This is a genomic window from Agrobacterium sp. CMT1 (genome assembly GCF_037203725.1).
Taxonomy (GTDB): domain Bacteria; phylum Pseudomonadota; class Alphaproteobacteria; order Rhizobiales; family Rhizobiaceae; genus Agrobacterium; species Agrobacterium pusense.
Genome location: NZ_JBBCAR010000007.1, coordinates 859054 through 915769, shown reverse-complemented (window position 1 = coordinate 915769; position 56716 = coordinate 859054). Strand labels below are relative to the sequence as shown.

Here is a 56716-nt window from a genome sequence, read left to right as displayed (position 1 = left end):
AAGACGTTTAGCCGCCCTACATTGCACGAACAAATCATGATATCTCGGAGGAGACACAAGAAAAACTAGGTCTCGAATGGTCCGTCAATTTCTTCCCCTGAACGGTTTGCGCGCGTTCGAAGCTTCCGCGCGGCATCTGAGCTTTACCCGCGCGGCGATCGAACTATGCGTGACGCAGGCGGCTGTGAGCCAGCAGGTCAAGGGACTGGAAAAGCGGCTGGGCGTCGCGCTTTTTCAACGTCTCCCGCGCGGCCTGAAGATAACTGCGGAAGGCGAAGCCCTGCTGCCGACGGTGACCAGTTCCTTCGACCAGATGGCAACGACGCTTGACCGCATCGAGGCCGGGCAGGTGCGCGAACTGCTGTTTCTCGGCGTTGTCGGCACCTTCGCGGTCGGCTGGCTGCTGCCGCGCCTGCAGGCGTTTCAGAAGCGCCACCCCTTTATTGACGTCAGGGTTTCCACCAACAACAACCGGGTGGATATGGCGGCAGAGGGGCTGGATTTCGCCATTCGTTTCGGTCAGGGCTCGTGGCACGGCACGGATGCGTTTCGTCTCTTTGACGCGCCGCTTTCGCCGCTGTGCACGCTGAAACTGGCGGAAACGCTGAAAGCGCCGGCCGACCTGATGGAAGCGACATTGCTGCGCAGTTACCGCGCCGATGAATGGAGCAGCTGGTTTGCGGCGGCGGGCGTCACGCCGGCCGCACAGGTCAATGCCGGCATTGTCTTCGACACGTCGCTCGGGATGATGGAGGCCGCCCTGCAAGGGCTCGGTGTCGCGCTGGCGCCGCCGTCGATGTTTTCACGGCATCTGGCTTCCGGAGCGGTCGTCCAACCTTTTCCCGTCACCATATCGCTCGGAAGCTATTGGTTGACCCGGCTGCAATCGAAACCGCCGACCCCAGCCATGCAGGTCTTTTCCGACTGGCTGTTCGACAGCATCGGCACTGCCTGAAGCCTTTACACGAGGGCGAGCGCCACGCCGCCGGCCGCGCAAAGAAGAACGATGACCCATGGCGGCGCTTTCCAGACCGTCAGCAGGATGAAACCCGCAAGCGCCAGTGCAAAATCCCTGGGGGTGAAGACGGCGCTGGTCCAGACGGGATCATAAAGCGCCGCGCCCAATATGCCGACCACCGCGGCATTGGCGCCGCGCATGGCCGCCTGCGCCAGAGGATGCCGGCGAAAACCCTCCCAGAAAGGAAGTGCGCCGACGAGAAGCAACATGCCGGGCAGGAAGATGGCGACGAGAGCGATGGCTGCGCCCGCCACGCCGTTCGGCTGAGGGCCCGCCACCGCGCCGAGATAAGCAGAAAAAGTGAAGAGCGGACCGGGCACGGCCTGCGTTGCGCCATAGCCGGCAATGAAGGCATCCCTGGTGACCCAGCCCGAGGCGACGACTTCGGATTGCAGAAGAGGCAACACCACGTGGCCGCCGCCGAAGACCAGCGCGCCGGCCCGATAGAAGGCGTCAAACAAGGAGAGCCCCTGCCAGGCCGCGCCCGCCGCAAGAACCGGCAGCAGAACGAGAAGAAGGGCAAAAGCCGCAAGCGAAACATATCCCACGCGTTTCGACACGCGGAAGGCAAGATGGCTGGTCGCCCCCGCCGAGGCGGCGCGGCAGAAGACGAGCCCGGCGAGCGCTCCGGCGCAAAGCGCCAGGATTTGCCCGAAAGCGCCGGCGATGAACACGACACAGACGATGGCGGCCATCGCGATGGTCGCGCGCTCACGATCCGGTGCGAGGCTTTTTGCCATTCCCCATACCGCCTGGGCGACCACGGCAACAGCGACGATCTTCAATCCATGCAGCAGTCCGGTGCCGACGGGCCCTTCGATGGATGCGGCGACCATTGCGAAAGCGACGAGAAGAATGGCAGATGGCAGCGTAAACGCCGTCCAGGCGGCCACCGCCCCGAGCGGCCCTGCCCTCAGCAGCCCGAGCGCAAAGCCCACCTGGCTGGAAGCGGGACCGGGCAGAAACTGGCAGAGCGCCACGAGGTCCGCATAACCGGCTTCATCGACCCATTTGCGCCGGACGACCAGCTCATCGCGAAAATAACCGAGATGAGCGATGGGGCCGCCAAAGGACGTGACCCCGAGCTTCAGAAAGGCCGCGAAAACTTCGCCGGGCGTTCCGATTTTGTGACGCGCGGTGTCGTTCGAAATCGTGGGTGTCGAGGAATTCAACGATAGCTCCCTAAGCGTATGACGGCTGCGCATACACATCGTCCGCACTGAAACGCCGAGGGTATCAGACACTATTACGACAGGGATATGAAGGGCCTTGCGAAATCAGCACCGTGTGAACCGGACCGGGAAACGTCTCAGCCGCCCTCCGGCATCCCGCCGCTCCTGCCCGGCTGAAACATGTCCAGCAATCCGCGATAGGGCTTGGCGACCGGCGTGGCATAAGCGCCGCGCTTGGCGGTGGAGAGCCCCATGGATACCAGTGCTTCCGCCTGTTTGACGGCTGCTGCGACGCCGTCAATGACAGGGACGCCGAATTCAGCGCGGAGTTCCGCCGTCAGGTCGGCCATGCCGGCGCAGCCGAGCACGATCGCCTCGGCACGATCCTGCCTCAGCGCCAGGGAGATTTCCTCCCGCAGCCTTTCGCGTGCATTCGAACCCGCCTCTTCCAGCGATAGCACCGGAATGTCGGCGGCACGGACTTTGCAGCGGGAAGACATGCCATAGCGCTGGACGAGATGTTCGAGCGGCAGCCGGGACCGTTCCATCGTCGTGACGATGGTGAATTTCTGCGCGATGAAGGCCGTGGCGGAAACCGCCGCCTCACAGATGCCGATGACGGGAATATCTGCAAGAGCCCGGGCCGCATCAAGCCCGGTATCATCGAAACAGGCGATGATCGCCGCGTCGACGCGCAGCACCGGAGCCTTGGCAAGCTCCAGCAGAAGGCCGGGCACCGCGAATACCTCGTCGTAATAACCTTCGATGGAGACAGGCCCCATGGAAGAGGTGACGGCAAGGATTTCCGTATCGCGGCCCGCCACCCGTGTCGCGGCGTCGGCGATGGTCGCGGTCATGGACTGCGTTGTATTGGGATTGATGACGAGAATGCGCATCTTGGGTTTCTTCATCCGCGCGAATGGCGTCGATTGAGGGTGACGATCAGGCCAAGCGTGGCCGCAATCACCAGGAAGGAAAACAGGGTGGTAACGGCGCCGAGCGCATAAAGCACAGGGGTCGTGACATTGGTGGTCATGCCGTAGATTTCCAGCGGCAACGTGTTGTAGGTGCCAGACGTCATCAGCGTGCGGGCGAACTCGTCGTAGGAAAGCGTGAACCCGAAGAGGCCAACACCGATCAGGCTCGGCGCGATCATCGGCAGCACCACATGGGCGAAGGTCTGCCATGAGGACGCGCCGAGATCGCGCGCCGCCTCCTCATAGGACGGCGAAAACCGGTTGAAGACGGCGAGCATGATGAGAACGCCGAAGGGCAACGTCCAGGTCAGATGCGCGCCAAAAGCTGATGTATACCATGAAGGTTCAAGCCCAAGCTGCTGAAACAAAACACCAATGCCAAGGGATATGATGATGGAAGGCACCACCAGGCTGGCGACCGACAGATAAAACAGCGGCGTCGCGCCGATGAATCTGCGACGGAAGGCCAGGCCTGCCAGCAAAGAGACGAGCACGGTTACGACCATGACCATCACGCCGAGAGCGAAGGAACGGCGGAACGATCCGCCGAAATCGCCGACTGCCTGCTGTTCGAAGAGATTGCCGAACCAGTGCAGCGAGACGCCGTTCAGCGGGAACGTCAGGCCTCCGTTCGGCCCCTGGAAGGCGAGGATGAGAATGGCCGACAACGGGCCGTAAAGAAACAGCACGAAGAGGGCGAAAAAGAAAGCGAGGATATAGAATTCGCGGCCGCGTTTTTCCCGGTGCATAATCAAAGCTCCTTGCGGATATCGACGATGCGCAGGATGCCGGCGACCATCAGAAGAACGAGGACGAGCAGGATGACGGCATTGGCGGCAGCGGCCGGATATTGCAGCAGCGACATCTGGTTCTTCATCATCAGCGCCACCGAGGCGCTCTGGCCGCCCGACATGACCTGAACCGTGGAAAAATCGGCCATGACCAGCGTGACAACGAAGATGCTACCGATCGCCATGCCGGGTTTTGCGAGCGGAATGATGACATTGGTGAGCGTCTGCCAGCCGGTCGCGCCAGCGTCGCGCGCCGCTTCGATCAAGGATTTGTCGATGCGCATCAGCGTGTTGAAGATCGGCGTGACCATGAACAGCGTATAGAGATGCACCATGGCCAGCACCACGGCGAAATCGGAATAGAGCAGCCATTCGATCGGCTCGGGGATGATGCCGGTGCCGACCAGCGCGCTGTTGACGAGACCGTTTCGCCCCAGAACGGGTATCCACGAAATCATGCGGATGATGTTGGACGTCAGGAAAGGCACGGTGCAGACAAGGAACAGCACCATCTGCATGGTGGTGGTGCGGATGTGAAAGGCGAGGAAATAAGCCACCCAGAAACCGCAGAACAGCGTGATGGCCCAGACCATCGCTGCATATTTCAGCGTATTTAGATAGGTCTGCCAGGTGACCCACGATCCCAGTGTCTCGCTGTAATTGAAGGTTACGAAATCAGGATACATCTGGGCAAAATCGTAATCCCAGAAGCTGACGACGGCGATCATGAGGATCGGCAGAGCCAGGAAAAAGCCGAGGATCAGGAAAAGCGGGGCAGCCTGCACATAGGAGACGAGTTTTTGCGGCAGCGCGAAGCTGCGGGGCGGTCTGTCCTTCTTGTCGCTGACGCCGATGAGTCTGACCGTCACCATGGGGAGCCTTTCTGTGGATTTGCAGAAGTGCCGGCGGCATTGCCGCCAGCGGGCACGTTGGAAGGTCCGCCACACCCTCGACGTCATCCTCGGCTTGACCCGAGGATGACGTCGAGAGGTGGGTGCCTGTCGCAATTGACCAGCGGCACTTGCCGCCGGTCGTCCTGAAAGCATCACGCCGCGATGAACTCGTTCCAGCGGCGAACCATGTAGCGGTCTTCGTCCATGACCGAGTTCCAGCACGCCACCTTGCCCATGCGCTCCTCGAAGGAACCGCCATCGCGCACGGCACCGGCCTTTTCCATGACCTTGCCGTCTGGCGCGATGATATCGCCCTGAGCCGCCTTGCCCTCGACCCAGTAACCCCACTCGTCGGCGGTCATGTGCTCCTTCGCCGTTTCCATGGCGGCGGAGTAATAACCCTGACGGTTGAGGTAGGCGCCGACCCAGCCCGAGGTGTACCAGTTGATATATTCATAGGCTGCATCGAGCTTTGCACCGGACAGATGCTTGGCGAGACCGAGACCGCCGCCCCAGGAGCGATAGCCTTCCTTCAGCGGCTGATATTTGCAGGCGATGCCCTTCGAGCGGACCGCGGCAACGGCCGGTGACCACATGGACTGGATGATGACTTCGCCCGAGGCCATGAGGTTGACGCTTTCGTCGAAGCTCTTCCAGAAGGCGCGGAACTGGCCGTCCTTCTTGGCCTTGATGAGGAAATCGATGGTCTTGTCGATTTCCGCCTTCGTCATGTTGCCCTTGTCGGCATATTTGATGTTGCCCATGGCTTCCATGATCATCGCCGCGTCCATGATGCCGATGGACGGGATGTTGAGGATGGAGGTCTTGCCCTTGAACTTGGGGTCCATGATATCGGCCCAGCTGGTGATATCGCGGCCGACGAGATCGGGGCGGATGCCGAGCGTATCGGCATTGTAGATGGTCGGAACCATGGTGAAATAATCGGTCTCACCCTTGGCAAATGTCTTGTCGCCGGGCTTCTCGACGTAACCGACAGTGTGCGGCGCAGTGCCCTGCGCGACCACGCTGTCAGGCTTCAGCTTGCCGTTTTTGAACAGCGGCACGATCTTGTCGTAATATTTGAGCTTCTTGATTTCCATCGGCTGGATGACGCCGGCCGGATAGACCTTCTTCAGGATCCAGTATTCGATATCGGCGATATCGTAGGAGTTCGGCTGGGTGACGGCGCGCTGGGCAGCGGCGTCGGAATCCGTCGCCGTCATCTCAAGCGTGATGCCGAGGTCCGCCTTGCACTTTTCGGCAATGGCGTTGAGGTTGGAGACGCCGGTGCCGAACTGGCGGATGGTGATGGGGTTCTGCGCCCAGATGGTCGGGAAGCCGGTGATGAGGCCGGAGCCGATCGCCGCACCCGTGGCAGCCGCGCCCGCTTTCAGGAGGCCGCGGCGGGACAGGCCCTTCTTGCTGCTGGTGGTATCGGTCATTGCAAAGTTCTCCTCTGGTTATTTTTGGGGTCACTTCTCTACCCGGCCGAGCACGATGGCATCGGCCGCATTCCATGAAAGCGGTATGGCGTCGCCGGTCCTGACCGGGTTTTCGAAAAAGGCGGCGTCGCTGAGGATGACGTTGAAATCCTCCATGCCGGCGCCGGTCACGGCGATCTTCACGGTGGCGCCGCGATACTCGACATTGGAGACGATGCCCGTGAAACCGAGACCGGGTTGATCGGTCTCACCCACACGCACCCGATCGGTGCGAACGGCGATATCGACCGCCCCGTCATCCGGCGCCGCGCCTGTCGCGGTAAATGTGCCGCCGCCTGCGACTTCAAGCGTCACCAGCTCGCCGGACCTTTCCCTGAATCGTCCGGAAATGATATTGTGATCGCCCATGAAACGGGCGACGAAAGCGGTCGCCGGTCGCTCGAAAACCTCACGCGGGGTCGCGGCCTGCTCGATGCGGCCGTCATTCATGACGACGATGATATCGGCCAGTGCCATCGCCTCTTCCTGACTGTGGGTGACGTGGACGAAGGTGATGCCGAGTGAAGTCTGCAGCTTCTTCAGCTCTGCGCGCATGCGGATCTTGAGGAAGGGATCGAGCGCCGAAAGCGGCTCGTCCAGCAACAGCGCCTCGGGATCGGTAATGAGCGCGCGCGCCAGCGCCACACGCTGCTGCTGTCCGCCGGAAAGCTGGGCCGGGCGGCGGCCGGCATAAGGCTCGAGCTGCATCAGGCGCAGCATGTCCAGCGCCTTTGTGCGCCGGGTCTCCCTGTCCACACCCTTCATCTTGAGGCTGAAGGCGACATTGTCGACGAGATCGAGATGCGGAAACAGCGCATAGGACTGGAACATCATCGCAGTGCCGCGCCGGGCGGGCGGCAGATCGGTCACGACGGTGTTGCCAAGCCTGACATCGCCGCTGGAAATGCTCTCGTGACCAGCGATCATCCTGAGCGTCGAGGTCTTGCCGCAGCCCGACGGGCCGAGCAGGCAGCAGTAGCTCCCGGCCGGTATCTTCAGGCTTATCGCATGCACGGCGGTGGTGTTGCCGTAAATCTTGGATACGGCAGCGATGTCAATTGCGGCGGCTTTGCTCATAAACACTCTCCTGCGACACTTCTATCCATGCAGGAGGCGTGCCAATCGGCTTTCTCATTGATGCAAAAGGATATTTTCGAAGGAGAGAAACACCGAGCGGGAAGAGTGCCCAAATTTACAGCGATTGTTTTCGATGCGATGGAAAAATTGTATGCAATCTTGGCGACTAATTGATTACGCGTCGCTGGTTCACATGGCGCATGAACGCGCAAGTCGCAGCGCGAAGCCTGCGGCGCACGGGCCACTGCGCACGCCGTTCTGCGGGCGTGCGCAGCCATGGAATGTTAGAGCACACCGAGGAACTGCCTGAGTTCCGGTGTGCGGGGGTTAGCGAAAACTTCTTCCGGCGGGCCGATCTCGTGTACCCTTCCCTGATGCATGAAGACGACGCGCGAGCAGACGTCACGGGCGAACTTCATTTCATGCGTCACCATCAAAAGTGTCATGCCCTCCCTGGCAAGCTCACGCACGACAGCGAGCACCTCCGACACCAGTTCCGGGTCAAGCGCGGACGTGATTTCATCACACAGAAGCGCGATGGGCTGCATGGCAAGCGCGCGGGCGATGGCCACACGCTGCTGCTGACCGCCGGAGAGCTGGTCCGGATAAGCGTCGAACTTGTGCGCCAGACCGACACGCTCCAGCATCCTGCGCGCCATCGCCTCCGCCTCGGGCGCCGCCAGCTTCTTCACCACCATCTGCGACAGCATCACATTGCCACCGGCAGTCAGATGCGGGAAGAGATTGAACTGCTGGAAAATCATGCCCACCTTTAATCTGAGGGCCTTCAGATGCAGCTCGTCATCAAGCAGCTGGGCGCCCGCCACCTGAATGGAGCCGCTGCTGATTGTCTCAAGACCATTGATACAGCGTAGCAGCGTCGATTTTCCCGAACCGCTTTTCCCGATGATCGCGATCACCTCTCCGGGCTCGACATCCAGGTTGATGCCCTTCAGCACCTCGTTGTCGCCAAAGCTCTTGTGGACTTCAGTGATTTCGATGAGCGACATTGAGCTTCCTTTCGAGAAACTGGCTGGATTTCGACAGCGGCCAGCAGAGGGCGAAATAGATGAGCGCCACCAGCCCGTATACCGTGAAAGGCTGGAGGGTCGCGTTGGTGACGATCGTGCCGGCCTTGGACAGTTCGACGAAACCGATAATGGAGGTGAGCGCGGTGCCTTTGATGACCTGGACGGAAAAACCGACTGTCGGTGGAATGGCGATCTTCATCGCCTGGGGCAGGATGACGTAACGCATCTGCTGCATTCGGCCCATGGCAAGGCTTGCCGAGGCTTCCCATTGCCCCTTTGCGATCGACTCTACACAGCCGCGCCAGATTTCCGCCAGAAACGCAGCAGTCCACAGGATGAGCGCCACGCCTGCGGCAAGCCAGGCTGGAACATCGATTCCGAAGAGGCCGAGGCCGAAAAAGGCGATGAAAAGCTGCATCAGGAGCGGCGTGCCCTGAAAGACTTCGATATAGATGCGGGCAAGACGGCCCAAGGCCGGACGCGGACTGATGCGCAGCCACAGAAGCGCGAGGCCGACCAGGCCTCCGCCAGCGAAGGAAACCAGCGACAGCAGCAGCGTCCAGCGCGTGGCAAGCAACAGGTTGCGCAGAATATCCCAGAAGGTGAATTCCATCATCGCGCCAGCCTCCGCGGAAAAAGGAGGCCGCCCAGCGCCAGCATGCCCTGCCGCAGCAGGATCGCGAGCAGCAGGTAGATCACCGTCGAAACAATATAGGCCTCGAAGGCGCGGAAGGTTCGCGACTGGATGAAGTTGGCCGCAAACGTCAGGTCTTCCACCGCGATCTGCGAGACAACCGCCGAGCCGAGCATGACGATGACAACCTGCGACGTGAGCGCTGGCCAGATGCGCTGCAGCGATGGCCGGAGCACCACGTGGCGGAAGGTTTCGAAGCGCGTCATCGCAAGGCTTGCCCCCGCCTCGAACTGGCCTTTCGGTGTTGCCTGGATGCCGGCGCGAATGATCTCGCAGCTATAGGCGCCGAGATTGACGATCATCGCCAGATTGGCGGCGGTCAGCTCCGAAAGCTTGAAACCAAGCGACGGCAGGCCGAAAAAGATAAAAAACAGCTGGATGAGGAAAGGCGTATTGCGGATGAGTTCGACGTAACCGCCGACGATGGGCCTTAGCCAGGAGGGGCCAAGCGCACGGGCCCAGGCGCAGGCGGTGCCGAGCGACACGCCGATAACGCCGCCCACCAGCGTCAGCTGGCTGGTGATGGCAATACCCTTGGCAATCTGCGGCCAATATTCGCCGAGCCACAGGAAATCAAATTGATAGCTCAAGAAAGGTCCCCTTGCGCCGGTGGTGAGAAAGCCGTCCCGGGGAACCGGGACGACGGGGATATGTGACGATCAGAGATCGGCCGGCAGATCCTGCCCGAGCCATTTGGTGGCGATGGCATTCAGCGAACCGTCCGCCTTGGCCGCGGCGATAGTCGCATTGACCTTTTCCAGCAGGGCCGTCTCATTTTTGTTGAGGCCGATGTAGCAGGGCGAATTCTTGATCAGGAATTTCATTTCCGGCCGCTTCGGCGGGTTCTTCGCCAGAATGGCGGCGGCGACCACATTGCCGGTTGCGACAACCTCCGCCTGACCGGACAGGAAGGCAGAGATGGTGCCGTTATTGTCCTCATAGCGCTTGATGGTGGCGTCAGCGGGCGCAACCTTCGTCAGCTCGAGGTCTTCGACAGAACCGCGCGTCACGGCAACGGTCTTGCCCTTCAGGTCCTCGGCTTTGGAGAGGGAAACGTCCTGCGGACCGAATACGCCGTTGAAAAAAGGAGCATAGGCGGTCGAAAAATCGATGACCTTCTCGCGTTCGGCGTTCTTGCCGAGGCTGGAGATCACCAGATCGACCTTGTTGGTCTGCAGATAGGGAACGCGGTTGGCGCTGGTGACTGGCACCAGCTCCACCTTCACGCCCAGCTTGTCGGCGATCAGCTTCGCGACGTCGATGTCATAACCCTGCGGGGTCATGTCGGGCCCGACACTGCCAAAGGGTGGAAAATCCTGCGGCACGGCGACGCGCAGCGTGCCGCGTGCGGCAATGTCGGCAAGGGCGTCCGCCTTTGCGGGCGCGGAAAGTCCGAAGGCGGCAGCCATGGCGGCGGCGGCGATGAAGGTCCATCTGAATATCATGGGTCATTCTCCTTGTGCTGGTTCTGTTGCTCGGTTTTTTTGTCGGTATCGCCGCGGTTATGTTCCGGAAGGGCGAGCGAGTGGCGAAGACCGGCGAGCGGGTCAGGTCGCCGGGTGAGATCGAGGCCGGTTTCCACTTCGTCCAGATGTTCGATTGAAAGCTCCGCCGCCCTCGCGAAATCGCCGGCTGCCATCGCCTCGAATATCCGGCAATGTCCCTGATGCGACTGCAGCGCATGGAATTCCGACTGGTAAAGCATGGAAATGAGGATCGTGCGGGCCGTCAGGTCGCGCAGCAGTTCAACGAGGACGGCATTGCCGCAAAGCTCGGCGATCCTGATGTGAAAATCGCCCATGAGGCAGGTCAGGCGCTGCCGGTCGCCCGCGGCTATGGCGACTTTCTCTTGCTGGAGATGCGCCAGGAGAACGCCACGCCCTTCTTCGGTAAGGGTCCGCATACTGCGCACTAACCCGGATTCGATGATCCGGCGCGCTTCATAGATTGTCATCGCCTCCTCGGCAGACGGCTCGACCACGAACCAGCCCCGCCTCGCACTAACGTGCACGATTCCCCGGGTTTCCAGCCGCATCATCGCCTCGCGTACCCGGGTGCGCGATACGGAGAAAAGACCGGCAAGCTGGTTTTCGCTGAGCCGTGTGCCCGGCCGGATACGCGCCGACAAAATGCCGGATACGATGGCCTCTTCAATGTTTATCTGACGATCCTGCCTGGTATGTAAATCTTGCATACAAGACAGAAAGCAAAGCCCGTGCCAGACGGATTCCCCACTTTCAATCGCGGGGAAAACGACATGAGCTCAAAATTTGAGCAACCCGTCCAGCGCACACGAAAGAAGCAGCCTGTTAACAGGACAGATTTTCATCATTCGATCAAAGCGCCCGCAGGCGATTAACCCTACCCGGCCTTGAACCGGTCGAAAGCCGTGAGATATTTGACCGTAGGGTCGGCGTCCCAGCGATAGATTTCGGTGCGCAGAAAATGCAGCTCCTCCGCCAGCATCTCTTCCGGCAGCTCCGCCCACCAGGATTTCGGCCGGCCGTCCGAACCGTCCGACCAGCGATACCCCCGCTTTTTGAGGTGATCCTTCATATCGAAGGGGCTGTTCTCCGCGTAGATCCGGACGCGCGATCTACGGCTAGCCGCGTGAAGCTCCATGAAGGGCGTCATGCCTTCCTGGCCGGGCCGGTTCTGCTCGAGCACCTCCAGCAGCGCGAAGCAATCATCAACCGCGCGATGGCCATCATGGAAATAACCGGACTGACCGATCAGATAACCCAGCTTGTTGCCCTCAAATCCACGCACCCGCCAGTCGATTTCGGAAACGGAGCAGGCCCAGGCCTTCTCATTGAATATGGGCGAGAAGGCTTCACAGAAGGGACGGTCGAAGCCGGCATTGTGGGCAATGATCAGATCGGCATCGCCGACGAGAGAAGCCAGCCGCTCCATGTCGATTGCCTGCCCCGCAACCATGTCATCGGTGATCCCTGTCAGCCGGGTGATCTCCGCCGGTATGGCGACATTGGGCTGCCGCAGTCCGCCGTAAATGCCGGTGACGTCGCCAATGGCGCCCTGATCGTCGAACGTGAAGGCGATGACGCCGATCTCGATTATTTCGTCCGTACGGTGGTTCAGACCCGTGGTTTCCGTGTCGAGGATCACGCCCCGGCGGGAAAATTCCGGCCTTGGCCGTTCCACGACCTGACGCGGCATGAGCTTGCGCAGAACGCGGTAATTGCCGGTGGATTCGAGATAGCCCGCCAGCCCCTCGTCATCCATCGCGACCCTCTGCACCGCTCCGCGTCCCGGCATTTTTCGCCCCCGTTCGGTCTCGGGAAGCCGCGCGGCCGCGGAAGCGAAAAAGTCCAACTGGGAGGTCATGAGGTGCCTGTCCGCCTTGCCCGGAAATCGAAAATCAGTACTCCAACATATGCGTAGAGGCTCACGGTAACAACAGCAGACGCTCTCATCCACAGAAAGGCGGCGCCAATCCGTTAACGAAAGACGCGCACGGTTTCAGGCTTCGGAAAAAACCGCCGTCATCTGTAAATCTGCGGCGATCTCAACCACGGCGGTCAGGGAGCCGGACGCCCCAGGACAGTCTCGCAGCTTACCGGATCGCCGATGATCTCGCTCGTGGTGATGATGGAAGCTGCGTCCGCGGTGATCTTGATGATGCAATCGCGGCGATGTTGCTTGATTTTCATGCCCTCGGTCTGCGAGACCTGCGCCTGCCCGTCGACGGTCCGGTATTCGCGCCGGTTGCTGAGCCCGGCATAGGTCTCGACATCCACTTTCAGCCAGTAGGATTCGGTTGCGCCCTTTTCGATGATGACTTTGTTGGGGCGGCCAAGCCGGGCGATTGCCGCCTCCCGCGGCTGCCCTTTAAAACCGGCCACAGTGCGGGTGATTTCGGTCTGCCCGGTGCTGGTGCACGCCACGGCCATGGTCAGCACCGCTGCCAGCGCTCCGGTTTCAAGCAATCTCATGTGCAATTCATCCCCTCGTCACACGCCACCGGCCCGCGGGTTGCGGTCGCCGCCGGCGGCAAATCTAGGAGCGATCATCTCACACTGAAAGGAGGAGCGGCGTATGGGCCGATCAACTTGTCATGATCAGCCGCGGCCCCCGCTAGCGGTTGCGGAACACGGTGCAGGGAACACCTGCCCCGCGGATTTCACCACAAAGCGCATTGGCTTCGGCTCTGGTCTCGCGGCCGATGCGCGCGGCGTAACGCGGGCGCGAACCGAAATTGCCACCCCTTTGCCGCACGATCAGTGCGCGCTCGGCATTGAGAGGCCCCGACAATTGGCCTATGGCACGGGTAAAGAGCCGGTTCGCCACCGTCGGATTGTAATGGGCGGCAAGCTGCACACCCCATGGCGCCCAGTCGGCCGAAGATATCAGGACGGGATCGTTGATCGTGCGTGTATCGGCAAGCCGCAGGCAGGCGTCGATGAAGGGCCGGCTGCCGTCCAGCGCCGGCGCGGCCTTATCCGGTGGATTGTCTTTCCAGCTTTCCACGGGGTACCCGGTGATTGCAAAGACATAATCGCGCGTTTCCACCGGCAGGCGACCTGTCGCGATAAAACCGCGCAGCCCCGCCTCGCCGGCATTATAGGCTGCGGCTGCCAGACCGAAATTGCCGAAGCGCAGCTTCAGCTCCGACAGATAGCGTGACGACGCCTCCAGCGCAGCAATGATGTTGAAACTGTTGTCCAGACCACGCAGCCTCGCCGTCCCCGGCATGAACTGGGCAATGCCTTCCGCCCCCTTCGGGCTCACCGCATCGGCCCGGAACAGGCTCTCCCGCCAGATCAGCCTGGCGAAATAATCCGGCGGAACGGCATGGCGCGCGGCGAGAACCTCGATGGCGTGGCAAAGGTCCCTGTTGTAGCTCTGGGGACTGATGCACAATTCGGGCGCCACATCGTGGGCATGGGCGCAGGACGCCTTGCCGTCAGCCGGCGTTTCGGCCTGCGCCGGCCCGAGAAACGCCGCCAGCCAGCAGAGAACGAGCACGACCCTGCCTGTTGATGTCATCCCTGCCAAACGAAAGTCCCCGTAATCTTAAGGCGCGCTGCGCCGATTATCCGACAATCGCGACGATATGCCTATACCCCGCACTTGCATGGATCGATTTCGATTTCGGTTTCAGACGTTTCATGGCCCCCCATGCCCAGGCCCGCAGGGGATAGAAGGGAACCGGAGATGCTTCTAGAAGTCCTGCCATTCCTCACGCGCGACAGCCGCGCTCGATGCGCCACGCACGCCCGGTGGGCGGGATAGCGGGCGGCGCGGGGCGGCGGCGCCGGGGTGGTCGGACCAGCTGCGCGTAGAGGCCGCATGACGCGCAGTCTCCTCGAACCGGAACTGGCCAAGGAGCTCGAACAGGGCCGCGGCCTCCCGCGCGAGGCTGTGGCTTGCGGCCGTCTGCTCCTCCACCATCGCGGCGTTCTGCTGGGTAGCCTGATCCACGCTGTTGACCGCCTGATTGATTTCGGCAAGCGCCGTGGACTGTTCGCGCGCCGCATCCACGATCGCCGCCACATTGGTATTGATGTCGCGGACCTGCTCTGCGATTTCCTGCAGCGCCGAACCCGCCCTGGTGACGAGGCCGACGCCGTTTTCCACCTGCTTGCCCGAAGCGTTGATCAGGTTCTTGATTTCCTTCGCGGCCGTCGCCGAGCGCTGCGCAAGCTCGCGCACCTCCTGCGCGACAACGGCAAAACCCTTGCCTGCCTCGCCTGCACGGGCCGCTTCCACGCCCGCATTGAGCGCCAGAAGGTTGGTCTGGAAAGCAATTTCGTCGATCACGCCGATGATGCTCGAGATTTCCCGCGATGATTTTTCAATCTGATCCATGGCGCCTATGGCATCGCGCACCACCTGGCCTGAATGTTCGGCATGGTCGCGGGCACGGGCAACGATTCTGCCGGCTTCTTCCGCCCGACGGCTTGAGTCACTGACTGCGGTGGTGACCTCTTCAAGCGCGGCTGCGGTCTCCTCTATCGAAGCCGCCTGCTGCTCCGTCCGTCTGGCAAGATCATCTGCCGCGGATCGTATTTCATTCGACCCGGAAGAAATGGCGCCGGCATTTTCAGACACCCGCGTCATGGCCCGCTTGAGCTTTTCCGAAGCCGCGTTGAAATCCGTGCGCAGCCGTTCAAGCGAGGGAATGAAAGGCATCTCGATGCTCTGGGCAAGATCGCCTTCGGCAAGGTCTGTAAGGCACTGCGCCAGCTTTTCGACATTCTCGACACGGCCAGTCACATCGGTCGCGAATTTGACGACCTTGAACACTTTCCCATTCAGATCGAAGATCGGATTATAGGAGGCCTGGATGAAGACCTTGCGGCCGCCCTTGCCAAGACGCATGAATTCATCCGCCACCAGATCGCCGCCGGCGAGCCTTTCCCAGAACTGCCTGTAGGCCGGTGAGTGTGTATAGGCCGGCTCGCAGAACATGGAATGATGCCGGCCCTGCACTTCCGCCAGAGAATAGCCCAGCGCCGTCAGAAAATTCTCGTTGGCAGTCAGGATTTCGCCGTTGGGCGAGAATTCGATGATGGCCTGCGCCCGGGAAAGGGCGTCGATCTTGCCGGCGTCTTCCGCCGCCTTCAGCTTGCGTGCGGTGATGTCTGTAGCGATCTTCACCACCTTCACCGGCTTGCCGCGGCGAAACACGGGGTTATAGGAAGCCTCGATCCAGACCTCCCTGCCGCCCTTGCCGATGCGCTTATACTGCCGCTGATCGAACTGACCGGCAGCAAGTTTTGCCCAGAAGCCCTTGTAATCCGCCGAAGCCACGACGGCGGGTTCGACGAACATGCTGTGATGCCTGCCGAGGATTTCCGAAAGTTCGTAACCCAGAGCCCGACAGAAATTCTCATTGGCGGCAAGAATCTTTCCCGAAAGGTCGAATTCTATGATGGCCTGGGATTTGGAAAGCGCGGCGAGAACCGCGAAAGCATTGGCACCACGATCAAGAACACTCAAGCGCGCTTCTCCGATAAAACAGGAAGTTTCCATCCAAAATTATTCACGCATATTATAATTTCAGTATTAATTGATATTTAATGATAATTTTATTTTCGTCCGATGCGCGTGCGTACTCCAGCGAAATTTCCATTCATTGGTTCGTTTTTTGAAATTTCACACCTGTCCCCGTAGTCGAAGACGGGGCGATGCAATAGTTCCATTGCTACATTTGTTCCGAGTCGGGAGCCCGCTTCCGGCTTGGGCAATATATTTGGGGGAGACATGATTGATCTTGTGGCAGTGCTTGCGGTGTGGACCTATATCGGCGGTTTCTTATGGCTGACGGCCCGGCTGGCGAAGCGCACGGGCGAACCGGTTTGGCTTTTTGCCAAGGGTCGCGAAAGGCAAACCGTTCCCGCCACGCTTTTCCGTGTCGCGTTTCTTCTCGGCGCGCTTCTGCCGCTTTTCACCCTCTGGCTGGAACCGCAAGCGGCCGGTTGGCTGCTGGACCGACACTATACCGGCGCAGCCATCCGCTTCGCTGGGGTGGTTATGGCGCTGGGGGGAAGTGCGCTCGCGCTCTACGCGCAGCATTACATGGGCAAATCGTGGCGCATCGGCGCGGCCGAAGGCCATCTCGGAACCATCGTGGATACCGGGCCTTTCAGCATGTCAAGAAACCCGGTCTTCGTCGGGCAGATTGTGCTGTTTGCGGGATTGGTTCTGGTGTTCACCTCCGTTCTGCAGCTCACCGTCGCCATCGTCCTCATCATTGCGGTGATGCTTCAGGTCAACATTGAAGAGCGCGTGCTGACAAAGGAACTTGGCCCGGCCTATGTTGCCTATCGCCGCAGGGTGAGACGCTGGCTTTGACACTGGTCACGTATTGTTTTCGGAACGTTTGCGCTGCGGCTGCATTTTATGCCGGATTGGGAGCCGTCAATCTGCCCATGATTTGCCGCCGGCAAGGGGAAGCCGTCAACCTCGGAGGACCATACCCATGCAAAAGAACATGATCTGTATCTGGTACGACAAGGACGCAGAGGCAGCAGCCCGTTTTTATGCCGACACGTTTCCCGATAGTGAGGTGATAAAAGTGTATCACGCGCCCGGCGACTATCCCTCCGGCAAGCAGGGGGACGTTCTCATGGTGCAGTTCACTGTCGCGGGCGTAACCTGCATCGGCCTCAATGGTGGGCCGCAATTCAAGCACAGCGAAGCTTTTTCATTCCAGATATCGACTGAAGATCAAGAGGAAACCGACCGCTACTGGAACGCCATCGTTGGCAATGGCGGCCAGGAAAGCGCCTGCGGCTGGTGCAAGGACAAATGGGGCATCTCCTGGCAGATCACGCCGCGCGTGCTGATGGATGCCATGGCTGCCGGCGGGGCAGAAGCCAGACGAGCCTTCACGGCGATGATGGATATGAAGAAAATCGACGTCGCCGCCATCGAAGCCGCACGCCGGGGTTGATGGAGGTAGACGGTTCAGCATCAGGTAGCGGAACGCCCGCTTTCCACGTAAATAACTGACGTCTAAATAGAAATACATGCATTGCGCTTTCAGCGATCGTATTTCGCCGCGCCGACGATGCTGCGCCGCAAGTCATCATAAAACGTTCAACAAAATGTAAGCTATCCGTCAAATACGACTGTTAGCAGAGCCCGTGGCTTCGTGGTCAGGACATGACGTCCCTGCCGATCAGGCCATCATTCCATCAACGGGGCTCAACTCATGAAACCTTCCGCTCTGACCTCTTTCGTGGCCGGCGTCGCCATAGCCGCCGCCTTCGGCGCCACGGCTGCCCACGCTGAAAAGACCAAGTTCGAATTCTGGTACGGCCTTTCCGGCGATCTTGGCGAACGCGTTCAGGACACCTGCAAGAAGTTCAACGAATCCCAGGCTGAATTCGAGATCGTCTGCACGTCTCAGAACGATTACGACGCCACGCTGCAGAACACCATCGCCGCTTACCGCGCCAAGAAGCAGCCGGCGATCACCCAGATTTACGACGCCGGCACGCTGGACATGATGCTGTCCAAGGCTTTCGTTCCCGCGAAAAAGCTGATGGCTGACAATGGCTACAAGATCGACTGGGACAATTATTTCCCCGGCATTGCCAATTATTATGCAACGGCTGCGGGCGAGCTGAACTCCTTCCCCTACAATTCATCCACCGCTGTCTTCTATTACAATGTCGATGCGTTCGAAAAAGCCGGCATCACCTTCAAGCCCGATACATGGGAACAGGTTGAAGAGGCCGCGAAGAAGCTGAAAGCCGCCGGCTTCGAATGCCCGCTCGCCTTCAACTTCGACACCTGGATGCTGATGGAACAGTTCTCCGCCATCCATAACCAGCCGATCGCCACCAAAGGCAACGGCTATCAGGGCCTCGACGCGGAACTGACGATCAACAAGACCAAGTTCGTCGACCATGTGAAATTCTTCAAAAAGATGCAGGACGAGAAGCTGTTCGTCGTCAAGACGAAGCAGCTCGGCATGGACATCCTGCCCGCATTCACCTCGCAGACCTGCCAGATGTTCATGTCTTCGATTGCCGGGCACGGCACCGTGGGCAAAGGCATGCCTGAGGGCGTGAAGTGGGACGTGGCCATGCTGCCGGTCTGGAAGGGCACGCAGCGGCAGAACTCACTCGTCGGTGGCGCTTCCCTGTGGGTCATGGCCGGCCGTCCGGAAGCGGAATACAAGGGCGCGGCAGCATTCCTCAACTTCATCGCCCAGCCGGAGATGGTTCAGTGGTGGTCCACGGTCACCGGTTACATCCCGGTCACCAAGACCGGCTTCGACGCCATGAAGGCCAACGGCTTCTACGACAAGGCACCCTATAAGGGTCGCGAAAAGGCAATCGAGAGCCTGACTTTCACGCCGCCTTCCGAATATACCCGCGGCATCCGTCTCGGCAACTTCACGCAGATCCGCAAGGAAGTCTCCACGGCACTCGAAGCCATCTTCATGCAGAATGCCGACGTTCAGGGGGAACTCGACAAGGCCGTCGAGCGCTCGAATGCTGGCCTGCGCCGCTTCGAAAAGACCTATGCCGGCGCCAAGCTGAACTAAGCTTTGCCGTTTTGAAGGGGCTTGCCCGCGGGATCTCCCGGGCAAGCCCGTCCAGTTCTCCACTTTTGCCGGTTACTCAATGGAAAAGCGCGCCGTCTTCAAGAGCACGTGGTTACCCGTGCTGTTCGCCCTGCCGCAGCTTCTGCTGATCTTTCTGTTCTTTTATTGGCCTGTGGCAGCGGTCATCAACTGGGCGTTCACACTTGAACCGCCCTTCGGCGGTGCGGCGGAATTCGTCGGGCTCGCCAATTTCAAGGAGACATTCTTCGATCCGCTTTACTGGCAATCGGTGCTCGTCAGCCTGATCTTCGCCGTCGCCGGTCCGTTCTTCACCATTCTCATCGGCCTTGTCCTTGCGCTTTGCGTGGATCGCGCCCTTCCCGGCTCCGGCTTCTTCCGGGTGCTCTACATTCTTCCTTACGCCATCGCCGGGCCTGCGGCGGGCATGGCTTTCCGTTTCATCCTCTCGCCGGAACGCGGGCTTGCCGCCTCGCTCAACGCCTGGTGGCCGGATTTCTGGAACCCGGCGAAATATGGCGAGCACGCGCTGATCCTCGTCATCGTCATCTTCATCTGGAAATGGGCGGGTTATACCTTCATCTTCCTGTTCGCCGGCCTGCAATCCGTGCCGCGCGCGCTGACGGAAGCAGCCGCCATGGACGGCTCCGGGCCCGTCCGCCGCGCCATCGACATTCAGGTGCCGCTGTTGGCACCGACCCTGTTCTTCCTGACCGTCATCATGATGACGGAGGGTTTCGTCGGCGCGGATACGTTCGGCATCGTCGCCTCCACCACCGAGGGCGGTCCCAACCGCGCCACCGAAGTGATGGTCTACCGCATCGTCAGCGAAGCGTTCGAGGGGCTGAACTATTCCGGCGCCTCGGCACAGAGCCTCGTCCTCATCGGCCTCATCATGATTTTCACCTTCATCCAGTTCCGCTTCGTCGAGCGGCAGGTCCATTACAAGTGAGGCGACGATGATCCAGCGCACCCCCTATGCCGACGCCCTGACCTACGGGCTGATGATTGCCGGTTTTCTTCTGCTCATCGGTCCCCTGCTCGTCGTGATCGCCGGCGCCAGCCAGTCTGTCGTTCAGGTCAACAGCATCCCGTTCAGCTTTCTGCCACAGGGCGAATTCCTCACCAATGCCCAAACCGCCTGGCAACGCGCCAATCTCGGCAACGCCCTTCTCAACAGCATGATCATGGCCACGCTGGTCACGATCGGCAAGGTGGCCCTTTCGGCCTTTACCGCCTTTGCCATCGTGTTCTTCCGCTCGCCGCTGAAGCACCTCTTCTTCTGGACGGTGTTCATCACCCTCATGCTGCCGCTGGAAGTGCGCGTGGTGCCGACCTATTCGGTAGCCGCGGATATTTTCCAGCCATTCCGCTCCATCCTCGGATGGTTCGGAATTGAGGTCTCAGTGGAGTGGAACCTCCTGAATTCCTATGTCGGCCTCACCCTGCCGCTGGTCGCGACCGCCACCGGCACCTTTCTATACCGCCAGTTCTTCATGACCATCCCCGACGAACTGGCTGAAGCGGCGCGCATGGACGGATCGGGGCCAATCCGCTTCTTCGTGGAAATGCTGTTGCCACTCTCCAGAACCAACATGGCGGCGCTCACCACCATCATGTTCGTTTATGCCTGGAACCAGTATCTCTGGCCGTTATTGATGGTCACCGATCCTTCCTACAAGACGGTGATGATGTCGCTGCGCGCCCTTCTGCCCGCCGAAGACGGCACGCCGGACTGGAACGTGACACTGGCCGGCTCCCTCATCATCATCACACCGCCGCTTCTCGTTGTCGCCTTCCTGCAACGCTGGTTCGTCCGCGGTCTCGTTTCGTCCGAAAAGTGACGACGCGCGGCTTTTAACAACAAGGTTCCCATCATGGCTCAGATCGATATCCGCCAGCTCCGCAAATCCTATGGCAAGACCCCCACGCTGCATGGCGTGGATCTCACTTTCGGCTCCGGCGAGTTCGTCGTCATCCTCGGCCCCTCCGGCTGCGGCAAGTCCACCCTTCTGCGCATGATCGCCGGGCTGGAGGACATCACCTCCGGCGAGATCGCGATTGGCGGACGCGTAGTCAACAGGCTCGAGCCGCGTGAGCGCGGATGCGCCATGGTATTTCAGAACTACGCGCTCTATCCGCACATGACCGTCGCCGGCAATATCGGCTACGCGCTGAAAGTCGCTGGCGTCGCCAGGGCCGAGCGCCAGCGCAGGATCGAGGAAACGGCGAAGATTGTCGGCCTTTCCGATTATCTGGAACGCAAGCCGGCTGCGCTTTCCGGCGGCCAGCGCCAGCGTGTGGCCATGGCCCGGGCAATCATTCGGGAGCCGCAGGTCTTCCTGTTCGATGAGCCGCTCTCCAATCTCGACGCCAAGCTGCGTGTCACCATGCGCGCCGAAATCCGCAAGCTGCACCAGCGCCTGTCCGCCACCTCCGTCTTCGTCACCCACGACCAGGTGGAAGCCATGACGCTGGCCGACCGGCTGGTCGTGATGAACAGGGGTATCGTCGAACAGGTCGGTCATCCCCTCGATATCTATCATCGTCCCGCCAGCACCTTTGTTGCATCCTTCATCGGTTCGCCGGCCATGAACCTGTTCACCACCCGGGTTGAAGTGGAATCCCACGCCGTCATGCTGGCCGGCACGCCGGTGAAACTCTTTCCCGAAACCGCACTGGAACTGCGCGGCCGCGACGTAACGGTCGGCATCCGCCCGGAGCAATGCCTCGTCAGCGCGGATGGCGAGGGCGTGCCGGCCATCGTCGATTTCGTCGAAGAACTGGGATCGGGCCGCATCGTGCACGCCGAGATTGCCGGCGAAACATTCTCCGCTGCCATAGGCGAGGACCTGGCCGTGAAGCCCGGCCAGCGCATCCATCTCGGCCTGCCGGCCGCACAGTTGCACTTCTTCGATCCCGCTACCGGCAAGCGTATCGAAACGGAAAGCGCCATTGAGACCCACCGCACGGGCAACGAGGCGCTTCTGGCGGTCTGAACGCGGACGGCGCCGAAAAAGAGGTCCGGTGGCAGGCCGCCTGCCGGACCTTCACACGACGCGGCCCCTTCACGACGATACGAAGTTGCAGACACATTAACCGCCCGCGACAACCGGTCGGCAGCGACAGTTGCATCGTCGCAAACGCGATCCCGGGAAAAATCTTTCGGTTTGGAAATCATAATCGGAATAGTCTTTGCCGCGCCAACTCCCTGACGGGGATATCGTCGCCGCAAGCAAGAAGCGGGCTTGCGCCCGCCAGCGGATGCGACAGCGAGCCGTCCGCGCCGAAACACCGACAAGAGAGTGAAACCCAATGGCAAATGATCGCAAACTGCATCTCGGCGCCTTTATGAGGCCCGTCAGCCTCCACACGGGCGCATGGCGTTATCCCGGCGCCTTTCCTGACGCCAATTTCAATTTCGCCCATCTGGCGCGTTTCGCGCAGCAGCTCGAAGCTGCGAAATTCGACGCATTTTTCATGGCCGATCATCTCGCCGTCCTGAACATGCCCACGGAGGCACTGCGCCGCAGCCATACCGTTACTTCCTTCGAGCCCTTCACGCTTCTTTCCGCCCTGGCCGCCGTCACCCAGCGCATCGGTCTCGTCGCCACCGCGTCCACCACGTTCGACGAGCCCTATCACGTGGCCCGGCGTTTTGCCTCTCTCGATCACCTCAGCAATGGCCGCGCCGGCTGGAACATCGTCACAACCTCGAACCCGGACGCCGCCCGGAATTTCGGCCGTGATGATCAACCCGACCACGCCGAGCGCTATGGCCGCGCGCGGGAATTCTATGACGTCGTCACCGGGCTGTGGGATTCATTTTCGGACGATGCCTTCATTCGGGATGTCGATAGCGGACTGTTCTTCGACCCTGAAAAAATGCATGTGCTGAACCACAGGGGCCCCGAATTTTCGGTGCGCGGACCGCTCAATATCGGCCGCCCGGTGCAGGGCTGGCCGGTCATCGTTCAGGCCGGCGCATCCGAACCCGGACGCCAGCTCGCCGCCGAAACCGCTGAGGTGGTCTTTGCGGCCACACCCACCCTTGCAGCAGGGAAGGCCTTTTACAAGGACGTAAAGGACAGGACGGTCGCCGCCGGACGGTCGCGTGATGGCATCGTCATTCTGCCTGGCGCGTTCGTTGTTGTCGGCGATACGGTCGAGGAGGCAAAAGCCAAGCGCGCCAGGCTCGACAGCCTCGTCCACTATGAAAGCGCGATAGCATCGCTGTCGATCGCGCTGGGTCACGACGTGTCCGGTTTCGATCCCGAGGCCCCGCTGCCCGACATTCCGGAAACGAATGCGAGCAAATCCAGCCGCGAAAGAGTGATAGAACTTGCCAGAAGCGAAGGGCTGACGGTGCGTCAACTCGCGCAGCGGCTGGGCGGCTATGCGGGGCTCGCCTTCGTCGGCACGCCGAAAACCATCGCCGACGAGATGGAACAATGGCTGCATGAGGAAGGCTCGGACGGCTTCAACGTCACCTTCCCCTTCCTGCCCGCCGGTCTTGACGATTTTACCACGCTGGTCGTGCCGGAACTGCAAAAGCGCGGACTGTTCCGAACGGACTATGAGGGTCCGACATTGCGCGATCATCTCGGACTGCACCGCCCGGTCAACCGCTTCTTTGCTTGATAACGGGATGTCGCGCCTATCCCTCCGGGATTAGGGAGATTTTCCACGCCGCTTTCGAAGTTTGGCATGGGGTTCCAGAGGTGCGTATTGACCACAAAAACCCCTGCCTTTAGCCTTTATGTACATAAAATCCATAAAATAGGTGAATTAAATGAAGGCCGAACATTCCCGCCGCCATATCCTCAAGCTCGGTATTGCTGGCGCGCTTGCCGCGCCGCTTGCAACTCGCGGTGCGCTGGCACAGAGCACGCCGGAATTTCCGGCAGAGCTGAAGCTGGACTGGGGATTTTATTCGTCCCATACGCTGCTGATAAAGAACAAGGGCTGGCTTGAGGAAGCCTTCAAGGATGTCGGCACCAAGATCACCTGGGTACAATCGCGCGGCAGCAACAACTCGCTGGAGTTCCTCAAGGTCGGCTCGACCGATTTCGCCGGTTCCGCGGCGCTTTCGGCCTTTCTTGCCCGCGCCAATGGCGTGCCGCTGAAAGTCATCTATGTAGCAAGCTGGGGCGGTTCGTCCATCATTCAGGTGCGTCCGGATTCGCCGGTAAAGACGGTGGCCGATCTCAAGGGCAAGACCATTGCCGTCACCAAGGGCACGGCTCCCTATTTCACCCTTGTCCGCGCGCTTGCTCAACACAAGCTGTCAGTCGATGATCTCAAGGTTGTAAACCTGCAGCACCCCGAGGGGTTCAACGCGCTGCAGCAGGGACAGGTGGATGCCTGGGTCGGTATCGATCCGCACACCTCCCAGGCCGAGCTTGCCGGCGACAGGGCAATTTTCGATGAGCGTAGCTGGCGCGACGGCAGTGTCTTCAGCGTATCGGAGGCGTTCCTGGCAAAACACCCGCGCGCGGTAGAGCGTCTGCTCGGCGTGTGGGTGCAGACGCAGAAATGGATCCGCGAGAATAACGGCGAATTCATCGATTTCGTCACGAAGGTCACGGGCAACGACCCCAAGATCACGGAACTTACCATCAACAAGCGTGACTGGAACGACCCCGTCCCGGGTGAAGAACTGCTGAATTCGATCCGTATCGTTACCCCGCTGCTTGGCGACGACGTCCTGCGTCCGGGCGTCAATGTCGACAATGTTCTTGCGTCATTGATAGACCCGGCTCCGGCGAAAAAGGTGCTGGGCGCATGAATTCCCATCCGCGCGAATTTCAGCGCGTCAGACAGCCATCCAGACAGTCTCCTTCCCGATCGACGCTTGTGCAAAAGGTGGGGGCTTTCTTCACACGGTTCGACCTGCGCGGTGCGATCGTGCCGGTCGGGTCTTTGCTGCTGCTCGAGCTTTTTGTTCGCATGGGCTGGGTGAGCCCTTATGTACTGCCGCCGCCGTCGGAACTCTACGATACGTTTCTGCGGCTTGCTGAAGGACCTCTCTGGACCAATGTCGCGGCAAGCACCGCCCGCGTTTTCGTCGGCTTCGTCATCGGCTCGGTGCTTGCGGTCATCGTTGGATCGCTGGTCGGGCTGGTCGTTGCCGCCGAGCGTTATCTGGAGCCCACGTTTCAGGCCCTGCGCGCGGTTCCGAGCCTCGCCTGGGTGCCGCTGCTGATGATCTGGTTCGGCATCGGCGAAACCTCTAAAATCGTCCTGATCGCCAAGAGCGCGTTTTTCCCGGTCTATCTCAACCTGTTCTCCGGCATCCGCAATGTGGATCGCAAACTTGTGGAAGTGGGCGAAATGTATCGCCAGCCCCTGCCCGTACTGGTCTGGCGAATTTTTATCCCCGCCTCCCTGCCTCATCTTTTCACCGGCCTGCGTTATGGGCTGTCCCTCGCCTGGCTGAGCGTCGTGGCAGCCGAGCTTCTGGCCGCATCCGAAGGGATCGGCTACATGCTTTCCGACGGGCGGGAACTGTCGCGTCCCGATCTGGTGATGATCGCCATCATCTGCCTTGCGGTGCTCGGCAAGATATCCGACAGCCTGTTCAAGATCGTCGAGGAACGCTGCCTGCGTTGGCGCGATACCTATCCCCTGCAGGAAGGAGGGCGGTTGCGATGAGCCTGCTTCAGGTTGACGTGCGCGAAAAGGCCTTCGGCGATACCGTTGTCCTTCAGGACATTCATCTGGGGCTCGGTGATGGCGAAGCGGCGGTTCTTCTCGGGCCAAGCGGCTGCGGAAAGAGCACGCTGCTGCGCATCGCCGCAGGTCTGGACAGGCGATTTGCCGGCGCAGTGACGATCAACACGGCGGAAGAAGACGGAGCGACGGACACGCCGCCGATCGCCTTCGTCTTTCAGGAACCCCGCCTGATGCCCTGGCTGACGGTTGCCGAAAATATCGGCTATGCGGCCGGCAAGAAATTCGACGTGCAGCGGGTTGAAGGGCTGATCAACGACGTAGGCCTCAGCGGCCACGGCGCGGCGCTGCCAAAGGCGCTTTCCGGCGGCATGGCGCAGCGTGTCGCCATCGCTCGGGCGCTCTATACGCAACCGCGTATCCTGCTGCTCGATGAACCCTTCAGCGCGGTCGATGCCTTCACGCGGATGAAGCTTCAGGACCTTGTTCTGAAGCTTGTCGAACAGCGCGGCATCTCATTCCTTCTCGTCACCCACGATATCGATGAGGCTCTCTATCTCGGCGACCGGATTTACATGATGGGTGCCCATGATGGTCGCATACAGGAGGAGATCGAGGTGGACGTGCCACGCCCCCGTGACCGGCGCTCACCCCGGCTGGCAACCCTCAAGAACGACGTGCTGACAGCCCTGCACAAGGCGCATGTCATCTGATCGTCCGCCCCCTCACCCTTTCACACCGGACGAGATCATGATGGCTTCCGTTACCCGCCGCTGGAAGATGACGTAGGCGATGATGACCGGCAGCGCGGCAAGCATGGCGATGGCCATCAGCCGTGCATAGGCAACGCCGAATGTGTCATTGACCTGGGTGATGCCGACCGGGATCGTCATCATGTTTTCCGAGGTAACGACGAGGAAGGGCCAGAAGAAGGCGTTCCAGACCGTGATGAATGTCACGATCGCCATGGCGGTCGTAATGCCCCAGTTCAGCGGCAGGTAGACCTTGAAAAGGATTGTATACTCACCGCCGCCATCCAGAACCACAGCCTCGCGCATCTCCTTCGGCACGCTGTCGAAGAACTGCTTGTAGACGATGATGACGATGGGCGTGATGAGCTGCGGCAGGATGATACCTGCCCAGGTGTTGATGAGGTTAAGGTTTTTCATCAGGATGAACTGCGTGACGACAAGCGTCTGCGCCGGCACCATGAAACTCGCCAGCACGATGCCATAGAGCAGGCGTCGGCCCGGAAACCGTATCTGCGAGAGGGCATAGGCGCACAACATCGAGATAAGAAGCACCGATACGGTAACGATCGCCGCCGTGCCGACCGAGTTGATATACCAGTTCATCAACTGCGTGTTGAAGATGGCGTTCACGTAGGCGCTCAGCCGGAACTCGTCGGGTATCAGCAAGGTGTTCCCTGCAACATTCTCATCCGAGCGAATGGAGGTGACGAAGGTCCAGTAGAGCGGAAATATCCACACCAGCGCCGCCGAAAAGGTCAGCACGGCCAGGATGATGTTTTCTAGTCTTCTGGTGAGGCTCATGAGTTCCTCCGGATGCGCAGCAACTGGAACTGGAGAATGGAAACGATGACGATCAGCAGGAACAGCACGGTGGCGACGGCTGAGGCATAACCGCCATTGTTGAGCTGGAAGGCTTCACGATAGACCTTTAGAAGCAGCACGAAGCTTGAGTTGAAAGGGCCGCCGCCGCTCAGGAGATAGATCTGGTCGAATATCTTCAGTTGCAGGATCAACTGAAGGGTCAGCACGAGGGCTGTCACGGGCCATAATAGCGGCCAGGTCACGCGCCAGAAGCGTTGCCACGTCGTTGCGCCATCGAGCGAGGCGGCCTCATAAAGCTCGGCCGGAATGTTGCGAAGACCCGCGATGAATAGCAATACGTTGAAACCGTTGGTCCACCAGATGGTGACGACAGCGACCATCGGCATGACCCAATAGGGATTCTTGAAGACCGCGACCGGTTTTCCGGCAAACAGGGAAATTACCGGCTGAAGAATGCCGAACTGAAGATCGAGCATCCACGTCCAGATTTCCGTGACGACCGATACAGGCAAGACATAGGGCAAGAAAAACAGGCTCATCGCAACCGTCTGCCTGACGCCCGAAAGGCGGCTGACGGCGAGTGCGATCATCAGCGCGATGACAGTCGTCGGGACCACGGTTAGAAGCACAAAATAACCGTTGTTCTTCAGCGACGTTATAAACAGGCGGTCGCTCAGCAGCTTTGCGTAGTTTGCAAACCCGACCCAGTTTCCATCACCGATCAGGGGCGCATCGGTGAAACTCATGCGCACCATCTCGATCAGCGGATAAAGGAAGAAGGTGGCGAAGACCACGATGAACGGCGTCACCATCGACAGCGCGATCAGCGATTTCTTGCGCCGGTTTTCAATCATAGCCATGGACTGTCTCCGGGACTTCACGCATTGCAGGCGCCCTCCGGCCAGAGACCGGAGGGCCGGTTCCTGTCACTTCAGCTTGCTTTGCAGCTCTTCCTTGATCTGCTCCACCGCATCCGTGCCGCTCATGAAGCCCTGAATGGCCGGAGCGATGACGTTGAGCGCGGCATCATAGGCAGGCGAAGCGACACCCGTGATCGTCGTTTTCGGATCGAACACGGCTGCTTCCGCAAGTGACGCATAGGTGGCGTTCGGCTGCATCGCCTTGTAATCGCTGCCCTCGGTGATCGATTTATAGGCCGGGATATGGCCGGCATCGGCCCAGCTGATGGCGTGTTTTTCCATCCAGCCGATTACCTTCATCACCGCGGCGCGTTTTTCGCCGGAAACGGTCTTGTCATCCTGGTTGGGAATGGCAAAAGCGTGTGAATCCGCCCATGTAGCGCGTTTACCCATGAAGGGCGGAACCTCGACCGCGCTCCATTTGAAGCCCAGCTTGTTGTTCTTTTCCAGGTCCTTGTAGGTCGGCACTTCCCAGACGCCGTTCAGCTGGAAGGCGGATTTTCCGGCGGAGAAGAGCGCGACGGAAGCGGGATATTCCGCCTGCTCCGGCGCCCAGCCGTTTTCGCGCCATTTCGACATTGTATCGATAGCCTTGGCAGCCTTCTCCGCATTGTCGCCGGCCAGCACCTCGCCATTGGTGACGAGTTCACCACCCTGCTGCGAGAACAAGGTGTAAAAAACGCGCCAGACACCGGCTTCTCCGCCGGATTGATACGTGACCGGCGTTTCGACGCCTTTTTCCTTGGCCCAGGCCAGCGCCTTCTCGAAGTCGTCTATCGTCTTGATACCGGTCAGCTTGCCTTCGGCATCGATATAAGGCGAGCCTTTGAGAAGATCGGCATTGTAATAGAGAACCAGCGCGTGAATATCGAAAGGCACGGCATAAAGCTTGCCGTCATGGGTGGCCGCATCGAGCGGCGCACTGAAGAAATCGTCCTTCTTCAGGCCCGCATCCTCAAGATCCTTGTCGGTAATCTCGCTCAGCACCTTCTCCTGCAGCGCCAGCGGCGCACGGGACAGGTGATAGGTCATGACGTCAGGTCCTTCGCCGACGGCAGAAGCGGTCCGCACCTTGGTATAGAAGGGCACGCCCCATTCGAGCGTCGTTCCCTTCACCTGAATATCAGGATGTTCCTTGTTGAAGGCATCGATCAGCGCCTTCATGCGCACGCCGTCACCGCCGGACAGGAAATCCCACCAGACGATATCCTGTCTGGCCAGCGCCGGCAGGGCGGTCAAACCCAGAACCGTGCCAATAAGCAATGTCTTGATCAGTCGCATCGTTCACTCCTCCCGTTTTCTTTGAAAACACCCCATGGGGATGGTCTGCTGCATCGACAGGCGCCTCCTCGCGCCTATCGCAACCTTCTGCCGTCGCTGTCGAAAACCATGATGTGGTCGGGCGCGGCGGTGAGCGAAACCGGACGGCCATCCAGGCTCTCGCGCGAGCCCTGGCGCTGCACGATGATTTCCCTGCCGGCCCCGGTGCGGGTATAGAGGTAGGAGACGTCGCCCAGCTCTTCCGCGACCTCGACAACGACCGGCAAGGCACCGTCCTGTGTTATGATCAGATGCTCGGGCCGGATCCCGATCTCGACACGCTGCCCGGCGGAGACGGGTTGCGAGAGCCGCGCCTCGATATGTCCATGCCCGCCATCGGGCGAAAGCGTCACGACGCCTTCGTGCTGTCCGACGACGTCCGCCTGCAGGAAGTTCATCGCCGGTGAGCCGATGAAGCCCGCAACGAACCGGTTATCAGGATCGTCATAGAGGGTGAGCGGTGCACCCGCCTGCTGCACGACACCGCCCTTCAACACGAAGATCTTGTCCGCGAGCGTCATGGCCTCCACCTGATCATGGGTGACATAGATCATTGTGGCACCCAGCTTGCGGTGAAGCCGGGTCAGCTCCAGCCGCATCTGCACGCGCAACTCCGCATCGAGGTTCGAAAGCGGCTCATCGAACAGGAAGACCTTCGGCTGTCGAACGATGGCGCGGCCGATGGCGACGCGCTGGCGCTGTCCTCCGGAAAGCTGCGACGGTTTTTTCTGCAGATGATCTTCCAGCTGCAGGATTCGGGCCGCCTCGCCCACCCTCTCATTCACCTCCGCCTTCGGCCGGCGGGCAAGACGCAGGCTGAACGCCATGTTCTCGAACACCGTCAGATGCGGATAGAGGGCATAGTTCTGGAAAACCATCGCAACGCCGCGATCCGCCGGCTCGACGGCCGTGACATCACGGTCGTCGATGGCGATGCGTCCGCCGCTGGTCTCTTCAAGACCGGCAATCATCCGCAGCAGCGTGGATTTTCCGCAGCCGGAAGGCCCGACGAAGACCGCGAAGCTGCCGGTCGGGATATCCATCGAGACATCCCGGATCGCCGCGAAGGAGCCGAAGGACTTGGCGATATTGTTGAGACGGACACCCATGGCCGCCTCACTGAACCTTCAGACGCAGCACATGATAAGACAGCGCCGGCACGGACCCCTTCAGCGCTCCGTCTTCGACGCCGACACCGCTGCCCGGCACCGGCACGACACGATCCGGCTGATCCGGGCCATTACCGACACGCAGATCATATCCCGCCATGGCCAGATGCAGATCGAGCGTGGCCGACGAGAAACCGGTGAGGCTGACATTGAGGTCGGCGGCCTCGGTCAAGTGCCGGTTCAACACGAACAATGTCACCATGCCTTCCGCCTCGTCATAGACACCGGCGACATCGAGATATTTGACATCATCGGCCGCATTGCAGTCATAGGTCGGGCAATCAACGGCGACATTCAGCGCGACGCCACGGCCATAAAGCGAAGCGAACTGGTATGGATAATAGATCGTCTGACGCCATGCCGGGCCGTTCTTCTCGGCACGGATGGGGGCGATGACATTGACGAGCTGCGCGATGCAGGCGATGCGCACCCGATCCGAACGGCGGATGAACTCGTTGAGCAGACCCGCCACGAACAGCGCGTCCTCGAAATTGTATGTCTCTTCGAGAAGTGCGGGCGCTTCCGGCCAGTCCCAGCTCTTGATGCGTTTGCCGTCTTCTTCGCGGATGTGATACCAGACGTTCCATTCGTCGAAGCAGATGGAGACGTCGTTCTTGGCGCGCTTCTTCGCCTTCACATAATCGATGACGCCCGCAATCGTCTGGATGTAGCGCCCGGTTTCCTCGATCTTGCCGAAATAATTCAGCGTGTCGCGGCTGTTGTTGCCGAAATATTTATGCAGCGAGATGTGATCCACATTTTCATAGCACTCCTCGAGAACTTCCCGCTCCCATTCGGGATAAGTGGGCATGCCGTCATTGGAGCTGCCGCAGACAATTGCTTCAATTGTCGGGTCGAAACCCTTGAAGGCCTTGGCGGTTTCGTTGGCGAGACGCCCGTACTCCACCGCCGTTTTGTGACCGATCTGCCAGGGACCGTCCATTTCGTTGCCAAGGCACCACATTTTCACGCCATGCGGTTTTTCGGCGCCATGGCTGCGGCGCAGGTCGCTGAGCGTCGTACCGCCGGGGAAGTTGACGTATTCGAGGAAGTTGCGGGCGTCGTCCAGACCACGGGAGCCGAGATTGACGGCGAGCATCATCTCGATGCCGGCCATCTGCGCCCAGTCGGCGAATTCATTGATGCCGATCTGGTTGGTTTCCTTGGAGCGCCAGGCGAGATCGAGACGGATGGGACGCTGGTCGCGCGGCCCAATGCCGTCTTCCCAGCGATAGGCCGAAACGAAGTTGCCGCCCGGATAACGGATGGCCGGGATCTTCAGGTCCTGCACGAATTTCAGAACGTCCTTGCGAAAGCCGTTTTCATCCGCCTGAGGATGGCCCGGCTCGTAGATGCCGCCGTATATGGCGCGCCCCATATGTTCGATGAAGGCGGAATAAAGACGATCGTCGATACGCCCAATCCGGAAGTCCCGGTGGACTGAAACCCGCGCTTTCATAAGGCTCTCCTCCCATGCGCATTTATATCGTGAAATGTGGTATAAACCACATTTGATAATATAGTTGCCGAGGGAATCCGCGCCTGTCAACCGCGAAAATCATACTTATTAAATTTGCTGGATCAGGAAGCGGTTCGCAGGCGAAGAACGATGTCCTGGTCGTAATTTCCGAACCCGCGGCCAAATATGTTCAGCCCGCCCGGATGTTTAGCATCCGCCTTGACCTCGATGCGCAGCCGGATGGAACGGTGGCTGGTCAGATCGATATCCGCGAGCGTCACATCCGAAATCCGGGTCCCATCCACAAAGGTTCCCTGGGCGGTAATCCGCCATGTTTTCAGCATACCGTATTGCGAACCGGACAGCTTCCACCAGTCCGGCGTGAATGTTCCCCGCTTGTCTCCGAAATCGCCGGGCGACGTCCAGACGCCGATTTCCCTGCCGTTGACGGACAGGGTGATGTCCGACGGCCAGTTGCTGTGGGTTCCGGGAACCTCGGAACTGACCTCCATGGAAAACTCGACTTCCTCGACCTCCCGCCCCTGAATCTTGGCGTTATTGGGGAACTGATACTCGACGAAACCCGATGTCAGCCATAACAAGGCCGTCTTCATGCGGTCCGGATCCATGAACGTATCGGGCACATCCAGAAGCCCGATAATGCCCTCCGGCGAGCAGATGCCACAGGGCGCCGTTACCGAACTTTGCGTGTAAAGACCGAGAGGCATCGCCACGGCAATATAGTTTGAGGTCGCCGGGGTTTCGGGTTTTCGGAAGGAAACGATGAGTTCGTCGCAGGTGGCAAAGCAGATTTTCTGGCTGCCCTTGCGCGCCTTGCGCGTCTCGGTTCGCAGCAACCCCGCCTCCTCCAGAACGGCCACGCCGGCGGAAACGGTGGATTGGGGCAAATCCAGCCTCTGGGCGATTTCATTCACATTGAGACCGCTCGCCTCGTGCAAGAGCTTCAATATCTGCACGCGGATCAGCGATGCGGCCGCTTTCAGCACATCGAATTCTTTTTCAGCATCAACGAGAAGGAAATTGGGCGCCATATTCTAATCTTCAGATTTATCGATCCAGATCAGAATTTCTGGCTTAAATGCCATGCACTTGTCCAGTGCTGTTTGCCATGCAGGCGCTTCCAAAAGACGGAAAGCGGGATTCACCGCCCTCGCTTCATGAAAAAGGCATCGCCACGCGGCTGCGAGACCGCGCGGCGGTGCCCTTTCGTCGTCAGCCGCGCTTGCGCAGGGTCCGCGTGCCGGTGTCGACGAGATTTTGCGCTGCTTCATCCACGGTGGCGCGGCCGAAGGCGAGCGAATCGGCTATGGGGCGCATCACGCCGCGGTCGAACTCATTGGCGCCGATCGGGGCGGGCTCCGGATAGGGATCGAGCTTGCCCGACAGGCTCTCAATGTAATCCACCGTCTTGCGCTCGGTCTCGTTGAGCGTCGGCAACAATGCCTCGCGCACGACCTTGGCGGGCGGCACGCCGCGCTCGACGCCGAGTACCTTGCCTGCTTCCAGATCGTTGACGAAGAAGTTGATGAATTTCGCCGCCGCTTCCGCGTTGGTCGAAGTGGACGAAATGGACCAGATGAGGCCCGGCCGATAATAATGCCCGGTCGGCTTGCCCGGCCCCTCACCCGGCAGCATGCCGATGGACAGCGTTTGCTTATTGAGTTTCTGGTAACCGACGAGCTGGTTGGAATAGGCAAAACCAATGGCGGAATTGCCAAGCGTCAGCGCGTTGGATTCGATGGTATTGTCGTCACGCGTCTGGATATCGGCGGAAACGCAGAGCTTGTTCTCGCGCAGGTCCTCCCAATAGGCGAACCATTCCTTGGCATCTTCCTTGTTGAAGCCGATGGTGCCGTCCTGGAACAGAAGCTTGCCGCGCTGGCGCAGCCAGACGTCGAAGACATAATGATAACGCGCGCCATAGGGTACGGCCCAATAGTTGCGTTTTGCCGGGCCGTTCTTCTTGAAATCGCGCGCCAGTTCAGCAAGCGCCTTCCAGGTGATCTGATCCTGTGGAACGGAAACACCCGCTTCTTTCAGCGTGTCGGCGTCATACATCATGCAGAAGGAATTGAGCCCGAGGCCGACGCCGTAAAGCTTGCCATCGATACGGCAGAGATCGATCTCGCTTTTGCCGAAGGTGGAAAGATCAAGCGACTTGCCGACGAACTGATCCAGCTCCATGCAGGCGCCTCGACCCGAATAATCGGCGATGGTGGAGGGTTCAAGCTGGAAGATATCGGCGACGTTTCGCCCCGCCATCGATGTCGCAAGCTTGGTCCAGTAATCGGAACCGGCGATCATTTCCCCGCTGATCTCGGTCTGCGGATTGGCCTTCTGGTAAAGAGCGATCACATCGTTGGTGCGCTTGCTGCGATCGGCAGATCCCCACCACACGCAACGAAGCCGGGTTTCAGCCGCAGCCGCGCGAAAACCGCCCGCCGCAGCACCCAGGCTCGCCAGCGCCGCCGTCACCAAAAACCCGCGTCTATCAATCATTTGCATCTGCTCCTCCCGCGTTTTGCAAATTTTTCTGATATCACTTAAATTCTTGCAAATTTTCTCTGTTTGCAATATTTGCATCATAATAGATTTTTTTGCAAGCGCAGGAGCCGATATGAACGATACGCCCGACATCAGCCGTCCGCGCCAGTCGGATATCGCCCAGCGCGCCGGGGTCTCCATCAGCACAGTCTCGCGTGTTCTCGCAGGGGAAAAAGGGATCAGCGCGTCGATCCAGACCAAGGTTCTGGGAGTTGCGGCGGAGCTCGGCTACCCCTTGCGACCGGCAACCAATCAGGCGGCCGGTGTGCAGCTGGAAGGCAAGACAATCCTCGCGCTCATGTCCGCGGAAAGGGCGACGGGCGATATTGGCGCGTTTTACCACGATATTTTCGATGTGCTGCGCAGCCTCGCCCAGACGGACGGTTTCGAACTCGACATCAGGCTATTGCACCAGAAGCAGATCGACGATTCCCTGATCCAGCGGGTCTGTGAGGTGGACGGCCTCCTGGCCATCGGGCTCGATCCCGAGGAGGAGATCATCCACCGCATCACGCAGGGCGTACTGCAACCTGTTCTTGTCAACAGTGCTGACCCCTCCATGATGCTCGATTGCGTTTCGCCTTCCAATTTTTACGGCGGCGCGCTGGCGGCCCGGCGGCTTCTGGAACTCGGCCATCGCAAGGTCGCCTATATCGGTCCGCATCATCGCCACACCATCAGGGAGCGTATGCGCGGCTTCCGCCATACGATCCTTGAGGAAAAAGGAACGACCTATGAGGAGTTCCTGCTTTCGACGGCAGATAGCGGCTTCGGGCAGGCGGGCGACGCAGTTCGCCAGCTGCTGGCCAAAAACCCTGAACTGACAGGCATCTTCTGTATGAATGACGCAATTGCCCTTGGCGCACTCGGCGCAGCGCAGGAGCTGGGCCTCGGCGTTCCCGACGATCTTTCCATCATCGGTTTCGATGACCTGCCCTTTGCCGAACTTTCTACCCCACGTCTCAGCACGATCCGCGTCGATCGCCGCGAGATTGCGCGCGAAGCGGTTGACCTGCTGCGGCGGCGCCTGACCGAACCTTCCGCCAATGCCCGTCAGGTGCAACTTGGCGTGCAGCTGGTCGAAGGACAGACAGCCGGCAAGGCGAAAAAGACGGGAAAGGCGACGCGCGATGCATGATACCATGAGCAGACCCCATATGGCGCGATTTAATCCGCTGCACGGCAATCCGCTCAAAAGCCGCGCCGATGTCCGGCGGGCGCTGGATGATAGCTTTGCGCCGCTTCTTCCCTATTTCTCGCAGGGTGGCGCAAGGGTGACGCTCAGCGGAGCAGCCGCGCACTTCGACCGGGCGGCGGCCGATCTGGAAGGCTTTGCCCGACCGCTCTGGGGCATCGCACCGCTTGCGCTGAGTGGCGATCGTTTCGACCATTGGCCGCTTCTCGCCCGGGGCATAGCCAACGGCACCGATCCTTCCCATCCTGAATACTGGGGTGATGTGCGCCAGAAGGATCAGCGGCTGGTGGAGCTCGCTGCAATCGGTTTTGCACTGCGGCTTGCGCCGCAGCATCTGTGGGAACCACTGTCCGATACACAGAAAGACAATGTGCGCTGCTATTTGCTGACCGCCCGTGAGCGCGGTTACGCCGATAATAATTGGAAGTTTTTTCGCATCATGGTCGACATGGCGCTGGATCATCTCGGTATCGAATTCGATCGCAGCCTGACCGAAACCTTCCAGAAGGAGCTCGACGATTTCTATATATCCGACGGCTGGTATCGCGACGGCAACTATCGCCGCATCGATCACTACATTGCCTTCGCCATGCATTTCTACGGGCTGATTTACGCGAAACTCAGCAAGCCTGATGACGCCTATGCCGAGCGTTACCGGCAGCGCGCACGGCTTTTCGCTGGCGATTTTGCCAGCTGGTTCGATGAGGATGGCGGAACCCTGGCTTTCGGCCGCTCCATGACCTACCGTTTTGCCTGTGGCGGTTTCTGGGCGGGCCTTGCCTTTGCCGACGAGGAGGCGCTGCCCTGGGGCGAGATCAAGGGCCTTTATCTGCAGCATCTGCGCTGGTGGGTCAAAAAGCCGATTGCCGATCGCGATGGCGTGCTCTCCATCGGCTACGCCTATCCGCAGCTCACCATGTCGGAAAGTTATAATTCGGCAGGTTCGCCCTATTGGGCTTTCAAGGCTTTCCTGCCGCTCGCCCTGCCGGAAAGTCATCCCTTCTGGCTGGCGGAGGAAAGGCTGCCCGAACCGTCCGCAAGCCCTAAGCCGCTTGTTCACCCCGGCATGGTGATGATGCGGACGAAAGGCAACGTCACGGCGCTCTCCAGCGGCCAGGAAAATCTCTCCATGCGCGGCGGGCCGGAAAAATACGCAAAATTCGCCTATTCCTCCCGCTACGGCTTCGGCGTGGAGGTGGACGAGCGTGGCTTCAAGACCAACGGTTTCGACAATATGCTGGCCTTTTCCGAGGACGGACTGCATTACCGCGTGCGCGAGACCAACGAAAAGGTTCTGCTGGCGGGAGCAAGCCTGCGGGCGACATGGAAGCCGTTTGCCGACGTCGCCGTTGAAACCACGCTGGTTGCGGCTGGCGACTGGCATATCAGACTGCACCGGATCACCTCTGCCCGCTCCCTTTGGGTTACGGAAGGTGGCTTTGCGATCAACCGCAACGATGGCGACCGCGACGCCATGAGCGAAGAGGCCGGACGGGCGACGACGGATTGTGGCACTGACATATCGGCAATCATCGATCTCGGTTCGAGCATAGACCGGCACGGCGTGGCGCTGAAGGCACTGCCCAATACAAATCTCATCAACGCCAAGACCACCGTGCCGCAATTGCGCGGCCAGATCGCTGCCGGCGAGAGCGTTCTGATTTGCGCGGTCTTTGCCGGGGTGAGCGGCCCGGAAGGCGAGAAAGCAATGGCTTCGGTTCCAGCCATTCCCGATCTAGAGGCGCTTGATCGCCTCTTCGCGAGAGAGGGCGTGCCGGTCAGCAGCATGGCGGCCAGGGGAGAGCCGCAATGACGAGCCCGATTCCGCGTCTCAGCATAGCCATGGACCCGGAACGGACCGAGCATGTGCTGACATCGCAGGCGCTCGACAGGTTGTCAGAGAGGGTCGAGATTCTCGACACAGGCACAATCCGCGATTTCCACGATCCCGCGGTGGAAGAGCAGCTGGCGAAGACGGATATCCTCCTGACCGGCTGGGGCTGTCCGGATATCGGCGCGCAGGAACTGGCGCTGATGCCCCGCCTCAGGCTCATCTCCCATGCTGCCGGCACGGTAAAATATTTCCTGTCGCAAGCGGTGTTCGATCGGGGCGTTACGGTGTGCAGCGCCGCAGAGGCGAATGCGCAGCCGGTCGCAGAATTTTCGCTGGCGATGATCCTGCTGGCCGGCAAGCGGACCTTCGGCTTCAGGCGTCTTTATCTGGAGCATCGCGACCGAGCCCCGGTCGAGCGATTGCAGGCGCAGGCCATCGGCAATCTCGGCCTCACGGTCGGCATCGTCGGCGCGTCACGCATCGGACGTCGCGTCATTGGTCTATTGCAGCCCTTCGATCTCAATCTCATGCTTTTCGACCCGCTTCTCGGTGCTGCGGAAGCGGAAAAGCTCGGCGTCCGTCTTGCCTCGCTCGAAGAGCTGATGGCGGCGAGCGATGTCATTTCCCTGCATGCGCCCTCCCTGCCGCAGACGCGGCACATGATTGGCGCGGCAGCGCTTGCCCGCATGAAGGACGGCGCAACCCTGATCAACACGGCGCGCGGCGCACTTGTGGATGAAGACGCGCTTCTGGCCGAACTGAAAACCGGACGCATCGAAGCCGTCATCGACGTGACCGATCCCGAAGTGCCGCCGCCGGACTCGCCCTTTTACAGCCTGCCGAACGTCTTCCTGACGCCGCATATTGCCGGCGCCACCGGTCTCGAACGGGCGAGGCTCGGCGACATGGCGATTGCCGAAATCGAACGCTTCTGCTGCGCAGTGCCTTTGCAGCAGCAGGTGCGGCCCGAACATCTGGAACTGATCGCGTGAGACCTTTCGAACCCGGCCTCTGCTCCGTCACCTTCCGCTCCCTGACGCCACAGGTCGTCATTAAGCTTGCGGCCAGCAATGGCATCAGGGCGATCGAATGGGGTGCGGATGTCCATGTCCCGCCGGGCGACCTCGAAAATGCGCGGCAGGTTGCGGCGCGAACGGCAGAAGCGGGCCTCACCGTCTCGTCCTACGGTTCCTATATCTTCGCGCCGGATTTCACACCTGACGATGTGACCAGTGTGCTCGAAACGGCAAGGGCGCTCGGCACACGCCATATCCGTATCTGGCCGGGGCAACGCAAACGTCCATCCGCCGATTACACACCCGCGGAACGCCGCGCGGCAACGGAAGCGCTGGCGACAATTGCTCACCGAGCAGCTGAGTTTCACATGACAATCGGTCTCGAATACCACCCCAATTCGCTGACAGACGCCCTCCCCTCCGCCCAGCAGCTGGCGCAGGATTTGCCGATGCCCAACCTGTTCTTCTACTGGCAACCCGCCCCGGGCCTGCCGCTGGAAGAGGCACTCGCGGAAATATCCGCGCTCGGCCCGCGCATCTGCCATCTGCATGTTTTCGCCTGGCTCGCCGACGCCAGCCGCCTGCCGCTTGCCGACCGCGCAGACTACTGGCGGGCGTGCATCGAGGCTTTGCCTGAGGGCGAATGGGCGAGAACCGCCTATGCGATGCTGGAATTCGTCAGGGGTGATGACATCGGCCAGTTTGCGGCAGACGCGCTGACACTAGGCAAGATACTCGCTGGCCGCGGAGTGGCCGATTAGCGCACGATTAACCTCACACGCGACGTCACCCCCGGCCCGGCGCCGGGAACCTGATCATGTGGAACAAACACGTCGCAAATCCTCGGGACAAGCCCGAGGATGAAGAACGCAAAGCTTGGTGGACTTTGTTAGCCCTAGTGAGACAGCTCACCACTCATTCTCATATCCGCCGTCCATCCGCCCCAAACAGATGCGTCTTGCCCAGATCGAACGCAAAGGGAATCGTTTCTCCGATGCGGATCTGGCGCTGGCCATCGAGAAGCACGGTCGCTGGCTGGCCGTCGGGGGTGCTGGTGTAAACCACCGTCGAGCCGCCGAGATGTTCCACGAGCTGGATGGAAGCTTCACCGAGAGAGGATTGCGCCTGCGGGTTCACATGTTCCGGGCGCACACCGAAGGTGAGCGGTTCCCCCTGCTGAGCAGTGACCGGTTTTTCAAGCACGATGCGCTGTCCCGCCACTTCGATGGTGCGGTTGGAGGTGTCGCCTGAAGCCACTTTTGCGGAGAGGAAATTCATCTTCGGTGAGCCGATGAACCCCGCGACGAACTGGTTTGCGGGATTGTTGTAGAGATCGAGCGGGCGGCCAACCTGCATGATGCGGCCGTCGCGCAGCACGACGATCTTGTCGGCCATGGTCATGGCTTCCACCTGGTCATGCGTCACATAGATCATGGTGCTGCCGAGCGTCTGGTGCAGCTTGGCAATTTCGACGCGCATCTGCACGCGCAGTTCCGCATCGAGGTTGGAAAGCGGTTCGTCGAAGAGGAAGATTTTCGGCTCGCGCACGATGGCGCGACCGATGGCGACACGCTGGCGCTGGCCGCCGGAAAGTGCCTTCGGCTTGCGCTGCAACAGCGGGCCGATCTGCAGGATATCGGCGGCCTTCTGCACCCGCGCCTCGACTTCCGGTTTTTTGTAGCCAGCGGTTTCCAGCCCGAAGGCGAGGTTCTTGTAGACGCTCATATGCGGATAGAGCGCGTAGGACTGGAAGACCATGGCGATGCCGCGCTTGGAGGCAGCGGTTTCGTTGACCCTCTCACCGTCGATACGCAGATCGCCTTCGGAGATTTCCTCAAGCCCGGCGATCATGCGCAGAAGCGTGGATTTGCCACAGCCCGAAGGGCCGACGAAGACGGTGAATTCGCCCGGCTCGATCTTGAGATCGATGCCGTGAACGACCGGAAAAGCACCGAACCGCTTGACGATTTTTTCCAGAGTAATGCTGCTTGCCATGCTGTTTCTCCCGACTGTCGCGCCGCGCTAAGGGCAGCCGCGACAGTATTGATGGTCTTATAAAATGCGTTCTCGGTCAGCGTTTCATTCCCGTCGTCGCGATGCCTTCAATCAGCAGCCGCTGGAAGAACAGGAAAAACAGGAAGACCGGCACCAGTGACAGGTTGGACATGGCGAAAAGCGAGGTCCAGTCCGAGCTGCCGGTGGAATCCACGAAGGACCTGAGACCAAGCTGCACGGTGTAGGTGTTGATGTCGTTCAGATAGATCAGCGGACCGAAGAAATCGTCCCAGGTCCAGATGAAGGAAAAGATGGCGGCCGTTGCCAGAACCGGCAGCGACAGGGGCAGCATGATCTTCCAGTAGATACGGAAGGGCGAGCAGCCATCCATGACAGCCGCTTCATCCAGCTCACGCGGAATACCGCGGAAGAACTGCACCATCAGGAAGATGAAGAAGGCGTCCGTCGCGAGATACTTCGGCACGATCAGCGGCAGCGATGTGTTCACCCAGCCCATTTCCAGAAACAGGATATATTGCGGGATGAGCACAACGTGATAGGGCAGCATCAAGGTGCCGAGCATCAGCGCGAACCAGAAATTGCGCCCGCCGAAGCGAAGCCTTGCAAAAGCGAACGCCGTGAGCGAGCAGCCGACCACGTTGCCGATGGTGGCCAGCACCGAGATGAAGAAGGAGTTCCAGAAGAACTGCCCAAAGCTCACCTGCAGCCCGGTCCAGCCTCTGATATAACCGCCGACATCCACCGCCGAGGGAATGAGCGAGGATGAGCCGAACAGCTCGTCCTGCGGCCGGAAGGAGCCTGAAATCATCCACAGGATCGGATAGAGCATCGCAAAGGAGGCGATGATCAGCGCCGTATGGAGCATCACCGATTTCAGCGGCGAGCGTTGCGGGCCTTGTCCCGGCCGGGGAGCGGTAACAGCGTCAGTCATCGTAATGCACCCAGTATTTTGCGCTGAGGAACGAGAAGGCCGTGAACAGCGAGATGATGATCACCAGGATCCAGGCAAGCGCCGAGGCATAACCCATGCGGAAGAAACCAAAGGCTTCCTGGTAAAGATAGAGCGTGTAGAACAGAGTCGAATTGATCGGCCCGCCGGTGCCCTCGGAAATGATGAAGGCCGGCGTGAAGGCCTTGAAGGCGTCGATCGTCTGGATCACGGCGTTGAAGAAGATGACGGGCGTCAGAAGCGGCAGCGTAATGCGGAAGAACTGCCGCACCTTGCTCGCGCCATCGATTTCGGCGGCCTCATACATGTCCTGCGGAATTTGCCTCAGACCTGCGAGGAAAATGATCATCGGCGAACCGAACTGCCAGACCGACAGGATGACCAGCGTGTAGATCGAATAATCCGGATTGGAAATCCAGCTCGGCCCTTCATAACCAAAGGCTTGCCAGAGTATCATGTTGACGAGACCGTCAGAGGCGAAAAGCTGACGCCAGAGAACGGCAATCGCGACGCTGGAGCCCAACAAGGACGGCAGATAGAAAATCGCCCGATAGAGGGTCAGGCCGCGGATGCCGCGGTTGAAGGCGAGCGCCACCAGCAGCGCGAAGATCAGCTTCAGCGGCACCGACAGCAGCACATAGGTGAAGGTGACCTGCATGGCTGCGGCAAACTTCGGGTCGGCCGTGGCGATGCGCACATAATTGGCCGCACCCACCCAGTCCGGCGACTGCAACAGGTCGTAGTTGGTGAAGGACAGATAAAGCGACGCAAGCGCCGGGCCCAGCGTGAGGCCGAAAAAGCCGATCAGCCAGGGCAGGAGAAACAGGTAGGCGTGAATGTTGCGGTCGAAGATCCGCTTCAGGCCGCCCCGTTTCGGGAGAGCCGCGCCACGGCTCTCCCCCACAAGAGTTTCAGATCGAAAGGCCATAAACCATCACTTCCGTTTGATAACGGTTTCGGATTCCTTGACGAGGCGGTCACCGCCTTCTTCCGGGGTGATCTTGCCGAAGCCGACTTCTTCCGCCGTGCGTTTCAGGACAAAGGCGAATTCGCCCGCACCCGGAGGTGGCGCCGGCGGCAGATCGCCGACGCCGGGTGTAATTTCGGCGATATATTCCACCATGCTCTTGCTGACTTCATCGAGTTTCGGGGTCAGCGCGTTGCGCATGGATTCCGACGCCGGAACGCCGCGCTCCACGCCGAGAATATCGATGCCTTCCGGCTCGGCGACGAGGAAATTGATAAACCCGACGGCCTGTTCGATACCGGCACTGCCATTGGCGACGCTGATGAGCATGGAAGGTTTAAGGTAGTGGCCGGAAGGGCCGTCCTTCGTGCTCTTCGGATAGGAGCTGATGGCAAGTTTGGCCTTGTTGAGCTTCTGATACCCGACGAACTGGTTGGAATGGGCAAATGCGGTTGCCGCTTTGCCCGTCGTCAAAGGGTTGGTTTCGATATTGAGCTGGTCGAGCGCCTGCACATCGGCGGGCACGCAGGCACCACTCTTGCGCAGATCCGCCCAGAGCGTGAACCACTTGGTCGCGTCGGTCGGATCGAAGCCGATGCCGCCATCCTGCGTGTAGAGTGACTTGCCGTTCTGGCGCAGCCAGTTTTCAAAGCTCGGCTCCACGCCGCTCGCATCGGCTGTGGCGTAATAACCGGGCTTCGGCTTGTTCTTGCTGAGCTTGGCGGCATTTTCGGCAAACTCCTCCCAGGTCTGGCCGATGGCCGGCGGTGTCGCGCCGGATTTTTCCCAAGCCGCCCTGTCAAAGAAGACGGCGCTGGAATTGACCCCCAGATTGATGCCGTAAAGCTTTCCATCGACCCGGCCGGAATCGATGTTCATCTTGCCGAAATCCTCGATCTTCAAGCCCTTGCCGATGTAATCATCCAGCGGCGCCAGCGCGCCGCGCCGGCCATATTCGAAGATGTAACGATAATCCATCTGGATCAGATCGGGCGCATTGCGGCCCGCCACCTGCGTTGCAAGGCGCGGCCAATAATCGCTCCAGCCGGCGAATTCCCCGGCGATGTCGAGATCGGGCTTCACCTGCTTGTAGGCTGCTATCGCCTTGTTGGTGCGATCGGCACGCTCCTGCGACCCCCACCACAACATGCGAAGGCGCGCGGCCTGCGCCTGCGCCGAACCACCTCCCAATGCTGCAAGCGACAGGGCCGCAAGCCCCGCCGAAAGCACAGTTCTCCTCTGAAGCATCACGGGCATTGGCAACTCCTCCCTATTGACTGCCAATTGATGATGAACGCAAACGACACTTGCCGTTTTATAACTAATTGGTTACATGGGAACACCGATCGCAAACATTGTCAAGCGGGTGCCGAAATGGAAGAAACGACTAAGAACCAGCCGTCCGATCCGGGCCCCGATCCGGCCGTGGAGGAAACGCTGCCGGCAAAGCGCAAACGGGCCACAGCCCAGGTGCGAAACCCGGAAAGAACCCGCGCCGCCATTCTTGAAGCTGCCCGCCGCGAGGTGGCCGCCAAAGGGCTGGCGGGGGCCAGAATCGATGTCGTCGCCCGCCGCGCCGGGACCAACAAGAGGATGATCTACCATTACTTCGGCGACAAGGATGCGCTTTATCTCGCCGTTCTGGAAGACGCCTACCGCCATATCCGCCATACTGAAAGACGGCTTGATCTGGCCCGTAAGGCCCCGTCCGAGGGCTTGCGGGAACTTGCGCTTTTCACCTGGCACTACTTTCTCGACCACCCCGAATTCCTCAGCATCCTCGCTACGGAAAACCTCAATAAAGCCCGGTATCTCAGGCAATCACCGACGATCACGGCGATGCACTCAAATTTCATTTCCGAGCTTGAGGACGTGCTGCGGCGTGGCAGCGACGCCGGCGAATTCCGTGACGGCCTCGACCCGATCGACGTTTATCTGACCATCGCTTCGCTCGGCGCCTTCTACCTGTCGAACAGGTTCACCCTGTCAACGATCTTCCAGCGCGACCTGACAGACCCTGCCGAGCTGGAGCGATGGGGCCAGCACATCGTCGACACGTTGCTTGCTGCAGTGCGGCGGGTCTGAACGAGCCAAACCGGATTCCTGTTTAACTACAGCGATGACGCGCCATTCGCATCCGCGAAGCGCGTCATTTTCTTTTGCGGCGCAGCGAATGACTGCAAGGGCGAGCCTTCAAACCTCATCAATTTTTCCTGTCAAAAAACACCTTGACAGATCGTGTTCTTCGCGATCACAAATAACCAAATGGTTACAAATTACCATGTTTGACGGAAGCGGCCTTGCGGGAAAAGGTCGCCTTGGGAGGAAATTCATGAAACGTATCGGCGTCATCATGCACGGCATCACCGGCCGCATGGGTTACAACCAGCATCTCGTGCGCTCCGTTCTCGCCATTCGCGATCAGGGCGGCGTGCTTTTGAAGAACGGTGAAAGGGTGATGCTTGATCCCATTCTCGTCGGCCGCAACGGCGCGAAGATCGAGGAAATCGCCAAAAAGCATAATGTCGCGCGCTGGACGACCGATATTGATGCCGCTCTCGCCAACCCTGACGACACACTGTTCTTCGACGCTGGCACGACACAGATGCGTGGCAGCCTTTTGGAAAAAGCCATCAAGGCCGGTAAGAACGTCTATTGCGAAAAACCGATTTCGGACACGATGGATGAGGCGCTGGCGATTGCCCGCCTGGCCGAAAGTGCGGGCATCAAGCACGGCGTGGTGCAGGACAAGCTGTTCCTGCCCGGCCTTCGCAAGCTCGCCATGCTGCGCGACAGCGGCTTCTTCGGCAAGATTCTCTCCGTGCGGGGCGAGTTCGGTTACTGGGTCTTCGAGGGCGACTGGCAGCCAGCGCAACGCCCCTCATGGAACTACCGCCTGAAGGATGGCGGCGGCATCATTCTCGATATGCTTTGCCACTGGCGTTATGTGCTCGACAATCTGTTCGGACCGGTGAAATCCGTGAGCTGCCTCGGAGCGACGCACATTCCGGAGCGTTTCGATGAACAGGGCAAAGCCTATAAGGCGGATGCGGACGACGCCGCCTACGCCACCTTCGAACTGGAGGGCGGAGTTATCGCCCACATCAACTCTTCATGGGCGGTACGGGTGCGCCGTGACGATCTCGTCACCTTCCAGGTGGACGGCACCCACGGCTCGGCCGTCGCTGGCTTGACGAAGTGCTTCACCCAGCACCGCACCAACACGCCGAAGCCGGTATGGAACCCCGACCAGCCGCAGACCATCGACTTCTACAAGACTTGGCAGGAGGTGCCGGACAACGTCATTTATGACAACGGCTTCAAGGCACAGTGGGAAATGTTCATCCGCCACCTCGTCGATAACGACCCGTGGCCTTATGGCCTGATGGAAGGCGTGAAGGGCGTGCAGCTTGCCGAGCTGGGGCTGAAATCATGGAAGGAACGCCGCTGGCTCGACGTTCCCGCCCTTTCCTGAGGAGGCTGACATGAGTGAACTCAAGCTTCCGAAGGACGACCGCAGCATCGAGGTTTACAGATTATCCGGCACGCCGGTCGCGGTTGAAAAACGAAGTGCCGCCGATTTCAACCGCGTCGCTTTCGCAGCCGCCCACGTGGTGGCCGATCCGCTTGCCGACAACGACCCGTGGCTGACCCCCGCGATCGATTGGGACGCGACCTTGCGGTTCCGTCATCGCCTTTGGGACCTCGGCCTCGGGGTCGCGGAAGCGATGGACACGGCTCAGCGCGGCATGGGGCTGGCATGGCCGCAGGCCCAGGAGCTGATCTCCCGTTCGCTCAAGGAAGCCGCCAGCCGCAAGGATGCGCTGATTGCCTGCGGGGTGGGCACCGATCATCTGAACGGCAGCGGTTACGATCTGAACCAGATTGTCCACTCTTACCTCGAACAGCTTGATTTTGTTCAGGGAGAAGGCGGGCGCGTTATCCTGATGGCCAGCCGCGCGCTCGCCGCCGCCGCCCGTTCGCCCGATGATTACCTCAAGACCTACACCAGGGTGCTTTCCCGCGCCGAACAGAAAGTGGTGATCCACTGGCTGGGCGAAATGTTCGACCCGGCGCTCGAGGGCTACTGGGGTTCGGGCGACCATATGACCGCCATGGACACCTGCCTTGCCATGATCGAGGAGAATGCCGACAAGATCGACGGCATCAAGATTTCACTTCTCTCCAAGGAAAAGGAAATTGCCATGCGCCGCCGCCTGCCCGCTGGCGTGCGCATGTATACCGGCGACGATTTCAATTATGCCGAATTGATCGCCGGTGACGAACAGGGTCATTCGGATGCGCTCCTCGGCATTTTCGATGCCATCGCGCCTGCTGCGTCCAAGGCGCTGGCCAGCCTGAAGCGCGGTGCTGACAATGAATTTTTCGATATTCTGGAGCCGACGGTGGCGCTTTCACGCCACATCTTCAAGGCGCCCACCCGCTTCTACAAGACCGGCGTGGTGTTCCTCGCCTATCTCAACGGATTGCAGGATCATTTCACCATGGTCGGCGGCCAGGAAAGCACCCGTTCCACGCAGCATTTCGCCGAGCTTTTCCGGCTGGCGGACAAGGCCAACGTGCTGGCTGAACCTGACCTGGCGACGCACCGGATGAAGGCATTTCTCGCCGTCCGGGGTATCAGCTGAAGCAGAACGAGGGAGGATAGAACATGAGCCTTGAAGGCCTTTCCATCAATTTCGCGACCGTGCGGCAAGGCGCAAATTTCGGTGCCATCGTGGATGCCTGCCTCGCCCATGGCATCACCACCATCTCACCGTGGCGCGAGCAGGTGAACGGTATCGGCCTTGCGGAGGCCGCCCGCATCGTTGAGCGGAACGGCCTGCGCCTGTCCGGTCATTGCCGCGGCGGTTTTTTCCCGGCTCCTGACGCTGAAGGCCGACGTCTCGCCATCGAGGACAATAAACGCGCCGTCGATGAGGCCGCTGCCATGAAGGCCGACTGCCTTGTGCTTGTCGTGGGCGGCCTGCCCGCCGGTTCGCGCGATCTGAAAGGTGCGCGGCAGATGGTGGAGGACGGCATGGCAGAACTTCTTCCTTATGCGAGGGCTGCCGGCGTGCCGCTCGCCATTGAACCGCTGCATCCTTTCTATGCCGCGGACCGCGCCTGCATCAACACGCTGAAACAATCGCTCGACCTCTGTGACCGGCTGGGTGCCGGTACCGGCGTGGCCATCGATGTCTATCATGTCTGGTGGGACCCGGAACTGGAGGAGCAGGTGGCGCGGGCCGGCAGGAATGGCCAAATTCTCGCCCATCACATCTGCGACTGGCTGGTGCCGACCACTGACCCGCTCAACGATCGCGGCATGATGGGAGATGGTGTGATTGACCTCAAGGCATTTCGCGCCATGATCGAGGCTGCGGGCTTCCACGGCCCGCAGGAAGTGGAAATCTTTTCGCATCGCTGGCAGGCGCGCCCGGTGGACGAGGTCCTCGCCACCGTGGTCGAGCGTTTCAAGACTGTTTGTTGATAGATCCGGGAGAGAGACAATGCCTGAAAGGGTGAAACGCAAACGCTATGCGCTGGTCGGCACCGGCAATCGTGGCACCACCATGTGGGGCCGCGAATTGCTGGCCGGCTGGAGCGACTATGTCGAACTCGTCGGCATTTGCGACCTGAACCTGATGCGCGCCGAACGGGCTCGCGCCATGATGGGATCGAGCGCACCGCTTTACGACGATTTCGACCGGATGATGGAAGAGCAGCGCCCGGAGCTGGTGATCGTCTGCACGCCCGACGATACGCATGACGACATCATCATCCGCGCGCTGGAAGGCGGGGCAGACGTCATCAGCGAAAAGCCGATGACCACCACCCCCGAAAAGATTGACCGGATTCGCGCAGCCGAGGCCAAAAGCGGCCGCCGGGTCGATGTCTCCTTCAATTATCGCTTCTCTCCCACCGCCGCCCGCATCAAGGAACTGATCGACGAAGGCGCCATCGGCACCGTTACCTCGGTGGATTTCCACTGGTATCTCGATAACCAGCACGGCGCGGATTATTTCCGCCGGTGGCATGCCTTCACCGAACATTCCGGCAGCCTGTTCGTGCACAAGGCCACGCACCATTTCGACCTCCTGAACTGGTATCTCGACTCCGATCCCGTCGAGGTGAAGGGCTTCGGGCAATTGCTGCATTATGGCAAGAACGGCCCGTTCCGCGGAACGCGCTGTCGCACCTGTCCGCACAAGAATGAGTGTGATTATTTCATGGACCTCGGCGCCGATCCTTTCCTCGATGCGCTCTACGAGGACCCGTCGAGCATTGACGGATACATGCGTGATGCCTGCGTCTTCCGGGAGGACATCGACATTCCCGATACCATGAGCGCTTCGATCCGTTATGCCAGCGGCGTGCAGGTTTCCTATTCACTCAACACCTACATGCCGATAGAGGGTCACCACATCGCCTTCAACGGCCACAAGGGTCGCATCGAGATGCGCCAATATGAAAAGCAGCCCTGGACGGAGCCGCCAGCCGATGAAATCCTGCTGGTGAAGAGCTTCGGCGGCGGTGTTGAGCACATCTGGGTGCCGCACGAGCCGGGCGGCCATTATGGCGGCGACAACCGCATGCGCGACATGATCTTCAAGCCCGGCTCCAACGACCGGCTGCGGCAGCGGGCTGGTTCGCGCGCTGGCGCCATGTCGGTTCTGACAGGCGTGGCGGCACTGAAAAGTGCGCTGGAAGGCGGCTCCCAGCCGGTGAAATCCCTGCCCCTCTAAGCGGCCTCAGCCCGTGGTGCCATCCGCCACGGGCAACCACCAAAAAGAACGGGCGATATTCCGCAGATTACGCACTCCTTCCATACCGGTAAATTGATTGCCGGGGGAAGAAAGAGTGAGTCATGTCCAGTTTGCAATCCATCGTTCCGCTCATCATCATCGGCGTCAGCCTCGTCGTATTCTTCAAATGGGTGGGGCGCGACATGAATCGGGAAGAGAAGAAGCCGCGCTCCCGCCGCTGACCGATCACGCCCGCCCGCGCCCTTGCACGGTTACGGAACCTCGTCCTGCCGTCGGCGTTTCCCTGTCAAAAGGAGAACGCCATGACGCAAGAGCAAAAGACGAAAAACGACGACAACAGGGCTTCGAAGGCCAGCGACATTCCTCCTGCAGGCCCGCACGCCAAACCTTCCCTGACCGACCATGAAAAGACACCAGGCGCAGGAAGCCTGCCGGATGGCGACAGCAAGGACGTCACGCCTGGCGCCGGCTGATGACCATTTGCGCCGAAATATCATACATTTATTATATTTCGGCGCATTAACAGTAACTTAGCTCCCGAACCGTCGCGAAATACCTGTTTCTTCACGGTGGTCATTGCAAAATCGAAAATTGAGCTTATATTTGCCTTATCGACCATTGCTTGTGACGTCGTTCTGGAACAGACTGTTCCCCGTCGGATTTCCTCTCAAATAATCGATCTTATCCCGCAAGGTATCGCGGGAACCACAACGATTCTACGAAAGGAAATCGTTATGAACACTGGTACTGTAAAGTGGTTTAACGCCACCAAGGGCTTCGGCTTCATTCAGCCTGACAATGGCGGCACGGACGTTTTCGTCCACATTTCCGCTGTCGAGCGCGCTGGCATGCGTTCTCTGAACGACGGCCAGAAGATCAGCTACGAGATCGTCCAGGACCGTCGGTCCGGAAAGAGCTCTGCCGACAACCTTCAGGCAGCTTGATATTCGTCATTTTGGCACCGCAGACCACGGATGTACTGGCTGCGCTTGCCGATGACTGTGAGAGGTCGGGTTAAAGCCCGGCCTTTTGTTTTTGGGCCATGGAGGTCCTCATGCGTAAAAATTCCTATCATTGCGGTGACACCGTCTTTTTGAAGTCCGGCGTCCTTGGCAATGCACAGCCCGATGGTCCCGGCCGGATTGTGTCAGTCATGCCCGAAGCCCAGGGAACGGTTCGTTACAAGGTGCGTTTCCAGCACGAGAATTTTGAGCGCAGCGTCGCACTCGATGAGATAGATGCATCGATGTCGACGGCTTCGCGGCTGGGCAAAGGCGAAAGCCTCTCGCCACGCGAAACCGGATCAAGCTGGATCAACCTGAACACGATCAAAATCAGAAAGTAGCGGCATTGGCCGCTTAAAGGAGATAGTCTTGCAGGTACTCGTCAGAGACAACAATGTTGAACAGGCCCTTCGCGTCCTGAAAAAGAGAATGCAGCGTGAAGGCATTTTCCGCGAGATGCGCGCCCGCGAATCCTATGAAAAGCCGTCGGAAAAGCGTGTTCGCGAAGAAGCCGAAGCCGTACGCCGCCACCGCAAGCTGGAGAAAAAGAAGATGCAGCGCGAAGGGCTGCTGCCAGCGCCCAAAAAGGCCGCCCGTACCCGGTAAACGCCCTACACCGCACTTCCGCGAAGGAGACTGCCATGGCCGCCACGAAAGAAGTTTTTTTCAAGCCCGGTAAACTGTCCGCTCAGGACAAAGCATCATTGACCGACAGCGCGGCAAAGCAGATCATCAACGCCGAAGCCGACCAGCGCGCCCGCAAGACGGAACGCCTTCGCCAGCTTCGCGAGGCACAGGAAGCGGCGGTTGTCGCCGCCGATCCGGTGCCCGCAAAGAAACGATCCGGTAACAGATAGCGGGCGCTTTTACATCACCCGGTCAACGCAGGAGGACGACACCATGGCAAAGGGTCAGTTGCGCAGTAACAAGGAAATCCGCAAGCCGAAGAAGGACAAGACAAAAACACCCGCCGCGGCGCCAGCCGGTTCGCAGGTGAAATTCGCAAACGCCACGACAGCGGATGGCAAGAAGAAGTAGGGCACGGTATCGGCGCGCAGGTCACGACGATAAATGTCTCGTCTGGGAGACCGGACTTGTTTTGGCCATATTGCTCTTCTATATATTTCCCATAGCAACTGCTGGTGAGCGCGAATGAAATCGTCGTTCGCAGTTGTTTTAGTCGCTTCAAACTTTTGACCACGGATGTACTGGCACTGGTGTTGAGAGCGATATGAGGAAGGTCGGTGCAATATTGCCCCGGCCTTTTTTGTTGCTGTGAGCAGCCGAAGATAAATATGCACGACTGCCGCCGACTGCGACGGAATTAACTTGCCTATTCCGCCCAATGGGCGCACCCTCCCAATCACTGAAAAGGGCGTTACCGCCGCTTTACGACGGCCGCTGAAGCCCTCGTCCTGCTCATGTCGTTGACCCGCAGGAACGATACGGACCCACACGACATGAATGTCCAAGGCGCGACGCTTTAATGGCACGGCCTGTCGCTCGGATGCACGGAAGCGGCGTCGCATGACATCCGCAGCGACGCGAGACACCACAGTTTTGGTGAACCCCATAGAAAGGAGGACGTGATGTCTTCCGCATATGAAAATTGCATCATGTCGTCACAGGACCTCAAGATGCTCCAGTCGGTGCTGGCAGACCTCGGTTATGACCGGCACACCATGGACGAGGAAGTCATGCTTTACAACAATGCCGCCCGAAAGGTGATCCAGCTGTTTCAGGGCGGGCTGACCGACCCTGCCGAGCTTTCGAAGGAAATGCGCTTTCTTTTTGGCGTTCATAAACATGATCGCAGTAAATCATGGAAACCGTTGCCACGTTACGCGATCCAGGGGCTGCCGCCTCTTTACCGATAACGGCGCTCTTCCATCCATGACGACGGGAAACCAGGCCTTCAAAATCACCGATGAAAATAACGGCTTGGCAAATGATGTATATCAGGCAACACTGAAATGGATACCTCCGTGCGCCAATCAGGCGGCACGAAGGTGACGGATGGAACATGCGCGCTGAAGGCCGGGACAGGCCTCGACGTCAGCGGGTTTCATACCGGCGAGTTTGCGTCTGCGTGGAGAGAGAGTATGACGTATGACTGGAGCGGCCGCAGAATGCGCCGCATGCGAGCGGCGAAATTGACGATCATCAGCCTTGTGGCCGCCTTTGTGCTGACCGCGCCTATCTTTGCCCACTACTGAATTTCAGGCCCGCTTGTTTCGACTAGACGGGCTGGCGTGTTTCTGCGCGTTTCCGCAGACGGTTTTTCACCCATTTCTGAACGGGCTGATCGTAACGGACCGTCAGCCACCATGAAATCCACGTCGTGCCGATGAGAAACAGGACGCCGGCTGGCAGGGCGATATTCTGCTGCGTGATGGACGGGACCAAAAACTCCGTCCATGCCAGAAGCGGAATATGCAGGACATAGACGGCGTAAGACGCCGTACCAAGAAACCCCGAAAGTGCACTCACCATGGGGCCCGGCACCGTTCGGCTGGCCACGAACAGCAGCAGCGGCCAGAGGAGCAGGACGATTGCGAGGTCGAAGAAGGGCCGGACTTCGCGTGATACGGGCACGGCAAGGATGACACAGACGAGCACCAGACACAGCGCGGCCTGGACGGGCCTCAGCTCCGGCACACGGTTGCGGAACCGGTAAACCAGCACGCCGGCGAAAAACGAAAAGAATACCCGGCCCATGCCGGCATACATTTCATGCCAACGGAAACCGAGATGCAGCTTTCCAGACGCGGCGGCGGCGGCCACCAGTACAATGGCGCTGGCAACGATGACGGCTGCGATCTGTTTCACCGTCGCCCGCACGCCCCAGCGGGCATAGACCACGTTCACCACCAGTTCGTTGAAAAGCGACCACGCCGGGCTGACGAGAAACAGCGCGCCATTGAGGGTCAACGTGAAAGGCGCCGGCAGAAAGAGAAGCCCCGTCACCAGCGCAAAGGCCAGTTCACCGGGATCGATGAGACGATGCAGATCGTCGATCGGCGTCGGCAGACCCAGCACATAAAGGCAGATGAAATAGGCCACCATCAACGCCAGTGCCAGCACATAAAGCGGATAAAGCCGGGCGAAGCGCGCCTTCATGAAAAAGCCGGGCGTGGTAGCCCCGTCACGCAATCTGACGCCATAGGCGTGAGCCAGCACGAAGCCGCTGAGAGCAAAAAACAGATCAACGGCAAGATAGCTCGAGGCCGGATCCCTGCCGAAAAACTGCTCGGCATGGCGATGGACGATAAAGAGCGCAGCCACGCCCCTTATGCCGTCAAGCAAGATGAAGCGTTCCGGGGATGATGGGGCCATGGCGTTGATGCTCAATGAGATAGCGGCAATTGTTCAATGGAAACCAGCTTTACCGCGTCCCGGTTCTCCGCTTCCAGTCACAAACCGTTTAATCTTGCAGTCGCCGCGAATTTTTCCGGACATGGGGTCGAGGCCGGCACCCTTTCGCAGCGGAGAAAGGCGTGCTACGTCCGGATGTCATCGATGTTTCGACCCCGTGACACAGCCGTGTTGTTCCTGCAAATGTGTGATTTTGCAAGAACAAGTTCCGGCAATGTCCATGGGGCAGGTTCGGCGACAACAACTCTCGCGGAGCCTTCTCATGCCCACAATTGCCGAACGTATCAGAAAAATCATCGTGGACCAGCTTGGCGCAGACCCTGCCGCCGTCGTGGACGATGCCAGTTTTGCCGACGATCTCGGGGCAGACTCTCTGGAAATAGTTCAGGTGGTCATGGAGATCGAAGAGGAATTCGGGGTGGAGATTCCGGATTCCGCCGCAAATACGATCCTGACCGTCGGCGACGCCATCCGCTTCATCGAAAAAAGCACGGCTTGACGGTGAAGCGCCGGAGGCGGGCCTGATCCGCCGATAGCGCCGCAACCGGGCCAAATTTCGGGGAGTCCCGCTCTAACTATCCTGCTCATCGAGGTGGTGGCACATCAGACCAGCAGGAGATTTTCGGCAAAGGCCATCATCAGGGGACCCACTCCCTTGGCGTCATCGCTAACCACTGGCTCGGTCAGATAATATTCCGGCGAGCCGTCGCGATAATTGCCCTCGAAACCACCAAGTCCGGCGACGTGTACGATGCCGGCAAGACGAGTGACACCGTCTTCGCCCGCCAGAAGCCGGGTCTCCAGCAGAGCCGAAAGCGCGCGACGACCTGCGGACAAAGCCGCGCCCGCCGCCTCTCCCTGCAACAGCCCAAGACGGACCGCACGCAGCAGCGCATAGGAGAACATGGCGGAGGCGGATGTCTCCTCGTAATTGCCCGCCAGATCCGGATTATCGAGAACCTGCATCCACAGACCGGTGCCTGTCTGGCGTGCGACGATCTCAGCCAGGAGGCGCCGTGTGCTCTGTCGCAATTCATTTGTCGGGCCATCATCCGGCAGTATCGTGAGCGCATCCACCAGAGCCATGGCCAGCCAGCCGACCGCACGGGCCCAGACGGCCGGCGATTTGCCGGTCTGCGGATCGGCCCAGCGCTGGGTGCGGCTTTCATCGTAGCCATGAACATAGAGCCCGCCGGTATCCGCCGTCAGGGCAAGTGCCGTTGAAAACTGCCTCAGCGCGTCGTCGATCAGTTCGGGCCGCCCCGTTGCCTGCGCATATTCAATCTGGAACGGAAGACCCATATAGAGACCGTCCAGCCAAACCTGATGCGGATAGCGTTTCTTGTGCCAGTAATTGCCGCAGGCGATGCGTGGATGGCTGCGTAGCTGCCCCGCCAGATGGTCCGCGGCAGCGAGATACCGTGGGTCGCCCGTTTCTTCCGAAAGGGGAAAGAGGATACGGCCGGCAAGAATATGGTCGATATTATATTCCTGCGGATCGTAACCGGCGAGCGCGCCGTCGGTCGCTATCTGCACATCGGCGAGCCGGTGCAGATGGTCGCTCCAGCGCGCCTCTCCGGTGGCCTCGGACAGCTGCTGCAGGCCGCGGTAGATGCATCCATCCTCATAACACCAGCTGCCGCCCTTGTAATGCCTATAACGACTGCAGAATTGCTCAAAATATTCAGTGGCTTTCATGGATTTTCTCAATCGCGATCTGAAACAGTGGAAATGGAAGCGTCGCTCAGCATGGCAGGATCGTCGCAGACTATATGTGTCTGCTCGACAACAATCGCCTCATGGCGCATGGGACGAACCCGGTCGGCCATGATGGGAGGCGCGGCGATGGCCGATGGATCGCGCGAGACGATGGTGAGATTGCGGATGGCGACATTGCGGATGGGTGCTTCGGGAAGGCCAAGAAAGACGCCCGCAGCATGGGCGAGATTGCGTATTTCGACATCTTCCACGATAATTCCATCGATGAATGGCGTGCCCTTGTCGATCGGCGCCGGCTGCCGCGACTGTACCCGTTCGTCATGTCCATCAGCATCGCAATGATAGTGTGCATTGGCGGAAAGCGCGGTTTGCACGCCGTCCAGCAGCACCCGGCGCATGGCGATATTGCTGACGATGCCGCCCCGTCCGCGCCGCGTCTTGAGGCGCAGGCCGCGATCCGTGCCGACCATGTCGCAATCCTCCACAGATACGTCATGCACGCCGCCGGACATTTCCGAGCCGATCACCAGCCCGCCATGGCCGCGCTCCATCAGACAATGGCGCACACGAATGCCACGGGTTTCCGCGAGATGATCGTCCTCGCCATCCGGGCCGCGCTTTCCTGCCTTTACGGCGATGCAATCGTCTCCGACCGAAAAACGAACGCCCGATATCGTGACGTTGCGGCAGCTTTCAGGATTGAAACCATCAGTGTTCGGGCTGTCATGCGGCGCGTCGATGGTGAGGCTGGCAGCGATCAAGTCTTCGCAGCCCTGCGGATGGATTGTCCATGAGGCGGCGTTTTTTATCGTAAAGCCGAGAAGCTGGATTTTGCGGCAGGAAACGAGATGCAGGCCGCGCGGCCGCCGCGCGCCGTCGCGGGTTTCTTTTGGCCAGCTCCACCAGTCACCCCTGTCGCCCGAACCATCGAGAACGCCCCTGCCCTCGATGATGAGATTAGCTGTCCCGATGGCATGAACCGGCGCGGCGAAACAGGCATCCGGCAGGCCTTCCCA

57 protein-coding genes (1 of these 57 cut by a window edge) are annotated in these 56716 nt (G+C 59.8%); 28 read left to right on the top strand and 29 right to left on the bottom strand.

What is annotated here, in order from left to right; all coding sequences use genetic code 11:
- Window positions 1–76 precede the first annotated feature (76 nt).
- Complete coding sequence (locus WA845_RS12795) at window positions 77–955, top strand: LysR substrate-binding domain-containing protein (protein WP_112554203.1); 879 nt, start codon at window positions 77–79, stop codon at window positions 953–955.
- Between the two features lie 5 nt (window positions 956–960).
- Here WA845_RS12795 and chrA read toward each other — a convergent pair whose 3' ends face one another.
- The 15 genes from chrA to WA845_RS12720 all read right to left on the bottom strand — a co-directional run bounded on the left by chrA (window position 961) and on the right by WA845_RS12720 (window position 16097).
- A complete protein-coding gene (gene chrA / locus WA845_RS12790) occupies window positions 961–2190 on the bottom strand; it encodes a chromate efflux transporter (protein ID WP_162719156.1) in 1230 nt (409 codons plus the stop codon).
- A 137-nt stretch (window positions 2191–2327) separates the two neighbouring features.
- Window positions 2328–3086 (bottom strand): aspartate/glutamate racemase family protein, encoded by a 759-nt coding sequence (locus WA845_RS12785; RefSeq protein ID WP_112554201.1) that lies wholly within the window; start codon window positions 3084–3086, stop codon window positions 2328–2330.
- An 11-nt stretch (window positions 3087–3097) separates the two neighbouring features.
- On the bottom strand, window positions 3098–3916 hold the full coding sequence (locus WA845_RS12780; RefSeq protein ID WP_006700568.1) for an ABC transporter permease: 819 nt from the start codon (window positions 3914–3916) through the stop codon (window positions 3098–3100).
- 2 nt (window positions 3917–3918) lie between these two features.
- Window positions 3919–4830, bottom strand: a complete 912-nt coding sequence (locus tag WA845_RS12775; protein ID WP_004444878.1) for an ABC transporter permease — start codon at window positions 4828–4830, stop codon at window positions 3919–3921.
- Window positions 4831–5003: 173 nt separating this feature from the next.
- Window positions 5004–6293: an ABC transporter substrate-binding protein gene (locus WA845_RS12770; RefSeq protein ID WP_004444880.1), complete on the bottom strand. Its 1290-nt coding sequence runs from the start codon at window positions 6291–6293 to the stop codon at window positions 5004–5006.
- A gap of 30 nt (window positions 6294–6323) precedes the next feature.
- Window positions 6324–7409, bottom strand: coding sequence for an ABC transporter ATP-binding protein (locus WA845_RS12765; protein WP_337322357.1), 1086 nt, complete (start codon window positions 7407–7409; stop codon window positions 6324–6326).
- A gap of 284 nt (window positions 7410–7693) precedes the next feature.
- The gene (locus WA845_RS12760; RefSeq protein WP_006700492.1) at window positions 7694–8419 is read right to left on the bottom strand and encodes an amino acid ABC transporter ATP-binding protein; all 726 of its coding nucleotides are present in this window, start codon (window positions 8417–8419) and stop codon (window positions 7694–7696) included.
- Window positions 8397–9056, bottom strand: coding sequence for an amino acid ABC transporter permease (locus tag WA845_RS12755; protein WP_337322356.1), 660 nt, complete (start codon window positions 9054–9056; stop codon window positions 8397–8399). The genes WA845_RS12760 and WA845_RS12755 overlap by 23 nt, the downstream gene beginning before the upstream one ends.
- Window positions 9053–9724: an amino acid ABC transporter permease gene (locus WA845_RS12750; RefSeq protein WP_113730311.1), complete on the bottom strand. Its 672-nt coding sequence runs from the start codon at window positions 9722–9724 to the stop codon at window positions 9053–9055. Before WA845_RS12750 ends, WA845_RS12755 begins: the two co-directional genes overlap by 4 nt.
- 69 nt (window positions 9725–9793) lie before the next feature.
- Entirely contained in the window at window positions 9794–10579 is a 786-nt protein-coding gene (locus WA845_RS12745) for a transporter substrate-binding domain-containing protein (protein WP_337322355.1), read from the bottom strand.
- Entirely contained in the window at window positions 10576–11328 is a 753-nt protein-coding gene (locus WA845_RS12740; RefSeq protein WP_337322354.1) for a GntR family transcriptional regulator, read from the bottom strand. The genes WA845_RS12745 and WA845_RS12740 overlap by 4 nt, the downstream gene beginning before the upstream one ends.
- A gap of 167 nt (window positions 11329–11495) precedes the next feature.
- On the bottom strand, window positions 11496–12479 hold the full coding sequence (locus WA845_RS12735; protein WP_044459291.1) for a 3'-5' exonuclease: 984 nt from the start codon (window positions 12477–12479) through the stop codon (window positions 11496–11498).
- 194 nt (window positions 12480–12673) lie between these two features.
- Window positions 12674–13087, bottom strand: coding sequence for a hypothetical protein (locus WA845_RS12730; protein ID WP_135855753.1), 414 nt, complete (start codon window positions 13085–13087; stop codon window positions 12674–12676).
- 142 nt (window positions 13088–13229) lie between these two features.
- Complete coding sequence (locus tag WA845_RS12725) at window positions 13230–14141, bottom strand: lytic transglycosylase domain-containing protein (protein ID WP_042936997.1); 912 nt, start codon at window positions 14139–14141, stop codon at window positions 13230–13232.
- A gap of 174 nt (window positions 14142–14315) precedes the next feature.
- Window positions 14316–16097, bottom strand: a complete 1782-nt coding sequence (locus WA845_RS12720; RefSeq protein WP_153775704.1) for a methyl-accepting chemotaxis protein — start codon at window positions 16095–16097, stop codon at window positions 14316–14318.
- Window positions 16098–16361: 264 nt separating this feature from the next.
- Between WA845_RS12720 and WA845_RS12715 the strand changes: the two genes are divergently transcribed.
- The 10 genes from WA845_RS12715 (at window position 16362) to WA845_RS12670 (ending at window position 26561) form a co-directional block, all read left to right on the top strand.
- Window positions 16362–16952, top strand: a complete 591-nt coding sequence (locus tag WA845_RS12715; protein ID WP_022562616.1) for a methyltransferase family protein — start codon at window positions 16362–16364, stop codon at window positions 16950–16952.
- Between the two features lie 127 nt (window positions 16953–17079).
- A complete protein-coding gene (locus tag WA845_RS12710) occupies window positions 17080–17553 on the top strand; it encodes a VOC family protein (RefSeq protein ID WP_004444902.1) in 474 nt (157 codons plus the stop codon).
- 261 nt (window positions 17554–17814) lie between these two features.
- On the top strand, window positions 17815–19158 hold the full coding sequence (locus WA845_RS12705; protein ID WP_107339621.1) for an extracellular solute-binding protein: 1344 nt from the start codon (window positions 17815–17817) through the stop codon (window positions 19156–19158).
- A 79-nt stretch (window positions 19159–19237) separates the two neighbouring features.
- On the top strand, window positions 19238–20128 hold the full coding sequence (locus WA845_RS12700; protein WP_004444905.1) for a carbohydrate ABC transporter permease: 891 nt from the start codon (window positions 19238–19240) through the stop codon (window positions 20126–20128).
- 7 nt (window positions 20129–20135) lie between these two features.
- Window positions 20136–21020, top strand: a complete 885-nt coding sequence (locus tag WA845_RS12695) for an ABC transporter permease subunit (RefSeq protein WP_004444907.1) — start codon at window positions 20136–20138, stop codon at window positions 21018–21020.
- A gap of 33 nt (window positions 21021–21053) precedes the next feature.
- On the top strand, window positions 21054–22175 hold the full coding sequence (locus WA845_RS12690; protein ID WP_072492948.1) for a sn-glycerol-3-phosphate import ATP-binding protein UgpC: 1122 nt from the start codon (window positions 21054–21056) through the stop codon (window positions 22173–22175).
- Window positions 22176–22491: 316 nt separating this feature from the next.
- Window positions 22492–23817 (top strand): LLM class flavin-dependent oxidoreductase, encoded by a 1326-nt coding sequence (locus WA845_RS12685; RefSeq protein ID WP_112554190.1) that lies wholly within the window; start codon window positions 22492–22494, stop codon window positions 23815–23817.
- Window positions 23818–23968: 151 nt separating this feature from the next.
- The gene (locus WA845_RS12680; protein ID WP_004444913.1) at window positions 23969–24964 is read left to right on the top strand and encodes an aliphatic sulfonate ABC transporter substrate-binding protein; all 996 of its coding nucleotides are present in this window, start codon (window positions 23969–23971) and stop codon (window positions 24962–24964) included.
- Window positions 24961–25830 carry an ABC transporter permease gene (locus WA845_RS12675; RefSeq protein ID WP_004444914.1) on the top strand — a complete coding sequence of 290 codons (870 nt, stop codon included), beginning with the start codon at window positions 24961–24963 and terminating at the stop codon, window positions 25828–25830. Before WA845_RS12680 ends, WA845_RS12675 begins: the two co-directional genes overlap by 4 nt.
- Window positions 25827–26561, top strand: coding sequence for an ABC transporter ATP-binding protein (locus WA845_RS12670; protein ID WP_004444916.1), 735 nt, complete (start codon window positions 25827–25829; stop codon window positions 26559–26561). Before WA845_RS12675 ends, WA845_RS12670 begins: the two co-directional genes overlap by 4 nt.
- Window positions 26562–26573: 12 nt before the next feature.
- On the opposite strand, the gene WA845_RS12665 is transcribed toward WA845_RS12670, so the two are convergent.
- The 7 genes from WA845_RS12665 to WA845_RS12635 form a co-directional block, all read right to left on the bottom strand.
- Window positions 26574–27401, bottom strand: a complete 828-nt coding sequence (locus WA845_RS12665; RefSeq protein ID WP_337322353.1) for a carbohydrate ABC transporter permease — start codon at window positions 27399–27401, stop codon at window positions 26574–26576.
- Window positions 27398–28282 (bottom strand): carbohydrate ABC transporter permease, encoded by an 885-nt coding sequence (locus tag WA845_RS12660; RefSeq protein WP_004444920.1) that lies wholly within the window; start codon window positions 28280–28282, stop codon window positions 27398–27400. Before WA845_RS12660 ends, WA845_RS12665 begins: the two co-directional genes overlap by 4 nt.
- A gap of 66 nt (window positions 28283–28348) precedes the next feature.
- Window positions 28349–29623, bottom strand: a complete 1275-nt coding sequence (locus WA845_RS12655) for an extracellular solute-binding protein (protein ID WP_112554188.1) — start codon at window positions 29621–29623, stop codon at window positions 28349–28351.
- A gap of 74 nt (window positions 29624–29697) precedes the next feature.
- Window positions 29698–30771, bottom strand: coding sequence for an ABC transporter ATP-binding protein (locus WA845_RS12650; protein ID WP_006700547.1), 1074 nt, complete (start codon window positions 30769–30771; stop codon window positions 29698–29700).
- A 7-nt stretch (window positions 30772–30778) separates the two neighbouring features.
- The gene (gene arfA, locus WA845_RS12645; protein WP_112554186.1) at window positions 30779–32290 is read right to left on the bottom strand and encodes an arabinosylfuranosidase ArfA; all 1512 of its coding nucleotides are present in this window, start codon (window positions 32288–32290) and stop codon (window positions 30779–30781) included.
- A gap of 122 nt (window positions 32291–32412) precedes the next feature.
- Window positions 32413–33342 (bottom strand): helix-turn-helix domain-containing protein, encoded by a 930-nt coding sequence (locus tag WA845_RS12640; protein WP_112554184.1) that lies wholly within the window; start codon window positions 33340–33342, stop codon window positions 32413–32415.
- Between the two features lie 181 nt (window positions 33343–33523).
- The gene (locus WA845_RS12635) at window positions 33524–34816 is read right to left on the bottom strand and encodes an ABC transporter substrate-binding protein (protein ID WP_022562627.1); all 1293 of its coding nucleotides are present in this window, start codon (window positions 34814–34816) and stop codon (window positions 33524–33526) included.
- A gap of 112 nt (window positions 34817–34928) precedes the next feature.
- Here WA845_RS12635 and WA845_RS12630 point away from each other — a divergent pair, with 112 nt between their 5' ends.
- Genes WA845_RS12630 through WA845_RS12615 form a run of 4 tightly spaced genes read left to right on the top strand, consistent with a single transcriptional unit; the run spans window position 34929 to window position 39661 of the window.
- Window positions 34929–35993, top strand: coding sequence for a LacI family DNA-binding transcriptional regulator (locus WA845_RS12630; protein ID WP_022562628.1), 1065 nt, complete (start codon window positions 34929–34931; stop codon window positions 35991–35993).
- Window positions 35986–37863 carry a DUF2264 domain-containing protein gene (locus WA845_RS12625; protein WP_112554182.1) on the top strand — a complete coding sequence of 626 codons (1878 nt, stop codon included), beginning with the start codon at window positions 35986–35988 and terminating at the stop codon, window positions 37861–37863. The genes WA845_RS12630 and WA845_RS12625 overlap by 8 nt, the downstream gene beginning before the upstream one ends.
- On the top strand, window positions 37860–38876 hold the full coding sequence (locus WA845_RS12620) for an NAD(P)-dependent oxidoreductase (RefSeq protein ID WP_112554180.1): 1017 nt from the start codon (window positions 37860–37862) through the stop codon (window positions 38874–38876). Before WA845_RS12625 ends, WA845_RS12620 begins: the two co-directional genes overlap by 4 nt.
- Window positions 38873–39661 (top strand): TIM barrel protein, encoded by a 789-nt coding sequence (locus tag WA845_RS12615; protein ID WP_112554178.1) that lies wholly within the window; start codon window positions 38873–38875, stop codon window positions 39659–39661. The genes WA845_RS12620 and WA845_RS12615 overlap by 4 nt, the downstream gene beginning before the upstream one ends.
- Window positions 39662–39821: 160 nt before the next feature.
- On the opposite strand, the gene WA845_RS12610 is transcribed toward WA845_RS12615, so the two are convergent.
- The 4 genes from WA845_RS12610 to WA845_RS12595 all read right to left on the bottom strand — a co-directional run bounded on the left by WA845_RS12610 (window position 39822) and on the right by WA845_RS12595 (window position 44089).
- On the bottom strand, window positions 39822–40895 hold the full coding sequence (locus WA845_RS12610) for an ABC transporter ATP-binding protein (protein ID WP_108081625.1): 1074 nt from the start codon (window positions 40893–40895) through the stop codon (window positions 39822–39824).
- 76 nt (window positions 40896–40971) lie between these two features.
- Window positions 40972–41847 carry a carbohydrate ABC transporter permease gene (locus WA845_RS12605; RefSeq protein ID WP_004444935.1) on the bottom strand — a complete coding sequence of 292 codons (876 nt, stop codon included), beginning with the start codon at window positions 41845–41847 and terminating at the stop codon, window positions 40972–40974.
- Window positions 41840–42793: a carbohydrate ABC transporter permease gene (locus WA845_RS12600; protein WP_004444936.1), complete on the bottom strand. Its 954-nt coding sequence runs from the start codon at window positions 42791–42793 to the stop codon at window positions 41840–41842. The genes WA845_RS12605 and WA845_RS12600 overlap by 8 nt, the downstream gene beginning before the upstream one ends.
- Before the next feature lie 6 nt (window positions 42794–42799).
- Window positions 42800–44089: an ABC transporter substrate-binding protein gene (locus WA845_RS12595; protein WP_004444937.1), complete on the bottom strand. Its 1290-nt coding sequence runs from the start codon at window positions 44087–44089 to the stop codon at window positions 42800–42802.
- A 117-nt stretch (window positions 44090–44206) separates the two neighbouring features.
- Between WA845_RS12595 and WA845_RS12590 the strand changes: the two genes are divergently transcribed.
- The 12 genes from WA845_RS12590 (at window position 44207) to WA845_RS12535 (ending at window position 52483) form a co-directional block, all read left to right on the top strand.
- Complete coding sequence (locus WA845_RS12590; RefSeq protein WP_100911160.1) at window positions 44207–44917, top strand: TetR/AcrR family transcriptional regulator; 711 nt, start codon at window positions 44207–44209, stop codon at window positions 44915–44917.
- Window positions 44918–45164: 247 nt separating this feature from the next.
- Window positions 45165–46307, top strand: coding sequence for a Gfo/Idh/MocA family protein (locus tag WA845_RS12585; protein ID WP_172873544.1), 1143 nt, complete (start codon window positions 45165–45167; stop codon window positions 46305–46307).
- A gap of 10 nt (window positions 46308–46317) precedes the next feature.
- Complete coding sequence (locus tag WA845_RS12580) at window positions 46318–47481, top strand: dihydrodipicolinate synthase family protein (RefSeq protein WP_313476536.1); 1164 nt, start codon at window positions 46318–46320, stop codon at window positions 47479–47481.
- 23 nt (window positions 47482–47504) lie between these two features.
- Window positions 47505–48326 (top strand): sugar phosphate isomerase/epimerase family protein, encoded by an 822-nt coding sequence (locus WA845_RS12575; protein ID WP_004444942.1) that lies wholly within the window; start codon window positions 47505–47507, stop codon window positions 48324–48326.
- Between the two features lie 19 nt (window positions 48327–48345).
- Window positions 48346–49581 carry a Gfo/Idh/MocA family protein gene (locus WA845_RS12570; protein WP_006700545.1) on the top strand — a complete coding sequence of 412 codons (1236 nt, stop codon included), beginning with the start codon at window positions 48346–48348 and terminating at the stop codon, window positions 49579–49581.
- A gap of 323 nt (window positions 49582–49904) precedes the next feature.
- Window positions 49905–50075, top strand: a complete 171-nt coding sequence (locus WA845_RS12565) for a hypothetical protein (RefSeq protein WP_022562637.1) — start codon at window positions 49905–49907, stop codon at window positions 50073–50075.
- A 261-nt stretch (window positions 50076–50336) separates the two neighbouring features.
- Complete coding sequence (locus WA845_RS12560; RefSeq protein ID WP_003508146.1) at window positions 50337–50546, top strand: cold-shock protein; 210 nt, start codon at window positions 50337–50339, stop codon at window positions 50544–50546.
- 110 nt (window positions 50547–50656) lie between these two features.
- The gene (locus WA845_RS12555) at window positions 50657–50947 is read left to right on the top strand and encodes a cold-shock protein (protein ID WP_337322352.1); all 291 of its coding nucleotides are present in this window, start codon (window positions 50657–50659) and stop codon (window positions 50945–50947) included.
- A gap of 28 nt (window positions 50948–50975) precedes the next feature.
- Window positions 50976–51212 (top strand): 30S ribosomal protein S21, encoded by a 237-nt coding sequence (gene rpsU / locus WA845_RS12550; protein ID WP_006700627.1) that lies wholly within the window; start codon window positions 50976–50978, stop codon window positions 51210–51212.
- Window positions 51213–51247: 35 nt separating this feature from the next.
- Window positions 51248–51463 (top strand): hypothetical protein, encoded by a 216-nt coding sequence (locus WA845_RS12545; protein ID WP_004444958.1) that lies wholly within the window; start codon window positions 51248–51250, stop codon window positions 51461–51463.
- A 43-nt stretch (window positions 51464–51506) separates the two neighbouring features.
- Window positions 51507–51644 (top strand): hypothetical protein, encoded by a 138-nt coding sequence (locus tag WA845_RS12540; RefSeq protein WP_004444959.1) that lies wholly within the window; start codon window positions 51507–51509, stop codon window positions 51642–51644.
- A gap of 551 nt (window positions 51645–52195) precedes the next feature.
- On the top strand, window positions 52196–52483 hold the full coding sequence (locus WA845_RS12535; RefSeq protein ID WP_337322351.1) for a hypothetical protein: 288 nt from the start codon (window positions 52196–52198) through the stop codon (window positions 52481–52483).
- Window positions 52484–52844: 361 nt separating this feature from the next.
- Here WA845_RS12535 and WA845_RS12530 read toward each other — a convergent pair whose 3' ends face one another.
- Window positions 52845–53942 carry an acyltransferase family protein gene (locus tag WA845_RS12530; protein ID WP_337322350.1) on the bottom strand — a complete coding sequence of 366 codons (1098 nt, stop codon included), beginning with the start codon at window positions 53940–53942 and terminating at the stop codon, window positions 52845–52847.
- A 301-nt stretch (window positions 53943–54243) separates the two neighbouring features.
- Between WA845_RS12530 and WA845_RS12525 the strand changes: the two genes are divergently transcribed.
- Window positions 54244–54480: an acyl carrier protein gene (locus tag WA845_RS12525; protein WP_004444965.1), complete on the top strand. Its 237-nt coding sequence runs from the start codon at window positions 54244–54246 to the stop codon at window positions 54478–54480.
- A gap of 104 nt (window positions 54481–54584) precedes the next feature.
- On the opposite strand, the gene WA845_RS12520 is transcribed toward WA845_RS12525, so the two are convergent.
- The gene (locus WA845_RS12520) at window positions 54585–55679 is read right to left on the bottom strand and encodes a glycoside hydrolase family 88/105 protein (RefSeq protein WP_337322349.1); all 1095 of its coding nucleotides are present in this window, start codon (window positions 55677–55679) and stop codon (window positions 54585–54587) included.
- Between the two features lie 8 nt (window positions 55680–55687).
- Window positions 55688–56716: the 3' portion of a polygalacturonase PglA gene (gene pglA / locus WA845_RS12515; protein ID WP_337322348.1), read on the bottom strand. The gene runs 525 nt beyond the window's last position; only the last 1029 of its 1554 coding nucleotides appear in the window; its start codon lies beyond the right edge, outside the window — the gene reads right to left on this strand; the stop codon is at window positions 55688–55690.

Excerpts from the sequence above, each read along its gene's own strand:
- WA845_RS12770 (WP_004444880.1), bottom strand. The coding sequence starts at position 6,293 with ATGACCGATACCACCAGCAGCAAGAAGGGCCTGTCCCGCCGCGGCCTC.
- WA845_RS12660 (WP_004444920.1), bottom strand. The coding sequence starts at position 28,282 with ATGGCTATGATTGAAAACCGGCGCAAGAAATCGCTGATCGCGCTGTCG.
- WA845_RS12565 (WP_022562637.1), top strand. The coding sequence starts at position 49,905 with ATGACGCAAGAGCAAAAGACGAAAAACGACGACAACAGGGCTTCGAAG.
- WA845_RS12650 (WP_006700547.1), bottom strand. The coding sequence starts at position 30,771 with ATGGGTGTCCGTCTCAACAATATCGCCAAGTCCTTCGGCTCCTTCGCG.
- WA845_RS12670 (WP_004444916.1), top strand. The coding sequence starts at position 25,827 with ATGAGCCTGCTTCAGGTTGACGTGCGCGAAAAGGCCTTCGGCGATACC.
- WA845_RS12755 (WP_337322356.1), bottom strand. The coding sequence starts at position 9,056 with ATGATGGAATTCACCTTCTGGGATATTCTGCGCAACCTGTTGCTTGCC.
- WA845_RS12640 (WP_112554184.1), bottom strand. The coding sequence starts at position 33,342 with ATGGCGCCCAATTTCCTTCTCGTTGATGCTGAAAAAGAATTCGATGTG.
- WA845_RS12590 (WP_100911160.1), top strand. The coding sequence starts at position 44,207 with ATGGAAGAAACGACTAAGAACCAGCCGTCCGATCCGGGCCCCGATCCG.
- WA845_RS12630 (WP_022562628.1), top strand. The coding sequence starts at position 34,929 with ATGAACGATACGCCCGACATCAGCCGTCCGCGCCAGTCGGATATCGCC.
- WA845_RS12760 (WP_006700492.1), bottom strand. The coding sequence starts at position 8,419 with ATGTCGCTCATCGAAATCACTGAAGTCCACAAGAGCTTTGGCGACAAC.
- WA845_RS12610 (WP_108081625.1), bottom strand. The coding sequence starts at position 40,895 with ATGGCAAGCAGCATTACTCTGGAAAAAATCGTCAAGCGGTTCGGTGCT.
- WA845_RS12785 (WP_112554201.1), bottom strand. The coding sequence starts at position 3,086 with ATGCGCATTCTCGTCATCAATCCCAATACAACGCAGTCCATGACCGCG.
- WA845_RS12740 (WP_337322354.1), bottom strand. The coding sequence starts at position 11,328 with ATGCAAGATTTACATACCAGGCAGGATCGTCAGATAAACATTGAAGAG.
- WA845_RS12620 (WP_112554180.1), top strand. The coding sequence starts at position 37,860 with ATGACGAGCCCGATTCCGCGTCTCAGCATAGCCATGGACCCGGAACGG.
- WA845_RS12795 (WP_112554203.1), top strand. The coding sequence starts at position 77 with ATGGTCCGTCAATTTCTTCCCCTGAACGGTTTGCGCGCGTTCGAAGCT.
- WA845_RS12530 (WP_337322350.1), bottom strand. The coding sequence starts at position 53,942 with ATGGCCCCATCATCCCCGGAACGCTTCATCTTGCTTGACGGCATAAGG.
- WA845_RS12605 (WP_004444935.1), bottom strand. The coding sequence starts at position 41,847 with ATGACTGACGCTGTTACCGCTCCCCGGCCGGGACAAGGCCCGCAACGC.
- WA845_RS12690 (WP_072492948.1), top strand. The coding sequence starts at position 21,054 with ATGGCTCAGATCGATATCCGCCAGCTCCGCAAATCCTATGGCAAGACC.
- WA845_RS12695 (WP_004444907.1), top strand. The coding sequence starts at position 20,136 with ATGATCCAGCGCACCCCCTATGCCGACGCCCTGACCTACGGGCTGATG.
- WA845_RS12680 (WP_004444913.1), top strand. The coding sequence starts at position 23,969 with ATGAAGGCCGAACATTCCCGCCGCCATATCCTCAAGCTCGGTATTGCT.
- WA845_RS12555 (WP_337322352.1), top strand. The coding sequence starts at position 50,657 with ATGCGTAAAAATTCCTATCATTGCGGTGACACCGTCTTTTTGAAGTCC.
- WA845_RS12725 (WP_042936997.1), bottom strand. The coding sequence starts at position 14,141 with ATGACATCAACAGGCAGGGTCGTGCTCGTTCTCTGCTGGCTGGCGGCG.
- WA845_RS12700 (WP_004444905.1), top strand. The coding sequence starts at position 19,238 with ATGGAAAAGCGCGCCGTCTTCAAGAGCACGTGGTTACCCGTGCTGTTC.
- WA845_RS12570 (WP_006700545.1), top strand. The coding sequence starts at position 48,346 with ATGCCTGAAAGGGTGAAACGCAAACGCTATGCGCTGGTCGGCACCGGC.
- WA845_RS12710 (WP_004444902.1), top strand. The coding sequence starts at position 17,080 with ATGCAAAAGAACATGATCTGTATCTGGTACGACAAGGACGCAGAGGCA.
- WA845_RS12575 (WP_004444942.1), top strand. The coding sequence starts at position 47,505 with ATGAGCCTTGAAGGCCTTTCCATCAATTTCGCGACCGTGCGGCAAGGC.
- WA845_RS12580 (WP_313476536.1), top strand. The coding sequence starts at position 46,318 with ATGAGTGAACTCAAGCTTCCGAAGGACGACCGCAGCATCGAGGTTTAC.
- WA845_RS12665 (WP_337322353.1), bottom strand. The coding sequence starts at position 27,401 with ATGAGCCTCACCAGAAGACTAGAAAACATCATCCTGGCCGTGCTGACC.
- WA845_RS12780 (WP_006700568.1), bottom strand. The coding sequence starts at position 3,916 with ATGCACCGGGAAAAACGCGGCCGCGAATTCTATATCCTCGCTTTCTTT.
- WA845_RS12545 (WP_004444958.1), top strand. The coding sequence starts at position 51,248 with ATGGCCGCCACGAAAGAAGTTTTTTTCAAGCCCGGTAAACTGTCCGCT.
- WA845_RS12675 (WP_004444914.1), top strand. The coding sequence starts at position 24,961 with ATGAATTCCCATCCGCGCGAATTTCAGCGCGTCAGACAGCCATCCAGA.
- arfA (WP_112554186.1), bottom strand. The coding sequence starts at position 32,290 with ATGAAAGCGCGGGTTTCAGTCCACCGGGACTTCCGGATTGGGCGTATC.
- WA845_RS12520 (WP_337322349.1), bottom strand. The coding sequence starts at position 55,679 with ATGAAAGCCACTGAATATTTTGAGCAATTCTGCAGTCGTTATAGGCAT.
- WA845_RS12525 (WP_004444965.1), top strand. The coding sequence starts at position 54,244 with ATGCCCACAATTGCCGAACGTATCAGAAAAATCATCGTGGACCAGCTT.
- WA845_RS12715 (WP_022562616.1), top strand. The coding sequence starts at position 16,362 with ATGATTGATCTTGTGGCAGTGCTTGCGGTGTGGACCTATATCGGCGGT.
- WA845_RS12585 (WP_172873544.1), top strand. The coding sequence starts at position 45,165 with ATGAAACGTATCGGCGTCATCATGCACGGCATCACCGGCCGCATGGGT.
- WA845_RS12535 (WP_337322351.1), top strand. The coding sequence starts at position 52,196 with ATGTCTTCCGCATATGAAAATTGCATCATGTCGTCACAGGACCTCAAG.
- WA845_RS12625 (WP_112554182.1), top strand. The coding sequence starts at position 35,986 with ATGCATGATACCATGAGCAGACCCCATATGGCGCGATTTAATCCGCTG.
- WA845_RS12730 (WP_135855753.1), bottom strand. The coding sequence starts at position 13,087 with ATGAGATTGCTTGAAACCGGAGCGCTGGCAGCGGTGCTGACCATGGCC.
- WA845_RS12655 (WP_112554188.1), bottom strand. The coding sequence starts at position 29,623 with ATGCGACTGATCAAGACATTGCTTATTGGCACGGTTCTGGGTTTGACC.
- WA845_RS12705 (WP_107339621.1), top strand. The coding sequence starts at position 17,815 with ATGAAACCTTCCGCTCTGACCTCTTTCGTGGCCGGCGTCGCCATAGCC.
- WA845_RS12540 (WP_004444959.1), top strand. The coding sequence starts at position 51,507 with ATGGCAAAGGGTCAGTTGCGCAGTAACAAGGAAATCCGCAAGCCGAAG.
- WA845_RS12685 (WP_112554190.1), top strand. The coding sequence starts at position 22,492 with ATGGCAAATGATCGCAAACTGCATCTCGGCGCCTTTATGAGGCCCGTC.
- WA845_RS12775 (WP_004444878.1), bottom strand. The coding sequence starts at position 4,830 with ATGGTGACGGTCAGACTCATCGGCGTCAGCGACAAGAAGGACAGACCG.
- WA845_RS12560 (WP_003508146.1), top strand. The coding sequence starts at position 50,337 with ATGAACACTGGTACTGTAAAGTGGTTTAACGCCACCAAGGGCTTCGGC.
- WA845_RS12735 (WP_044459291.1), bottom strand. The coding sequence starts at position 12,479 with ATGACCTCCCAGTTGGACTTTTTCGCTTCCGCGGCCGCGCGGCTTCCC.
- WA845_RS12765 (WP_337322357.1), bottom strand. The coding sequence starts at position 7,409 with ATGAGCAAAGCCGCCGCAATTGACATCGCTGCCGTATCCAAGATTTAC.
- WA845_RS12595 (WP_004444937.1), bottom strand. The coding sequence starts at position 44,089 with ATGCCCGTGATGCTTCAGAGGAGAACTGTGCTTTCGGCGGGGCTTGCG.
- WA845_RS12635 (WP_022562627.1), bottom strand. The coding sequence starts at position 34,816 with ATGCAAATGATTGATAGACGCGGGTTTTTGGTGACGGCGGCGCTGGCG.
- WA845_RS12745 (WP_337322355.1), bottom strand. The coding sequence starts at position 10,579 with ATGATATTCAGATGGACCTTCATCGCCGCCGCCGCCATGGCTGCCGCC.
- WA845_RS12600 (WP_004444936.1), bottom strand. The coding sequence starts at position 42,793 with ATGGCCTTTCGATCTGAAACTCTTGTGGGGGAGAGCCGTGGCGCGGCT.